This window comes from Anabaena sp. UHCC 0253 (assembly GCF_009712085.1).
Lineage (GTDB): Bacteria > Cyanobacteriota > Cyanobacteriia > Cyanobacteriales > Nostocaceae > Dolichospermum.
Map to the genome: position 1 here is coordinate 495,252 of NZ_VILD01000004.1, position 57,671 is coordinate 552,922.

The window sequence follows — 57,671 nt, forward strand, 5'->3', positions numbered from 1 at the left end:
CTGCTCCCCTGCATCAATAAATCTTTGAATTCTCCTTTCACAAATCCTGTAAAATGTGTACGATTTTCAATACCTTGAGAAACTATTAGAGATTTTAGTTCATTTTCATAATCTGGATCACCACTCCCGGCTAAAATAAATGTAAACCTGTAATTAGCCAATTTCCCTAATGCAGGAATTAGGTAATCTAAACCTTTTTTAGGATGTAGGCGAGATAAAAATAAAATTATTGGTTCATCTATTGGTAAATTAAAGTATTTTCGCAGACGTTCGCGTGCATTAGTAATTATTGGTGAAATCGCAATACCATGAGGGAGAATAAAGCCTGATGAAGTTAAATTTAACTGTGCAGCTTCTTTTCGTTCTGCAAGAGAGGTAAAATGTATTCCTTGACTGTGATTAAGATTAGCTGTTTCTATAAGTTTAAGATATATTTGTTTTTTAATCGCACTTTGCTGTAATGACCATTCACATAATTGCCCTAAAGGACGAATAATATAGGGTATTTTTTTTAACCGAGCGATCACCATAGCAACCGTAGAAGTATAAGAAAATACAGCATGAATATGCAATAAATCATAATTGTGAATATTCTGCCATAACCAAATAGTGAATTCCCTAGAAAATGCAAACTCTCTTACAGAGTTAATAGAGGGAGAAAACCGGGAGAAAAACCACACAGGAACTTCTTGATAATCTGTACATTTCCCCAAAGGTACATTTAATAGTTCCGTTCCATTATCATTAGTGGTCGTGATTTCCGCCTCAACACCGATATTGTTTAAGGCTTTAACCATTTCTACAACTGCATGACTAGGACCACCTCGAACAGGAGCAACCGAAGGAATCACATGGAGAACTTTCATGATCGAATCTGTTCCCACCAATATTTCAATATTGCCAAACTCCAGCTACGATACCAAGAGTTGAGAGGTATATTTGCGGGTATATTTAGGTTTTGGAAATAATCACCAAATTTACTTTCCATCCAACTTTCAAAAGGAAAATAAAAGCCCTTTTTAGGTTTATTTATCACCCAATCAGGTACTTCTGTAACTGCTTGAGTTAAAAGCTTGTTGCCTGGTGCTAAACGAATCCTACTAGGAATTGGTGCAACAGCTTCTAGTAAAGCTTTATCTACCAGAGGAACACGCAATTTTAAACCCCAATTCATTCTCATGATATTACTATCTCGCAGTAATTGATTACGCATATACTGGGTTAATTCTAAATCTATACTCAGAATAGCCGCAATACCACACATAATTAATTATTCTATGTTGGTGAAAAAATGCTGATGCAAATAGCTTGCTAGACTATTTTGGAACTGCTCAAACCCAAAAGTATCAATGACCTTTTGACGTAGAAATTCTGGTTGGTACATCAAAGGGTTGGGATATGTACCTTGTAAAATTTGAATTAGAGTGTGAGCAATTTCTTCCATATCATCAGGATTTACCAATGCCCCCAGTTTACCATGACAAAGTGCGTCAATAGCACCATCTTGATTACCTCCTAAAACAGGTTTACCACAAGCTAATGCTTCTAAATAGACAATACCAAATCCTTCTTTTTTACTCGGCATAGCAAAAACATCACAAAGATTGTAGTAATCACACAGTTGTTCATCGGGAATAAACCCAGCTAAGGTGACATGATCTTGTAATCCGAGTTGGGTAATTAATTGCTCAATTCTAGTCTGGTCATTTCCTTTACCAACAAGAATGTAATGAACGTCGGGAATTTGCTGACGAATTTGAGGAAGTGCTTGAAGAATTTGGTCATAACCCTTATAGCGTTCAACTTCCGCTAGTCGAGCTACGGTTAATATGACTGCTTGTTCCTGCTTCAGTCCGTATTTTTCTAGTAAATAAGTAGGTTTGGGGGCTGGTTGAAAGCGACTAGGTTGAAACTGGCATGGTAAGATAACAATTTTATTTGGGTCGAGGTTTTGTTCTTTGATGAGGCGATCGCGTGTGTAACTGCTAACTGCTAAAATCAGGTCTGCATGATGTAAAGCTGTTTCCAACGGTGGGTTTTTGATATCCCAAGCTTCGATACCATGGGCAGTTGTCCAATAAGGGATAGTTGTCAGCCGTTTTAGCCAGTAGGCTGCAACAGTGAAATTCAGGTGGCCGGTAATGATTAATTTTGGGCGTTTCCAGATTCCCCAAACAATTAGCTGGACTGCAAATACAAGTGTTCTCAGTGGTAATGGTATAGATCCAGAAAAGTGAAACTGAGTAGGGGTTATGGTCGAGAAGTTAGGTGAGGAATTTCTATCATGTTTGACAAAGATATCATAGTCAATATCAGGGTAGATATTTTGAATGGCTTGGAGGAAAAAACGGCAGTATGTTTGAATACCACCTGTAAATTCAAATAAGTTGGGAAACCAGACGTGAAAGTTAACTTTATTCATAGATTTTATGTATATTTAAAAGCGATTGTACCTTATTGGCTAATCGTTGTCGGTACAAACCCCAATTTAACTCCTCCGCTTTGCGTCTAGCTGCTCGTCCCATTTCTGCTAATTCTTGGGGATGAAAATAACACCATTCCAGTTTATCCTTAAGAGCTTCTACATCTCGAATAGGAATAATAAAGCCTTCTACACCATCAGTGATGATATCACTTGCTCCGGTATTCATAGTAACAATAACAGGGATTCCGCAGGCCATTGCCTCAACAACTACCAATCCAAAACCATCAATCAAAGAAGGTAATACTAAAACATTAGCTTGGCTATAATACTGATTTAACAAGAAATGGGAGACCGATGGAATATGCTGATATAATCCAGAATAACGCTCTTCTAACCATCCTTGAGGAAAGCGATTTTCGCCAACAAAGACGAGTTGAGCTTTTTTTAACTGATTTTTAGATTTTAGTTCTTTCCAAGCTTGGAGAAGATAATGAATTCCCTTTAAAGGAGAAAATCTACCTATAAATATTACGCGAAAGCAATCATCAGATTTAAGTTGAGGCTGAAATGTTTCAATGGGTGATCCATAGGGAATAACACTAATTTTATTAGTGCCAATTCCAATATTAGTTAACGATCTTTGAGTTACTGATGAAGCGACAAAAATATGATCAGCAAGTTCTATTTCTCTTTGTTTACGATTTAACTTCCAATCTGGTTCATTAATAGTCTGGATACTTTCTTTAAGACTAGGAAAGTTTTTAGCTTCTTCTTGCATAATTTTCCTAGTTGTTTGATAAAAAGGAATAGGTAAATCATATAGACACAAAATGTTTTGTTTTTTAGCTTTTTCAAAGGTAATTGCGGCAATATCTTCATAACTATATATAGCAGTAATATTTTTGAGATGATTTTGAGCTACTTGACGATCTAATAATAAAAAACCCCAATTTCCTATTTGTTCAGAGGTTATTCCTGAAAATTTATTTAATTTTGTTCGTGATAAAAAAACACGTAATAGTTCATAGCTAGGATATTGAGTAATTTTGTTATTAATTTTCCAGGTTCTTTTACTAAGTTCATCTCGAATCAAACTATTAAGCCGAGATGGTAATAAATCTAGATAACGCCAAATTTTAGAGTGAGAATTATAAGCTAAAGTTGTGATTACTTCATTAAGTACACTGGATTCAGACAATGCTAATGCCGCTTGACGTACATTACCAGCGTTACCATGATGAACTAAAGATAAACGAACATCAGACATAATTTTAGGATTTTGTTTTTTGATATTCTTGGTAATATAAATATTCTGATTTTTCACGCCGTTCTAACTCTGGGAGAAGTAAGATAAAGCCTGCAAAAAACCAATAATAAATACCCATATTTGGATTAAAAACTACAGGACTAGTTATCTGAAGAGTGTGGAACAAAAAAGCAGCTATACCTACTTGAGATAAAAATGGATCACGAAGTTTTATTGAAGTTAACCCAAGACAAATAATCAAATTTATCCGAATCCAGTAAAATAAAACAAAACCAATTACGCCTATTTCTATAATTACTCTTGGAGGTTCTATTTCACCTATAGGTGGCAGAGTGTCACCTTGAGGCAAATTTAGGGATGTTCTCAACAATTGTGTTGCTTGATGAGTCGCACCAGTTCCATAGCTATCTATTTGTTTGAGTTTTATTATTTCGGGTATTGTTGACAGTGGTTCAATAAAAGGTTGCAAAATACGATCTACCCCTTCTTTTGAATTTTGTATAGAACGCTGAGAAAGTAAATCAATGCTCTTACTGAAATATGTAGGAACAATAACAGTCACAGCAATTGCTGGTAATATAAACTTCTTAAGGTTAAGAAATGCTTGCTTGGAATGTGTTGATAATAATATAAGTATATAACTAATTAAGAATAAGCCTTGATATAAAACTACTGCTCTCGAACCTGTCATAAAAGAAGTTCCTAATACCAGTAGTAATTCAAAAATAGTTAAATAATACCAAATAAGAGGCTGTCGCAATAATAGTAAAGGTATAAGTAAAGTTAAACTGGTACATAAATATGTTCCAAAACCAGTAATATAGGGAAATGTTCCCGTGACTCTAGCAATAGCTTCTCCTCCAACTCCAAAGGTAGCAATTTGATCTGCACCAGTAGCATAAAAATTCAAGGGACTTGAAGGAGGACTAAAAAACTGCGCGACCGCTAGTAAACAAACAGGAATAATGAGTAATGAATAATTTCTGATGAATTTATATAAATCCATTTTTGTAGAGAATAAATCTGTTAATATCCAAAATAGAGGAATATATAATAGATATCCTCTTAATCCAAAGAGTCCTATAATAGATGATCCTAAACTTGGGTTGAAAGCTTGGACAAAAGACCAAATTGCTAAGAAGTATATCAAAATATTAATACCGTGTTTTTTGATTTTCTTTCCCTCTATCAAGAAATATTTAATATAAGCCCCTATTAAAACAATATCTTTTATAAAGTAGATATACTGGCTTGCTTGTGGCCAAATCCATTTTCTTACTACTCCTTCTAATACTAGAAAAACTAGGACAAAAAAAACGGATTTTTTCCAATCCAATGCAGAAAGGTAAAGCAGAAAAAATATGGCAACAATGCCTATAGCTATGATCATAATTAAAGCAAAAATTTGATAATTTTCATAAAGAGGTAAATTCTAGCCTTGGTCATGGTTTATTTTAAATAAAGTTGCTACTTACCTAACCATGCCTGATAACAAGCAACTAATTTCACAGGGTTATAATTAAGTTCTTTTATTCGGCGCTTATCAAGTAATTTAGCCGGATTACCTACAGCAATGCCATATTCAGGTATATTTTTACTAACTACTGCTCCTGCACCGACTACAGCACCTTTTCCGATATGAACACCAGGTAAAATAATAGCATCTGTAGCAATCCAAGCATAATCATCAATTATTATAGGTTTAGAAAAAGAAGACCAAGATGGATCATCTATATTGTGACTGGCTGTGAGCAGCTTTACTCCATCATTAATTACCACAAAAGAACCAATTCTAATATCTGAATGTATAGCAATATGGGCCTGACCAACAAAAGTATACTCACCGATAGTTAGTAGATTTAAAAAGCCGTCTATCCTAACTTTGTTAGAAACAATACTAATATGAGTGATATTAGTTCCTAAAATTTTCAAGAATAGATTAGTTTTCAATACTGTAATTAACTTAGGGAAGGTTAAAATGCGTTTTGCCCAACTTTTGAGCCAGAAATAAGAAAAAATAGGTTGTATTTCTCGATTTTGCCAAAGATATGTAAAACTCATATTTCTCCATAACCTTATTTATTTAGATTAAGTAATAACTGCGATACAAATACAGTTATATGAGATGATAAATTATGAGATTGATACCAATAATACGACTTATCTGCTATGGTTTGTAGATCCAATTCGTTTGTCCAATTATTCTCTTTAGCATTCGGAATCCAATAGTGTTTTCCTGCTTCTATTCCATCAATTACTGAAACACTGCCTTTAGCATTAATTGGTAATAGTCTATAAGCACAGTAAGCAGCAAAAATAGTAGATTTTGCTAAATAATCAGGGTTATAGTCGGAGAAACCAGCAATAGAATCTGCTAAAATATCACTGACTTTATGTGCAGCTTGTTTTCCTATCTCCAAAATGGGTACTTTACCAATCGAGGAAGGAGTAATTCCTGTTGGAGTTCCTATATCGCAAATTTCCTTAATATTTAATCTCTGACAAACGTAATCTAGGACTTCCTGGGATTGGTTATAAACTCTAGCACGGTTAGCAACTCCTCCAAAAATTACTAACCTATGTTGACGTTCTGATAAATCAGGAGGTAATTTTTCAGGTTCTCCAACGGTAGAAAAAACGGGAAGGAATAAAACTTGATTATGTTTTCCTTGACTGATTTGAGTAATTATATCAGCATAGAGTTTTTTACTGGTAACACAGCGATCGCTCAATTGTGCCAACCGTGCGGCTAAACTCTTCTGTAGAGGAAATAACCAGAAAGAACTTGTCCAAGGTGGATATCCCGATGCGTAAAGTTCATGAAACATAGTAACAAGATTACTTTTGGGATATAAACTTTTCCAACGTTGTAATCCCTCGACTAACCAGACTGGACAACCCCTTTGAGCATAGCCATAACCTACATAATGTAACAGGATGCTAGAAGAGCTATCATTGCATGATAATAAAGTTAGTAGTGTATTAGCAGAGTTATCGGTAATTTGATTAACAGTAAATCCTTCAATTTCTGCTGTACCTTTCCATGTCGAATTACCCACAATAAAATGGGTGTGAATACTAAAATCTTTACGAAGCTGACGGGCTAAATTTAAAGCATAATCTCCTACGCCGTCAATTGCGGGAGGAAGTCGAGGAACAATTTGAATTATATTCATAATAATCAATAGTGCAATTTCTGGTGTTCTTTAACCCATTCCTCATAAGTTTCTGAAAGTTTCTTAATACTTGATTTCCAGGTAAGTGATCGCACTTTTTGCCATCCTTGTTGAGCAATTTTTATCCTCAAATCATCATCTTCTAATAACTTTTTAATGCTCAACTCCATTGCTTCTGTATCATTAAAATTACATATCATGCCTTCTTGTTCATGATGTAATTCTGCCCCAAACCCAGTTGGAGTAGTTACTACGGCACAGCTACAAGCCATTGCTTCAGCTAAAGCAAAACCAAATCCTTCATATTGAGAAGGGAAGAAAAATACCGCACATTTGCTTAAACCATTAGCTATTTCTTCATCAGAAAGATATGGATATACATGAATACGATCATGTAAGTTAACTGGAAAACTACTTAAAACTGTATCTTTTAACCCACCTGTACCATATATATCAAAGTGCAAGTCTGTATTTTCTATTAAAAGTTTAGACATTACAGTGATAATATTTTTAACTCCTTTACGACTTATCCATGTACCTGTAAAGGCAACTCGTTTCTGTTTATTAGGAATGAATGGTAAAGATAAATACTCTTGATCTAAACCATGCGGAACTACAGTAGTGCGATGAACAGGGTAAAGTCCTAATTCCAGAACGTGCCGTCTATCTGCTTCACAAATAGCCACGAAAGCATCTGAACACGAAAAGGCTTTTCTGGAAAAACGATCATGAGTTTGTTTAGCAAACAAATTATAGAGGTAGTTAGAATAAGGATTATCTGATCTTTCACGAATGGTAGCTAAAAGTTCTAAACCATTTGTATGAGCCACTAGTAGTGGTCTTTTTGCTAATTTAGATAAATGCGAAGTAGTTAACCAAAACTCATCTCCATAAAATTCGACGAGATCAAGTTGCTCAGGTTGTAGCGTTTTCTGAGCAAAGTTCCATGCTCCCCAAGCTTGACGAAATTTTGTAGCTCGACGAAATTTTACCCAAGGTTCGTATTCTTTTGGCTCAACTACATCAACTGAATGTCCTACACTTTGCAATCCTTGGGAGTATTTTATTACTGCTTTACCTGATCCCAATTTTAAGTCTAGTGGGCAATTAGTGAAGGAAAGAATATTCATGGTAAGTTATTAAAATCCGATCTTAATAATTTACCATTAGATTTACTTGTTTCAGGATGTTAAATATATTTGAAAATTTGTAATAAATCATTCATTAAAAATAGCTGATAATTTTTTTATGTTTCATAGTTCTCAACCAATCAAGTATAAAATTTGGCAGAGTTCTATTGAGAAGGGTGTATGATTTAATCATGGTAAGGGGCTGATAACTAAATATACCAAAGTTTTTCAGAAAAAACCACCACATACTTAAAATATCAAATAGTGTTTTATTTCCCATTTTCTCTTTTTCAGAAATTTGTGAAATTTTATACTTTAAAGTATATATTTTGCGAATTTCTACATCAAAATCATCTAAATTATTTAAAATTCCTTCTATACTTGTTAGACTTCTAAGTGACTTTTTTTGGTACTCATTAACATTAGAAGTGTTACCAGAATAGTTTTGACGATGAATTCTCCAAACTGAGAGAGGATTATCTATAAAGTATGAATAACCTTGATTTAACGTACACATAACTAGGTACTCATCTATATACATATCAACTTCTTTGGGAATAGAAAATTTATTAAGAGTGTCTCTTCTTACGGCAAAAGTTGAACCACCGCCAAAAAGCATCCGGTTTCTATAAAAATAGCTTAATAATTCTTTTCCAGAAATCTTATGAGCGATTATATGTTTAGGAATAGCTTCTGGAAATTTTTGATCATTATCAACTTCCCAACAAAGGGCAGGATGTGCCACATGAACTATTTCTGGATCACTTTCAAATATTCCAACTACTTCTTTAATTTTATTGGGTAAAAAAAGATCGTCAGCATCTAAATTGAAAACGTATTTACCTTGACAATTATCTATACCAACTTTTGTTGCCCAGGCTTTACCTGAGTTTTCTTGTAATATATACTTAACTCGACTTCCGTATTTAGTAACTATTTCTGAAGTGTTATCTTGAGAACCATCATCAATAACAATAATTTCGATTTGGTCTTGAGGGAAGTCAGATTTTAGAACACTATCTATTGCTTGTTGGATGTAGTGAGCATAATTGTAGGTTGGGATAATTACGCTAATGATAGGATATCTCTCAGACATAGAATTTAATATTTTTTAGCTACTAATATCAAGAATTTTTTTTGCGTGCTGAGGAATTTTCTGAAATACTGGCTGGTTGATGGATGTATAAATCATTTTATTAATTTTTAAAACAAGAATCAAGAAATCCTTTAGCGCGAGCTACAGTTGAATTATTTTTGATCCAATCGTAGGTTAGAGTTTGTAGTTGCAAGTATTCTTGAGGACTTAAAGAATTTATCTTATTTATTAGGTCTTCATAGCTTTTATAGATTATACAATTAGATTCATCTAGTCCATGAGGAGCGCAATTGTGTGGTTTTTGGTCAATATCTCGGAAACATAAAACACAGCCATTAGCTGCTAATTCATAATGTCGTAAACAATCCCAACCTGCTCGTTTAGTAGTGATGCCAAAACGCGATTTTTGTAAATCTTGATAATAATCATTTTCACATTCAAAGAAATAAGTATTAGAACCAAGTTCGGAAAATCTAGCTTCATTTATGTTCTTAGCAATTTCTAAATCAACTATATGGATAGGGAAATCTTTTATTTTTTGTGTATTCTCAACTGGAGTAATTTTTTCAAATGGAATAGAAAAACTGATAGGCATAGCATTTTCTGCTAGAGGTATCCAAGAATGCAACCAACTAGGCAGATATTTATCAATTCCATATCTATATCCACTACTCATCAACTCTCGCTTAAAATATTTGACTTTTGATATCGGAGTTAAAAATGATAAGGGGTAGTTTCGTATTTTATCTTTTATAGAAGCATAGGGAAAAAAAGCTGGTTGATCAGCACCATCCAGAACAACAATATTATTTAACTTGTACTGAGATAACAAAGTCCAGAATTGTTGCCATTGTTCCCATATATTAGCAATAACAATTAAGTCATAAGCATCAATATCTTTTTGCCAAAAGAAACGTTCTTGTGCTAATTCAGGGATATCTTCTAGTAGTCCATAGAGAGTAAAACCATTGCCTCTAAGTTTAGAACGCATTTTGTCAGTAAGTGGTGTGTACATACTGTCATAGCGAGGCACATCTACACAGTTTTTACCCAATAATATTCTAAGTCCATGAAATAGACTTTCTGCTAAATAATCAGGTTGATTATGATGAAGATATAAAACCTTCATTTTTATGCTACTCCTTTTATCAGTTCTCTATATTTATCCATTTTATTTTGAGCGATCGCTACGAAGTTGCTATATCTGAAATATTCGCCATAAAGTTCATAATTAAATTTCAGCAACCCGTTTTTACCTAATAAAAATACTTCATACTGAAATGAATTTAGTAACTCAAAACAAGACAGTAAAGTGCTTCCTGAACTTGGCCAATATTCACCATATTCAAACTGAATTATCCCTACTTTTTGCTGTCTCAAAACTTCTTTAGAACCTCTTAAAACCTGTAAATCGTAGCCTTCACAATCTATTTTTAAAAAATCAATATAGTCCCAATTACGATTTTTAATCTCTTGATCTATTGTGGATACTTTTACAGTTTTGGCAATACCAGAGTTTTCTTTGCATTTTCCTAAAGAAGAACTCTGCATTGGATATATATCATAAAATATAGCTTCTCCAATGCTGTTAGAACAAGCAGCTTGTATTAAAGTTAAGTTTAAATTATTGCTGAATTTTTTTTCAATTTCTTGAAAAGCAGATTCACCAGGTTCAAAAACTAAACCTAAACAACTTTTTGGAGCATAATTTAAAAAACATTCAGTATAGCCACCAATATAAGCACCTATATCCATGAATCGAGAACAATTAGGAGCAATCATTTTTATTAACCATAACTCACCATTTTCATGGTGATCAGAAGTTTCTGCTAAATGATAAGCAATTATGGAATTGCATTGATTTCTTAATTTTATTGCTAAATCAGTTGCAAGTTTGGATTTAGCTAAATTGTGTTGAATGGAATGTAGAATTTGCTTGAAGTTCATAGTTTGTTTAGTGCGTTATAAATTGACAATTTCATAAAAAATTTGCTGATCAGAAAAAGTCATCTTATCCTTTTGAATAAATTATTCAGCTTTATGTTTTATGGATAACAATAAAAGCTTGTTCTGCGAATTGTCCTTCTGTACCACAAGGATATTCAACCTCAAAGCCCTTTTTTGTTGCCCAATCATCAACTTCTTTCTTAGATGCTAAGTACACTGCATCAATATCAGCACTCATCATATCAGGATAAGATAAACAAATCGGAGATGTATTTACCAGAAAATTTCCTAAATTCATCTCAGTTTTTCTTAATGCTTTTGGTAAGCGTATTTTGCTATCATATAAGCTAAATAAGGCATCTATAATTCTACCCTGGCGTAATTTTGTACTAGCCGTCATCATAGGAGACAACCCTAACTGTTGAGATGAAAACCGACCTGATTCTATAAAATCAGGGAAAACTAATACAAGTCGGCCATTTGGTTTTATGACTCGTATCATTTCTGTTAATCCACGTTCTGGATAAACTAAGTGTTCTAAAACGTACAGAGAGAAACAAACCTCAAAGGATGAATCAGGAAAAGGAATATTATAAGCTGTACCACATTGCCAATTAACTTCAGGATGTTTGTGTCTGTTTTGCTGAATAACATAATCAGCAACTTCTACCCCACAGTAGCTTCCTTGATAGCCATATTGTCGAAGTTGCCTATATAAGCGTCCACTTGCACAACCTATTTCTAAAATTGTTTCTGGTTTTAAATCACAAATATACTGAGGCATTAAATGTCGCACTGAACTTAAATCAGTTGCAATTTTCTCTTGGGTATCTATCGCATCTATCATAGATTGATACATTTCACGTCCATCCTGCTGACTGTAAAACCAAGCCATTTGTTTATCTAAGGAAGATAGTATTTCTGGATCTCCTTTTACGCTAGATATCCATCTAAATTGGCGATTACACTTTTCAAGTTTCATTGATGCTTTATCCTCTAATGCTGAGAAAAATTATAGATTATATACTTTCACTCAGTATATATCTTTGGCAGATGTTTTTTTATATCAACCATATAATGAAGTGTTTTCAGTACAAGAATTGTATTTTTTCAAAAGTTAATTATCTCTATGTATGCAATTATATTTATTTACTTACTTACTTAGGAAGCGCAAATAAATGAACATTATCATACTTAGCAAGTAATTCTGGTGTGACATCTGTTAAAACATAGGGTAAAATTTCTTCAAAACTCACTAATTGTAGAAAAATTTTATATTCAGACAATGGCAAAAGCCCCAAAAGTTCTTTAACAGAACTTAATCTATCAGAAAAACAAGAACAATGAATTTCAATTTCTAATTTAGGTTTTGTTTTGAGTATCTCAGTTGCACCTTTCAACACTTCTATTTCATATCCTTCTACGTCAATCTTTAGAAAAGTTGGCTTTTTTCCTACAAAAACTTCATCTAATTTCACCACAGGTACATTAATCGTTTTACTACCGTCAGTCTTACCTACAGAACCATTAGGATAATTGTTAAACTCTACTGTCCCATGATAAGAACCAACAGCTTGATTTCTAATTTCAAAATTATTGACTTGATTTAGATCAATATTTTTACGAGCTATATCAGCATTAGCAGGTAAAGCCTCAAAACCCAATACTTGACCCTGCTCTCCTACGCACTTGGCAAAGAATAAACCTGTGAATCCGATGTTTGCACCACAATCAACAACAATATCACCTTTTTTCAGAGAGTTTTCTTTTAACCAAACCAACTCTGGCCAATTATCAAGATGGTCTGGACGATCATACCAACCTTTGGCAAAAAGATCGCTAATGATTAATTGAATCTTTTCTCCAGCTATAGTTTTTTCAATTTGATACGGTTTAAAAGTATTCTTTTTGTAAAGATAAGCAATTTTATTTGTGAACTTTTTAGTAAAAGATCCAAAAGATTCAGACAGAATGGTATCAACTGATTTTTGTAAAATCTTAAGCATTTGATAAATCTCCATTATAATAATGATTATTAAACCCTTTGTAATTAAGGTAAAAATTGACTAATAAAGTTGGTAAAGTAGATACTAAACCAAACATTATTACACCTTTGATATTTGATACATCTATGATAACCAATAATAGAATTTGTATCAAAATTGTGCTTGGTATAATTAACCAAGAATCTTTAATCCATCCTCTCGACGTATTTAAACTCCATGCTACAGAACTAATTGCAGATACCATAGAGGTTAATATTACTAAATATAATTCTCTTTGGAGATGATTATATTTATTACCAAGTATCCAGAGTAATTCTTTAGGAAAGATAACTGAAACAACAAGTAATAAAATTGATAGGAATAAATATATAAGCATAACTTTAAAATAACGTAATTTTAATAATTTCAAAGATTCACATTTAGCAAAACTAGGTACAACAATGTTACTAACAACAGAAGTAATTACCGTAAAAATTATAGATAATCTTCCTAAAGCACCAATCTCAGCAATACTATTAGTTGTACCAAAAATACTAATCAGCCAAATTGTTATCTGACCTTGAATACAAAAAAATGAATAATACGCAATCATACTGCGTATACTACCTACAATTTGCTGATTATATTCTTGATTAATCGGGATATTTTTTTCTAAGCTATCCTTATTCCATTGATAGAGATAAAATGTTTTTAAGCTTGATGCAACTGTTGAGCAAAAAGCATATGTCAAAGCATTAATTAAAGTTAAATGATTAATTACTATAAATAATAAACGTGAGCCAGAAAACATCAAATCCAATATTTGAATCTGTTTAATTTGAGATTTTAAAAGAGGTACAACGCCTAAGATACCTTGAATAAGGTAAAAATAAAGTTCTATGAGAATAACTATAATAATTAATAGAGCATAAATTAACGATGCTCCACTACTAGTTAATAGCCAAAAAAGAATAGGAGTAACTATAAGTACAGATATCATGCCAAGATATTTTTTCAGTCGCATACCTGCATTTATCAATTGGGTAAACTTATAAGAATCTTGAAAGACTTTACCTCCAATAGATAACAATGCTGAACTAATTCCACTAGCTGCTAAAACATTCATGCTTGACTGCATTGAATTAGCAATCGTAAAGTAAGCATACTCCTCTTTACTAAGAGTACGAATAATTAAAATCCCACTAGCGAATCCTAATGCTTGCACAATTAATTGAACAGAAACAAATTTACTAAGTAACTTAACCCAGTAAATAGCTTTTTCCGAGCGAGTTGACATTAAATTTCAGCCTCCAAAGAAATAGCTACTGCATATTATTTTCACTATACTGACCTAGTTAACCTCGCTTTTACCATCATTTTCACGACATCCTGCATTTTATATTTAGCTTCCCAACCTAGCTGTTTCTTAGCTTTACTGGGATTACCTTTACCCATTGCCAAATCTGTAGGTCTGAACAGGCTACTATCAACAACTACATGATCACGCGACTCTAAATTTACAGATGCAAATGCGGCTGATACAAAATCTTCTAAGGAAGTGCTTTCTCCTGTGGCAATTACATAATCATCGGGCTGTTCCTGTTGCAGGATTAAATACATTGCTTCCACATATTCTTGCGCCCACCCCCAATCCCGCTGAATTGACATATTACCTAAATATAATTTTTCATGACTACCTTGAGCAATACGACAGGCAGTAGCAATAATTTTTTGAGTCACAAATCTTTGGGGACGCAGGGGAGATTCATGATTAAATAGAATTCCTGAACAAGCAAATAAACCGTAAGCTTCTCGATAATTAGCTACTTCCCAAAAAGCAGCGGCTTTAGCTACAGCATAAGGACTTCTAGGACGGAATGGAGTGGTTTCTACTGCTGCTACATTGCCAGTATCACCAAAGCATTCACTAGATCCGGCATTATAAACTTTAATCTGAGCGCCGAGAAAGCGAATCGCTTCTAATAGGTTGAGTGTCCCTGTAGCGATACTTTCTAATGTTTCTACAGGTTGTTCAAAAGACAAACCCACTGAAGTTTGTCCTGCTAAATTATAGATTTCGTCTGGTTGGATTTTTGTGAGGATCTGTAAGACGCTGCGGAAGTCAGTTAAGGACATTGACTCTAGCTTTACTTGGTCTTTGATACCTAAATAAACCAAATTTCGGAAAGAGGACATTTGAGCATCTCTGGAAGTTCCACAGACTGTATAGCCTTGATTGAGCAGTAACTGTGCCAGATAAGCTCCATCTTGTCCTGATATGCCACAAATAAGAGCTTTTTTCATGTCAATTCATTACCCAGAAATCCTTAACACTGTTACCTCCCAGCATCCGAGATTGTCTATAGGTAAACTCTCCTACAGAGGGATTACGATGGGGATGAATCACACCTGTTGCTTGTTGCCAGATTTCTGCGGGGGCAAGAGATAATTTATATATGGATTCATGTTTATGTACATGATACCATTTTGTTTCTTGGCACTCTTCACACCAAAAAGCTTCTAACCATTCACCATGTAAAGAGACTGTGGTTTTAGCTGCTACTAAAAGCATCGCTTCTCTTCGAGCTATACCTCGCTCTTGTAGTTGTCCAGCTTGTTCAGCAAATAGTCCATATTTTTGGCTAACACTATCCATATAGCAATTATGGATGGGGCAGTGGATAGCTCTGCGCTTAGAACGTTTCCGATTTCGATCACACCTTCTCTGCACTTTGGCCTCCTGATCAGTAACTAAACAACAGATCGAAAGAAGGTTGCATTGGAGGGACTGAGATCAAAAAGACCATCAAAGCCCAACTCCTTGTTCAACTCCTAAATTTATGAAATTTTTTAAATTTAATAGTCTTAAATACCTGGGTATGTTATCACACTCTTTTTGGATTAGCGGAGAGTGAGACTTTAAATCATAGACTGTTCTAGCACCTGGAGATACTGTTTGGCTATGATTTCTGGGGTAAAATTAGACTGCAAGTATTCACGTGATGAGTTACCCATTTTTTCTGCAAGTTGGCGATCGCTCTTTAACTTACGAATAAATGCAGCTAAAGCATCACTATCTCCATTGTCAATGGTAGTACCAAATTTGCCATCTGTTATTAATTGGCGCAGGTAGGACTCTTTGGGGCAAATAGCTGCTATTGGTCTGCCAGCAGCTAAAGCTGGGTAAAGTTTACTAGGAGCAACTAAACTTTCTAGACCGACTTCTACGCTAACTAATGACAAATCACAAGCAGTCAGGGAATAAGGTAACACACTCTTGTCTTGATAGGGAAGAAAGAGAAAGTTTTTGAGTCCTAAACGAGTCACATCTTGAATAAAGCTTTCCCGTTTGGGACCACCACCAATACAAACAAACTGAATCGGTTCATTTTGTAGTTGTTTAGCAGTAGCGAGAATGGTGTCCATATCATGACACCTACCCATATTGCCGGAATAAAGAACCGTAAATTTGTTAACTAAATTATATTCTTTGGCAAACCAGTTGTGTTCTTTTGCTATTGGTACGATTAAATCAGGATCTCCCCAACTATGAATCACAGAAATCTTATCCGCTACTTCTGGGCAGATTGATATAACTCGCTCTTTCATGGCCGGACTTAAAACTATAATTCCCTTGGATCTTTGCCAAATCTGACGGTTGATTTGCCGCCAAAATTTTGCTAACCAGTGGTTTTTGGCAACTACTCCCAGAGCGATCGCAATATCTGGATACAGATCATAAATTAAACATACGTAAGGGAATCTTAACAACAAATGTGCGAAATATCCTGCTATTGATAAAAAAGGTGGAGCTGAGGTTAATAAAAATACACTATCTTTCCGGGCATTTTTGATCATGTGCAGAAAAGCCCGCAATGTAAACAAAATCCCATTGATTGCCTTACCACGAATCCTGCCAGACCAAACTTGAGTAGATCGGGATCTTTGGACGCGAATATCACCCACTTGCTCTAATGCTGGTGCTTTAGCGGTAGTAAATGCGTATCCTGGTTGTCCTGTGAACACCTTAATGCTAACTCCTTGTTTCTCTAGCTCTGTGACTAGTTCTTCAATTAGCTGTCCTGTAGCAGCATAGTCTGGAGGAAAAAACTCTGTAATTATCGACACATTAACCAGGTTATGATACCATATATCCTTAACTTCCGAGGACTCGAGTGGTGCTACTGAATGTAAAGGTGGTGCTGTGGAGTTCTTTCCTTTGTACATTATTGGAGGTTTGCTACTAGTTACGTCCGGATCACATTTCCTTGAATATTGATTTTTGTGGATTGTCGAATAAGAATTATATTTTTTCTGCCATTCACTTATTGCCATGAGCCATACAGTTCCATTGATAATATTTACTACAGATATACAGGTAAATCATGACTCCTTGATTACAAAAATTGTTTCTGTACAATAGCTTTTGTTACATCTTCGGTATCTTGTTATCAGTCACCCCTTCTTTAAATGACAACAGAGGAAATACTAGTTCCGGAAAAAAATAAGATACATTCCCAAAAATACTTTTCTATAACTTACGTATTGACCATAGGCATTGACAGAAGGAATGAATAAAGGATATGTTTGATATTTGAATCTACTAAGTAAGGTTATAGTTTTCCACACTGATCATGAGATTTATATCTATGCCCAGGATAGTTATCCACAGCTAAAAATGGCTTGATTTCGTTATTCTATTACAATCCCTAGTTAATTTGTACACTATTCAACCCCTATTTGTATTCCTTTCATAGTTTTAAAGTTAGGATCGAGGATTAGTTATTTCCACCTTCAAATAGGCTGAAATATGAACGATAGCTGGGAATAATAGCAATGAAACAACGTATATGCCTTACTCATAAGAAAAATGAGTGGATCACAAAAATGGTTTCAACTCCTTTTTGAAGGAATACAACTTAATTTTCATCTAACTCCTGACAAATGTCCATAAACTTGTTATACATATAGCAGAAATAAAGCGCTTATGAAAAAACACCCCCCTGGATTGTTACATTTCCCATCTAAACAATACAGGTTGCTAAAAAATAAGGTTTCACAAAGATTATAGATGTAATTGTTGCAATTTAACTTTATTTGATAATTACTCAATTTTAGAGGCATCCATCATGGAGAATCATTCTGCGATCACCTCAAGTTTCCGCAAAAAGGGACACTCTGAACATCAGTCTTCAAATATGCCAGTTTTTTCAGCATTTGAAGAAACATCTGATAGTGGTGACTTGCGGCAAATACTGGAAACACTGAAACGCAGATCGCTAGTAATAGCAGGAATATCTATTGTTGTCAACGGTGGAGTTACTTACTCTACGCTCACACAAGAACCAATATATCAAGGTAATTTTCAACTACTCGTTGAATCTGTTAATGAAGATAGCAGCTTAGGGAAAGTAAGCTTACTAGACTCTAATATCGCTAAACCCAGTTTAGACTATGAGAGTCAAATTCAGGTTCTTAAAAGTCCAGAATTGCTGCAAGGTGTTATTAAGCAACTACAAGAATCATATCCGGAAATTACTTATGGTTCTCTCCTACAGGATTTAACTATCCGTCGTTTCGGTGCAACAAAAGTAATCGAAGTCAGCTATAAAAGTCATGACACACAAAAAATTAAAGTTGTATTAGATGCAATTTCTCAATTCTATTTAAACTACAGCCTAGATAAACGCCAAACTAAGCTACGTCAAGGGGTTCAGTTTGCTGACAAACAGCTACCTAATATTCAAAATCGGGTAGCACAGTTGCAAAAAGAAATGCAAATCTTCCGGCAAAGATATAATTTTATTAGTCCAGAAAGCCAATCTGAAACCATTTCTGGGCAAATTCAATCTCTGACACAACAACGACTAGCTGTCAATCAACAACTAGCCGCTGCTAGAGCTAATTATATGAGTCTACAGAGACAGGAAGGACAATTAGCAATCCTCAATAATGCTCCTCTGTATCAACAATTAATCGCCCAGCAGCGTCAATTAGATACCCAAATATCTGGAGAATTAGCTCGATTTCAACCAGAAAACCCAGTTATCCAAACTTTAGAAGAAAAAAGAAATAACCTCTTACCTATCATTCAAAGCGAGGCTAGACGGGCTTTAACTATTAAAGCGGCTGAAGCTACAACTTTACTTCAAAGAATAGAGGTAGATAGTCAACAACTAATCCAAGCAGAACAACAACTCCAAAGAAAATTAGAACAATTACCAGTCCTATCTAGGCAATATACGGATATCCAGCGGAATTTACAACTAGCAAATGAAAGTTTAAATCGGTTTTTAACTAATCGGGAACAACTACAAATAGAAGTAGCACAAACAGAACTACCTTGGGAATTAATTCAAGCACCTATGCAACCAGAATCTCCCATATCACCAAATATACAACGGAGTTTATTATTAGGATTTGTGGCTAGTTCTCTACTGGGTGTTGGTGCTGCGCTGATTCTAGAAAAAATTGATAATACTTACCAAACAGTAGAGAGCATTCAAGAAAAGATCAAATTGCCCTTATTAGGGACTCTTCCTTTTGATAAAAGTATATCTCATCATCCATCCCGGCATCTTGCAAATAGTGTGAGCGAGCAAGAAGTAGTATCTGAAGATACGGCTCAAGGGATAGGTAGATTTTCTAATATGTTCAGTAATTCATCTTCACAACCTAGATACTATGGTTACGGTGCATTTTGGGAATCTTTACAAGTTTTGTATGGAAATATTCAACTTCTCAATTCAGATAAACCAATTCGCTCTTTAATTATTTCTTCAGCGATGTCTGGAGATGGTAAAAGTACAGTAGCATTTAACCTGGCTCAAATAGCAACATCAATGGGGAAACGAGTTCTCTTGGTAGATGCTGATTTGCGTTGCTCCCAGGTTCATACACTATCAGGATTAAATAATTTGTGGGGATTAAGTAATTTAATCTCTTCCAATATGGATATGGAGCAGGTAATTCAAGAAATGCCAACCATGAAGAATTTATCGGTGATTACGGCAGGACCAATCCCACCTGATCCGGCTAGGTTATTATCATCAGATAAAATGAAGCAATTGATGGACTATTTCCATCACAATTTTGATTTAGTAATTTATGATGCGCCCCCAATGTTGGGATTAGTAGATGTGAGACTCTTAGCTCCTTATACTGATGGTTTAATGCTAGTTGTAAGGATTGGGAAAACAGATAAATCAGCACTGACACAAGTTCAGGATAATTTCAAGGTTGCTCCTATCAATTTACTAGGTGTGGTTATCAACGGGGATAAAAAGAAGTTGCAAGGTTATAATTACTATTACAGTGATTACAATAAACGTGGTTAAGAACCTATTTCTAATCAGGAAGATTAGGTAAGTTTTAGAAATCGCCCATCCTCTTTGATTAGTTATCGGGGACTAAGTTTGGTTGGCTTTACTAGCTGACGACGCAAATTATCCAACGCTGCATTTGCACTGACATAACGAATTAAAGAACGACCCCGAATCGATCCAAATTTATGTTCAAAACTGGTTACTTCATCTCCTGGACCTGCTAAACCGATATACACTAAACCCACAGGTTTAGTATCTGTTCCCCCTGTGGGTCCAGCAATTCCTGTAATACTTAATCCCCAGGTAGTTGAGAGGTGATTTTTCACACCTCTAGCCATTTGTTCGGCTACAGTGGCACTCACTGCACCAAATTTCTCTAAATCCTCTGGGTTAACTCCTAATAATTTAACTTTGACAGAATTATCGTAGGAAATCACTCCTCCCCAAAAATAATCTGAACTACCAGAAATTTCCGTTAACATTTGTCCTAGTTCTCCCCCAGTGCAAGATTCTGCGACTGATAGGGTTTCTCTCGACTCTCGCAACAGTTTACCGACTACGGAAGCTAGATTTTCATCATCAGCACCGTAATAATCTAAACCGGCAATTTCTATCAGTTGTTTCTGAATGGGTGCAATTAAAGCCTCTGCTGTTGTTGCGTCAGTAGCTTTAGCTGAAACTCGCAATCTGACTTCTCCCTTCCCTGCATAGGGGGCTACTGTGGGATTAGTTAAGTCAAAATAAGGGGCTACTTTTTCTGCTAAAGCTGATTCTCCAATTCCCCAAAATCTTAAACTGCGGCTATAAATAATTTCTTTTCCCCAACCTTGACTTTTGAGAAATGGTACGGCTGTTTGGGTCCACATTCGATACATTTCGCTAGGAACGCCCGGAAAGGTAAAAATAGTTAATCCAGTGCGAGGTTGCCAAATTATCCCCGGTGCTGTTCCGGTGGGGTTGGGTAAAATGTCTGCTCCTTGGGGAATTAAGGCTTGTTTGCGATTATTGGCAGACATTACTCGTCCCCGTTGGGCAAATTTCTGGGCTATATCTTCAACAATATCGGCTCGTTCTACCAAAGGAACACCAAAAAAATCAGCAATGGTTTCACAGGTGAGATCATCGGGTGTGGGTCCTAAACCACCTGTAAAAATAAGAATTTTTACCCTAGAAGCAGCAATTTCTATAACTTCTTTGAGCCTCTCTGGATTATCTCCGACTACGGTTTGATAATAGTGGGGAATGCCTAACTGCGCTAACTGTTGGGCTAGATATTGGGCGTTGCTGTTGAGGATATCTCCCAGCAGCATTTCTGTACCAACACAAATAATTTCTGCACTCATGGGGATAGGAAAGAGGGAATAGGGGATATGTTTTGGATTTTAGAATAGTGATCCAAAATCCAAAATCTAAAATTCTCTACGCTAGGGCTGGTTGGGGAATTTCTAGGTGAGGATATAATGGGAAGCGATCGCACAATGCGGCTACTCTCATTAAACAGTCTTTAGTTACTGTATCTGAATCTGGTGAGAGTAAGCGATCGCTAATAATATTACCAATTTCTGTAAATTCTGCCACGCCTAAACCTCTTGTCGTCATGGCGGGAGAACCTAATCTTAAACCACTGGTAACAAAGGGTGATTCAGGATCAAATGGAACTGTATTCTTATTAGCCGTAATATTAACGGTGCTGACTAGCTGATCTCCTTTTTTCCCAGTCATGCCAATGGAGCGCAAATCTACTAACATCAAGTGATTATCTGTTCCATTAGATACTAGCTTGAGTCCTCTATTTTGCAGTTGGGTTGCTAAAGCGCGAGCATTTTCAATTACTTGCCCAGAATAGGTAGTAAACTCAGGTTTGAGAGCTTCACCAAAAGCCACGGCTTTACCAGCAATGACGTGTTCTAGTGGTCCACCTTGAGTCCCTGGGAAAACTGATTTATCGAGCTTTTTACCCAATTCGGCATCACGAGTTAAAATCAAACCACCTCTTGGACCACGTAAGGTTTTATGGGTGGTGGTGGTGACGACATCACAATAAGGTAAGGGGTTGGGATGATGACCGGTAGCGACTAAACCAGCAATGTGAGCAATATCTGCAAGTAAGTAAGCGCCAACTTCATCCGCAATGCTGCGGAATTTTTCAAAGTCAATAATTCGAGGATAGGCTGAATAACCACAAATTAAGAGTTTAGGCCGTTCTTTAAGGGCTAAATCCCGAATTTGATCATAGTCTAGTTGTTCGGTTTCTTTGCTTACGCCGTAATGACGGACTTGAAACCATTTACCAGAAACGTTGACTGGTGAACCATGAGTTAGGTGTCCTCCGTGGGACAAGTCCATACCCATAATTGTGTCCCCTGGTTTCAGCAGAGTCAGGAAGACGGCAAAATTAGCTTGTGCGCCGGAATGGGGTTGGACATTGGCATGAGCCGCGCCAAATAACTGTTTAGCCCGGTCAATGGCTATTTGTTCAATTTTGTCAACAAATTCGCAACCGCCATAGTAGCGTTTACCTGGTAATCCTTCGGCGTATTTATTGGTTAATACTGAACCTTGAGCAGCTAATACAGCAGCAGAGGTAAAGTTTTCACTAGCAATTAGTTCCAAGTGGTCACGTTGACGCTGTAGTTCTTGGTTAATTAGTTCGTTAATGGCGGGATCTGAGTTTTTTAGGAGGTCTGAGTTAGTTTTGTTCACGTTTATAATCCTTATGGAAGTTGACGAAAATGGAGATTGAGATTAAACCTAGTACCAAAGTTACAAATCAGGCAATTTGTTTATTATAGGAATTTAAGCTGAAAAGCTTTGAGAACCGGGAATGTCATCATATCGGAATTTCTCATTTTCATAAAGGTGGTAGTTTGAATTTATGTATTATTTTGTACTGAAATTCACCAAAGTCTAAGATATAGAAGATACAATAAAAGCAGATTAAATGGGTAGAATTTTTGCCCAGATCATGAATGTAGGTTGCTATATTTACGACAAGGAGGGATTTAGATGTTAGTCATTGTCATGGACAATCAGATCCTTAGCCCTGAAAAAGTTTGTCAGTCTTGTTTACTTGCAAACGGCAGCGGCCAACCCCGCTGGGGTGGAGGTAAATTGCGCTGTGGTCAAACAATTAGTAAATTTACTGAACAACAGCCTGATCAATATGAGTGTGTAATGGGTTTCCGTGTCGCCAATATAGAATAATGGTTGTTGAGCGAAGTCGAAATATTGTATTTGCCAGCAAGGTCAAGCATCTGCGTTATCCTATGCTCAATAGCTGTTGAAATTTAGCCATAGGAGAACACAAAATGTCTTGGCGCGGGTCTACAACTTTTCCTGATCGAATTCTTGCTTGTTTACCTTATTTACTGCCTTTGATTGAAGGTTTAATGTTCGGGAGCATTTTATTTAACCAGTTTCCCGTATTAAAACTGTTGTTTTTACCCCTGTTTCCTTTGCAACAAATCTACAGAAGCATACCATATGCGGGATTAATAATTTTCTTTGCTTTATGGTTGTTGGTAGTTAGAAACGAAAAAATTAGTCACTTTATTCGTTTCAACACTATGCAGGCAATTATTTTGGATATAGTCATATTCCTGTGCGTGATCTTAGTACAAATTTTAGCTCAGATGTCACAAGTTATTCCTGGTGTTAATTTTGCGTTAGAAACCTTTGCTAATACCATCTTTTTAGGAATAGTAGCAGCAGTTGTTTATTCGGTTGCTCAGTCATTAATGGGGAAGTATGCAGAAATTCCAGCAATTTCCGATGCAGTGCATATGCAGGTACGTTAGGAGCTAACGAGCAATTACATTGTTTTCTAGGCGACCGATACCTTCGATTTCTATGCGGATGCGATCGCCTATGTGTAAAGCCCCTACCCCCATAGGTGTACCAGTTAACACTATATCCCCAGGTAATAGAGTCATCACTTGACTGATGTAAGACACTAAAAAATCTGGGGAAAATACCATCTGATCAATACAGGTAGATTGGACTGGATGAGGATTGTCATTCAAAAATGTCTGTAATCTCGCTCCTGGGTTTAATTCTCGGACAATCCAAGGACCAAGGGGACAAAAAGTATCAAAACCTTTGGCTCTTGTCCATTGGGGGTCTTTTTTCTGTAAATCTCTGGCGGTGACATCATTAGCAATGGTGTAACCCCAAATTTTACTTTGGGCTGCGGCTGGGGTACAGTCACAAGTGCGATCGCCAATCACTAAGGCTAATTCTCCTTCATAGTCTACTTTTTGAGATTGGTGAGGATACTTAATTTCTCTACCTGAAGCAATTACAGATGTCGGCGGTTTGAAAAAAATTAATGGTTCAGCCGGTAGTGGTGTTCCCATTTCGGCTGCATGATCAGCATAATTTTTCCCTACCGCGACAATTTTTGAAGGCGCACAGGGAGCTAGAATTGTGTAACGGTTAGGTTCTAGGGTTAAATCTGTCGGTTGACCATCTAACCAAGGTGGAGCGTCTAGCACTTCCACATTTTGGGAAAGCTGGAGCAACCCATAGTAAATCTTCCCTTCTTGACTTTGAACTCGCACATATCGCTGCGCCATAACTTGAATCAATATCCTTAAATATGCTTTCTTTGAGCAGAATTTGGTTAATGATTTTCATCGAAAACTGGTAAGATTATAAGATAAATGCTGAAAACCTTATGACTTTAATCTAGAAATCAAGTCTAGCCGTCAGACAAATACTGCTGAAAATTGTGTTAATGTGGGATTGCTAAAAAAATGTCAAAATTCCTTGTTGCTTGAACTGTTGATCAATAAAAGTATCGCTGACAGCAATATTTGTATGAATTAACACTTCTTCAGCCATTTTGTCCATAAGGTGAATTAAAGAATATGACCACAGTTTACGAAACCATGTATATTCTCCGTCCTGATTTGGGAGATGAACAGGTAGAACAAGCGATCGCTAAATACGAAAACTTAATCCGCGAAAACGGTGCTGAGAATATTGAAATCCAAAATCGTGGCAAGCGTCGTCTAGCTTATGAAATTAAAAAGCATCGTGATGGTATTTATGTTCAACTCAACTACACAGGACCAGGAACTGTAATTGCTATCATGGAACGTGCAATGCGACTAAGCGAAGAAGTTATTCGCTATATGACAATCAAGCAAGAAATTCCTAAAGAAAAACCAGAAGAAGAAGCTGTAGCGGTTTAATCGCCACATTTACCTCGCGCCCCTTGGAAATCTCTTGAGTGATCTTTAAAGTCCCCATCTTCATCACAGTAAGGTGGGGAAGATTTTAATAAATTTGCTCAGTATGTGATATAATCGGCGCAAGTCAAAAATCAAGTATAACTAAACAACGTAAAAACTTAATTTGATTGGTTAAGTACGTCGTCTCACCTAACGGTGTTGCAGTTTAATAAAGCTAGATTTCAATCGGACTTACTACTAAACAAAAACTAATATGATACGGTAGGGCATACCGGAATTCACGCTTGGGGAGAAGATACCTCTACCTTGGTTGGAGCAATCCTGTCAAAGCAAGTAACCTTAATAAACCAAGAATCTTAGGGTCCAAAAACTCTGAGAGTGTCAATATCGCAGTTATATATAAGAGCTTTAAGTGACTGTGAGCCAATCTGATATACCAAACATCCAAGAACTGTCTACCGAAATATCTCAGTTGCAACAAGAGTTGCAATTGCGAGATCAATTAGTGCAGCAGTTATCACAAGAACTATTTCGGCTAGTCAAGGGTAATACTAACTTTACCCCACCCAAATCTGAGCCAGAGATAGATTTGAGTCAATTGCAAGCTTTAAGAGATCAACTCCAAGCTGTTGAACAGCAGGTGACGTTCTACCAAGAGCAAATTACGAATCGTGATACTGAAATTTACCAACTACGACAGTCAGTACAGGAGCTAACTGATCGGAGTAGAATGTTAGAACAAGTAGTACAGGAATTACCCCAAATTTACCGTCGTAAGTTTGAGGAACGCATGACACCAGTGCGAGATAAGGTAGCAATGTTACAACGAGAAAATCGCCAATTGCAAGCCGAGTTGCAAAGCGTGAGTTATCGTCTAGCACTCAAAAACCGCTACACCAATCATGGTGGTATTGATTTACCTACTTTTCCTCGTTCAGAAGTTACACCAAATAATCTGTCTACTCCACAAAATGCCTAAAATTTGTGAGTGTATTTGATTTCAATCAAAACTTCTATTCCGCAGAGCCTGTCTTTTTTCAGGTACTGCGGATTTTAGCTTAACAGCAAGAAGCCCCACGTCTCACTCTTAGGAGCGTGGGACGAATGAACATTTTCTGATTCTTCTAATTTATGATAGAATTCAATCGAATAGGTGTAGTCCAATTAAATGCTGAAAAGCAGCCTATTTAAATAGAAACCAATTGTTTTAAAAGAACTAAAGAACCGTGGGACACACGGTCTTAAAGCTCAGTCAATGTCTTCAAAGAAGAGTCGCTGAGAAGCCCACACTCACCCGAAGGGGAGTGTGTGGAGTATGTCACGTATTTGTCAATAACCCCACCCTGCTTCGTTGAGGATGGGGGATCTCCCGAAAAAAAGATGAAAAATTTGACAAATTAGCTTGCTAATAATAGCTGCTGATTTTCAACAGAAGTAGAAATATCTTCGTAATTTGGGAAAATTTCAAATACTGAATCTAGTTGAGTAAGTTCCAAAATCAATTTAACAGGAGCTTTAACGTTACAAAGTACCAATCGGCAACCACTTTGACGTGCTGATGTGAGTCCTTTTACCAGGGGGACTAATCCAGAACTATCCATGAAATCTACTTCTCCTAAATCTATAACCCAGAGTTGGTGATGCTGAGGTTTTATTTCAGCCATCTGTTCGCTCAAGGCCGTACCACCCTCTAAGTCTATGCTGCCTTCGGGTTTAAACAAAATCACTTGGCGTTCTTGTGTAAGAGTCATAAATTTAACTAAGTATTGAAAGATTCGAGAAAAAACCGATACTAATACTGTCCACACTTCAACAATCTATTTACAGTTTAACCTGATCTAAAAGGTTTGACCGTAATTTAGTTGAAACAATTGTCTACAGTAGCTATACCGTATAATTTTTGATTAATATTTTCAGTATATACACAATCTTTCAGTAAATTCGGTATCAAATTTATCTTTTATAAATTTCTGATCGGTTTACAAGTGATTGATAAATTATTCATAAGCTAATTTTTTGACGATTTTACAATCAAAATTCAAAACCGCAATAAATTCTTTGACACTCCCAGCCAAGACAAGCGAAGATATGTAAAAGGTAAAATTTTGTAAACTCGGTGGTGCTGGATGTCTTTTGAGCTAATTTCACTAGAAAACATCCAAGAAATTGCTCATAATTATGGTTATTTGGCAATTTTTTTAGGAATCTTGCTAGAGAATTTGGGCATTCCTCTACCTGGTGAAACCGTGACTATTGTTGGTGGTTTCCTCGCTGGTAGTAATGAACTAAATTATTGGTTGGTTCTCGGTGACGCTGTTGGTGGTGCTGTAATTGGTGGTAATTGCGGCTATTGGATTGGTCGAGTAGGTGGTTGGCCTTTCTTGCTTCAAGCTGGGAAGATTTTCCGCATCTCGGAAGTACGACTGTTGAGTATTAAAGAACAATTTACTGAAAACGCTGCTAAAGCTGTCTTTTTTGGTCGCTTTTTTGCCTTGTTGCGAATTTTTGCTGCACCACTTGCTGGGATAGCGGAAATGCCGTTTGGCAAATTCTTGATTTATAACTTAGCTGGGGCGACAGTATGGGCCAGTGTGATGGTGACTTTAGCTTTTTTTGCAGGGAGAATTATTTCTTTAGAACAATTGGTGACTTGGGTAAGTCAATTTGCGATTTTTGCTTTACTTATCTTAGTTGCTGTGATTGCGATCCCAATTTGGTGGGAGTCTCGTGCAGTTAAGGAGCAAACAGAAGAGTAGGTAATGGGTAATGGGTAATGGGTAATGGGTAATGGGTAATAAATTATTTCCAATCACCAATCACCAATTACCAATCACCTAATTATTTATTCTGTTGCGCCCAAATACGAGTAGGTAGTCCCCAAACATAGATGAAGCCTTCTGCGGCTTTGTGATCAAATTGATCATCTGCGCCGTAGGTGGCTAAGTCTGGAGTGTAGAGGGAATTATCACTCCAACGGCCAACTATGGTAGCGTTACCTTTGAATAGTTTTAACCGCACTACACCAGATACTCTCTCTTGTGTTTGTTGAATAAAGGCATCTAACGCAGCTTTAAGTGGACTGTACCAAAGTCCGTTGTATACGAGTTTGGTGTAAGTTTCTTCAATGCCTCGTTTGTACTGACTGACATCGGCTGTTAAAGTCAGGCTTTCTAAATCACGGTGGGCGTTGATCAGAACTACCATTGCTGGTGATTCGTATATTTCCCGTGATTTGATACCTACTAAGCGGTTTTCAATCATGTCAATCCGCCCAATACCATGATTTCCGACGATTTGATTGAGTTGTTCAATTAATTCGACAGGGTTTTTGGTTGTACCATTGATGGTGGTAGGAAGCCCTTTTTGGAAACCAATTTCTAAGTATTCTGGCTCATTAGGAGTGTCAGCGATCGCCTTTGTCATTTCATAGATTTCTTCTGGCGGCTCATTAGCTGGATCTTCCAATGTACCAGCTTCAATACTGCGACCAAGTAAGTTTTTATCTATACTGAAAGGAGAGGATTTTTTTACTGGTGTGGGAATCCCAAATTGCTCACCATAGGCGATAGTTTGCTCCCGACTCATTCCCCATTCTCTAGCTGGTGCAAGGATTTTGAGGTTGGGATTGAGGGCTGTACAGGAAACATCGAAGCGTACTTGATCGTTACCTTTACCTGTGCAACCGTGAGCGATCGCATCCGCACCATATTTTGCAGCCGCTTCTACTAAAATCTTCGCAATTAGAGGGCGAGCTAGTGCTGTTCCTAGAGGATAGCGATTTTCATAGAGCGCATTGGCTTGAATTGCCGGAAAAGCATACTCTCTAACAAAGATATCCTTAACATCCGCTACTAAGGATTCACTTGCACCCGATTTTAGGGCTTTTTCTCGAACTGGTTCTAATTCATCTCCCTGGCCTAAATCTGCTGCTAGGGTAATTACCTCTTCTACTCCCCACTCTTTCTTTAAGTAGGGAATGCAAACGGAAGTATCTACTCCACCAGAATATGCCAGAACAACCTTTTTTGCGCGACCCATTAGTTTCTCCACTTAGGAAAACAAAGAATGAGTCATTATTATATCTGACTACATCGTGTATATTTTACTGATGCAACAGCGATCCAAATTAAAAATTCTTTTATTCAAAATTTAAAATCAAGAAACCCTGACTTTGTGGTATTTATCATATTCTAAATATGGATAATAGTATTTTCAGTAAAACTATGTTTTTTAGTATTGTAATTCCCACTTACAATCGCTTACCAATTTTGCAAAAGTGCCTCCGCGCTTTAGAGTTACAGGAATTGAAAGATGTAACGCCCATACAAGGTTATGAAGTTGTCTTAGTGGATGATGGTTCTACCGATGGTACACTAGACTGGTTAGCAGAGCATAAACATGAGTTCCCTCATTTACGGTGTTTTGAACAGGATCATGCAGGTCCTGCTGCTGCACGGAATTTAGGAGTGAACAAAGCACTGGGAGACACGATAATTTTTATTGATAGTGATTTAGTAGTGCTGAACAGCTTTCTACAAGCTCATGCAGATGCTTTGGTTCAGGGAAAAAAGAAGTTGGAGAGTAATACATCCGATACACCAAAAGAACGTTTTTTTACTTATGGTGCAGTCATTAACACTTGCAATTTTGAAAATCCGACTGCTGAACCTTATAAAATCACAGATTTTTCCGCTGCTTTCTTTGCTACGGGTAATGTCGCTATTTCCAAACATTGGTTAGAAGCAGCCGGTTTATTTGATACTGGTTTTCAACTTTATGGTTGGGAAGATTTAGAATTAGGGGTAAGATTAAAAAAATTAGGTTTGAGTTTAATTAAATGTCCTGAAGCTGTTGGTTATCATTGGCATCCAGCCTTTAGTTTACAACAAATTCCTAAGTTAATTGATCAAGAAATCCAACGGGGACGAATGGGAGTTTTATTTTATCAAAAACATCCTACTTGGGAAGTGAAAATGATGATTCAAATGACTTGGTTTCATCGTTTATTATGGGGGATTCTTTCTTTAAATGGGGCATTGAATGAAAAAACCATGTCTCCTTTTTTGCAATGGTTAATTAATTTAGGGAAACCGCAGTTGGCTTTGGAAATTGCGCGAATTTTCTTAAATTGGTATAATGTAAAAAGTGTTTATGCTGCTTATAAGGAAATGCAGGATAAATAGGGCTTGCTGATAGTGTGGTGTAAGCCATGTAATTGACAATGCTTAATAACCCAAGTTGCTAGTCATCTAGTTAAGGCTGATGATTGGTGATTGGTAATTAGTGATAAAATATTAGTCTTGATCCTGTACTTCGACTATGGCTACGCCAAGCAGGCGATCGCTCAGTAACCTCCTGATTCTGACAATTTATCTAACTCGAACTTTACGTTAATAGAAATCTTCTTGTTAATGGTTGTAAGTCATTTCCTAATAATAGGAGATTGATATTTTCAGGAGATGTGTATTATCTTATTTATTAGCCAGTTGTCAGTTGTCAGTTGTAAATTCTTACTCTGACTTCTGACTCCTGACTTATAAACTATTAGCTAAAATCACGTAACATTTTTTTGAGTTCGAGATTGTGCATCTCTTCTTGTCCAATCATGCCACGAGCGAATTCTTCTAGGTAAATACTGGCGTTAGTGACAGTTTCTAGAAGACTTTTGTACATATCCAAAGCGTTCTTTTCATGGGATAAACTTTCTTGCAAGATGTCCTTGACATTATGTTTAAAAGTTTCTTCCATTGGGGCAATTCTCAAAGTAGGATGTCCCTCTAAACCAGTGAGAATTTCTCCTACTTGTTGAGCATGAAGTAAAGATTCTGTGGCTTGCGCTTTGAAGAATGCCACAATGGGGATACGATTGGGACCTGTCACCATTAAGGAATAATGGGTGTAGCGAACTACCCCTGCTAGTTCAAATTCCATAATGGCGTTGAGGATGTCAATGGTCTTTTTGTGATCGAGTTCTTGCATTAGTTGTTAAGTTCAGCAAAATTACAAATAGAGAGTATTTAGCTACCAATTATGAGTGAGAAGTTATACTTTTTTCAGGTTTTGAAAAACAAAACTATTCTCACTCTTAGTTTTTAACTATTTTCTCTCTTATTCACCATTTTAAACTTCTTATTCTGTACTTCCAATGGTGTGAAAATACTAACTTTGTGCTTTAGTGTTAGTTTTTCCTAGCACTTTTTGAGTATTTTCCTCTATGGTTTTCACCAACTTGGTAACATCTTCAGGAGTTTTCACTGCTTGCGCGGGTGGGATAGCAGTAGTCCAAACTTTCACCAAATCTACAAAAGCTGTATCTATGGCTTTGTGTGCTTCAGGATTTTCCTGCGCCATTTGGCTAGAAATACCTTTATATAGCAATACTATTGCCAAAACCCTGAAAACCTATTGATATCGTCACGATTTTATTGGGTTTCATACCTATTTAGGAAAATTGGCAATAGTATTGTAACATATAAGACAATCACTATGACGATTAGAAATCGCACCTACATAGACAAAACCCGCCTGCGCGGATTATTTTATATAAATATCAAACAAATTGCATTTACGAATGATATGGATAATTATCAACTGATAACCATAGGAATTTCTCTATACAAAGAAAATAAATATAGTGAAGCTATTGATTGTTTTAACCAAATTATTGCTCAAGACCAAAATTCTTCTACAGCTTATCACTATCGAGGTTTAATTTGCAGGAAACAAAGAGATGATCAAGGTGCAATTACTGATTTACAAAAAGCTGATACACTTGTAGCTGATCAAGAATATACAAATATCTGTCAAAAAATTCAGAATTTAATTGGAAAAGATTATTCGCATTCTTCTAATAATAAAAATAATGATGAATTTTCGGATATTGAATATGAAGGTACTTGGCACTTAGAACAAGAAATATATGATTTAATATCATCCGAATTAAATAAATTTGAAAATTTCCTTTCTAGCCGATTAGAAACTATTGAGTTATTGCGAAAAAAGCGGGGTGAAAATTCTCAGTTCAATCAGGAAAAATTAGAAAGTAAACACTTACCTATATATAATTCTCATGAAGAAATTGCTCAAGCTATGGGAATTAGTGTTAAAGGATTGCGATTTCTGGCTTTTTCCCGCAAAGATAATCACTACATTCGGTTTCAAATACCCAAAAAACCGAGTGGATATCGGCAAATTTCCGCACCAAAAAAATTATTAAAAAAAGCTCAAAATTGGATTCTTGATAATATTCTCGAAAAGCTAGAATTACATAATGCTGCTCACGGTTTCCGTCTGAAATACTCTATAGTTACAAATGCACAGATTCATGTAGGTAAGGAAGTAATTATTAATATTGATCTCAAAGATTTTTTTCCTTCAATTTCTTATAAACGAATTAAGGGACTTTTTAAATCCTTTGGATATTCAGAAACAGCCTCAACAATTTTCGCTTTAATTTGCACAGAACCGAAAATTAAAGAAGTTGAAATAAACGGACAAATTAATAGTCTACTATCATGGACAGATCGTTATTTACCCCAAGGCGCACCAAGTAGCCCAGCAATTACAAATATTCTTTGTCGTAGGTTAGATAGAAGATTAAATTTTATGGCTAAACAATATGGTTTTGATTATAGTCGCTATGCTGATGATTTAACTTTTTCTGCTTCTGGTGAAAGTCTTGTGAATATCAATAATATTCTAAAACTTACCAATTTGATTGTTAAAAAAGAAGACTTTGAAATTAATGAAAATAAAACTAGGGTAGTTCGCAATTATCGCAGACAGGAAGTAACGGGTTTAATCGTTAATGAAAAACTTAATATTTCTAGAGATAAACTTAAAACTTTTCGTGCGGTTCTTTATAAAATTGAAAAAGATGGTTTGCAAAATTATACTTGGGGACAGTCTCAGGATATTATTGCCGCAATTGAAGGTTTTGCTAATTTTGTGGCTATGGTAAATCCAGAAAAAGGTGGTAAATTTATAGAACAAATACACCGAATTAAAGAAAAATATGTCCGTAAACGGGAAAAAGTTGTATTAGTTTATCAAGAGTTTTTGACTCAATCTAATATTCTAAAACAGATTAATGATAAACTTCGAGCAGTGAGATTTAATAAAATTAAGAAACGGCAATATCTGCAAGAAACTTATAATAAAAAATATCTTCAAGAATTAGCAGCCGAAGAACTATTAGACTTTTTACATTTCTTGATAAATTGGCAACCAGAACAATTCTCTTTTGATGACACAGATGATCCTCCTTTCTAAAAAACTTGCTTTTTATACATTCAATGTTTTATACTTTAATTATCACGCGCCATTGTCAAAAGGTACAACAGCCTTGCATTTTTGGGTGGTGGAGCGCCGCCCTCTGTTTTCAAGCTAATTCTTAGTCGCCTGGCTATCGCCTTCGGTGAGTCAGTATGTACTTTACCACGATCAAAACTTCCTGTGTACGGAAGTGAAATCTAATGTGGTTTTTTATGGGGGCTACGCCCTATGATGAGAGTACGGGATACTATGTTGCCTTCGGGCTAACGAAGGGGCAACCTAAAAACAGTGTCGCGTGATATTTTTTTAAATATTTATGTTAACAATTGAAATTTAATTAACTAACAGCAAAATCCGTATATTGTCGGACAGAAGGCAATTGAAAACCTAAAACAATATCTTCTTTTGGTACACCTAATTCAACCAATTCATTGGCAATTCCTACCTCTGTACCATCTTGCTGAATCCAGATTTTATCATCAATAATATCGAGATGTAAAACAGGTCCATAAATACGATTTTGATCACGCCAACCCACATAAATTAATTGATAATGGTTATTTTCAATATCAAAAATTGTCTGTGCTTGAATGCGTTTATCCCAGACCATACTAGCGTGTTGTTTCAGTAAATTCTGAATATATTGCTGATATTCTGCTAATTTTGCCATTTTGATATTACCTCCTGTTCAATATTATAAACTACTAAACAAAGTTGATTTGTTTTAATAACTGATTGAATAAAAGGCAGTATAAAAAATTCATAGTTACTTATATATTAACATTTGACAGTTGTAATAAAAACTAAAAATCCATATTGTATGTCTACCTAATTCAGGCTTAAATTACCAAAGCTTCAGATTCCTAATTTCTTCAAGCAGTTAGAATTATGAGATTATGTCATAAAGATTTATAAATGTTAACGATTGAAAAAATAAATATATAATTTGATGTATTTTTTATTATAAATAAAACCTAAAAAAAAGCCAAAAACATCTGCCAATAAGGCATTGTAAAAAGAGGTAAATTTTAGTTTGCTATTAATTTTGTTAGTCGTTATATTGCTTAAATTAGTCTGCAAAAAAACACATTAAAAAATACAGGGTCTCATGCACATACCAGATGGATTTGTTTCAGTACCAGTAGCAGCAGTTACCAGTTTAGCTAGTGCAGCCGCTTTATTTGTTTCTTTTGAGCGATCGCAAACAGCTTTTGGCATTCGTCGCGCCCCCATCCTTGGGTTAACCACCGCCTTTATATTTGCAGCCCAAATGATTAATTTTCCCGTAGCGGGAGGTACTAGTGGACACTTGTGCGGTAGTGCTTTAGCGGCGATTATTTTGGGTAGTCCTTGGGCGGGAATGCTATGTATAGCAACAGTTTTAATTATTCAAGCAGTGCTATTTGCTGATGGTGGAATTACTGCCTTGGGTGCAAATATTTTAAATCTGGGAGTAATTGGTGTTTGGGTAGCTTGGGGATTAACCCAAACCTTACAAAGACTACTTGGTGGTTCTAAAGGACGTTTACCCCTAGCAGCCGGAATTGCTGCTGGTGTGAGTGTAGTTGTCGCGGCGATCGCTTGTGCCATTGAACTAGCCCTTTCAGGAACAGCACCAGCTAACCTGGTTTTACCCACCATGGCAGGTGTACATATTTTAATTGGTGTTGGTGAAGGATTGATTACTGGGGGTGTATTGACTTATTTAGCCACAGCCCGTCCAGATTTGTTACCAGGTGAAGAAGAAAAATTTAAAGGCTGGTTAGTACCTGTTGTGAGTATTATTCTTGTAGCGGGTGTGTTGTCCCTATTTGCTTCCGCTTGGCCTGATGGGTTGGAAAGAGTCGCAGAAAACATGGGTTTTATTAACTTAGCTGAAGAAGTCAGAATAGAAGTACCCACGCCCTTTGCTGATTACAGTATTCAAGGTTTGGAACAAATAGGTACGAGTATTGCGGGTTTGATAGGTGCTACAGCTTGCTTTGGTGTAGCCTTTGGAATTGCCAAAGTGATGAAACCGAAAAATGCTTAAAATTTCCTTGCCATTACGCTTGCAATTATCGCTCATTATTGTGATTGGGGCGGCTTTTTTAAAGCATTATAGTTGGTCTAATTTGCTTGTGTATGGAGCGATCGCACTTTTGTGGGTGGGCATTTTAAAAGTCCCCATTCGCAAATTAGGGGGTTTGCTGGGTGCAGAATTCATTTTTCTCTCCTTGGTAGCTTTACCTTTGGGATGGGAAAAGGCTAGTTTTTTACTCGTGCGATCGCTAATCTGTTTAATTACCATGAACAGTTTTTTATTAACCTTACCCCCCCACAGTTTAGGCATTGCTCTGAAAAACTTACCACTACCTGCACCATTAAAGGAAAACCTGATTTTGGCAGGACAATATTTAGAAATTTTGCTCTCAGAAGTCACCCGGATGCAGCGCAGCGCCCAATTACGCGGTTTAAATGGGACTACAGGATGGCTACGCTACGCCAGTGCCTCGATGATTGGGGCTTTGTATCTCCGCACCTTAGATAGAGCCGAAAGGGTTTACGCTGCCATGATCACTCGTGGATATAACGGACAATTACCCATAGATTCCACCCTGAAACCGAAAGAACGCTTTATCTTGTTAATAGCTGGGGTAACAGCTACTTGTTTAACCCTAAGTTCCTACCTTACTGTTATTTGAGTGGTGAATCTTGACATCCTTAATTTCTAAACCCCAAATTGCTATCTCTCAACCGCATACTAATGTAGTTGAGGTACAAAATCTGGTGTATGCCTATTCACACCAGCAACCCGTATTACAAGAAATTTCTTTCACCTTGAGAACAGGCGATCGCGTGGCTTTAATGGGTGCTACTGGTTCAGGAAAAAGCACTTTACTAGAAAACCTGATCGGCTTAAAACAACCCCAAAGCGGTAAAGTCTGGATTAATGGTATACCCATCTCACCAAATACCCTGCCGCAAATTAGACAACAAATTGGTTTTAGCTTTCAAGACGCTAACGATCAATTATTTATGCCCACAATCCTTGAAGATATTACCTTTGGTCCCCTTAACTATGGTGTTTCATCCATAGCTGCCAAAGAAAAAGCCCATCAACTATTAGCTGACTTTGGACTAGAAGCCTACGCCCACCGTTCCGCTCATGAACTTTCTGGAGGACAAAGACGTTTAGCCGCCCTCGCCGCCGTTTTAGCCCTAGATCCGGCAATTCTCATCTTAGACGAACCAACCAACGGACTTGATCCAGCCTGGCGACGACATTTAGCCCAAGTATTATTAAAATTACCCATACAGGTGATGTTAATAGCCTCTCATGATCTCCATTGGCTAGGAAGAGTTACCCAACGAGCTTTAGTTCTATCTACTGGTAAAATCCAAATAGACGGCGATATTCAAACACTCTTGCAAGATGGAACAACTTTAGATAGGTTAGGGTTGCCGGTAGATTGGTAAACTGAATAAAGACAAAAATTCCTAATTGCATGACAAGAAAGGAATTTTGGTTAATATGAATGGGATTTTATTGCGCTTGGGATGTTAATGTTGTTTTCCCGTTTTACAGTTATTGCTCCTGTTAGCTTGAGCATTGCTTTATTCATTAGTAGTTGCAGCGAGAGTAAAATCTCCCAATGTCAGCGATTAATTACTGTTGTCAATGAGGGTACATCACTGATTGATACAAAAAAAGGTCAGCAGGTATCAACGAGCTTGCAATTATCTAAAGACCTGAAAAATGTGACCAAATCTATTCAGGAATTAAATTTAAAAGACCCCGAACTCAAAGAATTTGAACTCAGTTTTATCAAAATTTTTGATAAGCTTAGTGAAGCGATCGCCAAAGCTTCCAATGCTCTTGGGGACACTAAAACAGCCGAAGCATCATCAGATGGTAGGATAAAAATTGAAAAAGCTAGAAAAGAAATTGATTCTGCACTAACTACCGCAGCTAAAACTGCTGGCAAGGAATCAGATGCTTTAGGGGTTAAGTTAAATAGCTATTGCAGCCAGCCTCAATAGCCAAATATATTGTAGAGACGTTCCCTAGCACGTCTCTACATTGTTTTCAACCCATGTTTATTATCGAGAAGCAACTTGTGGATCTGCCCAAATTCCGGATCTTTCACCAAAAGTTACAGGTTGATCTCCCTCGGCTGAAATATCTACAGTCCTACCATCATTAGCCACTTGTACTAAAGGCCAATTTTCTTCACCTAGTTCACCAGCACGGAATAATACACTATTGGGCTGCTTTTTACTCCAGCCTAACAATATTGATATTTTTTCGTGATCATCTGGCGATTCTACAGGATGAACTACATTGATATTATCTTGTTGACGATTCCAAATTACAGCCTCGTCTGTAGCATCTGCTGTATTGAAAATCGCTACAAATTTACGTGCTAGGAAGCGATCGCCTTTTTCAGACCAGCTAACAGGCACGAATACCCCAATTTTACCATTATTATCAACTTCTTCCGCTAAACTTGCCTGTTTATTTAATAGGGGATCAATTACCATACCCGTTGATGTCATCACCCGTAGCTTTTTAGTTTGTCTATCTTCCATAAACAACACACTATTAACGCGGCTATTGTGCATTTCTGGTTTAACTTCCATTTGCACTCGGCTATACATCGCATATCTACCATCAGGAGAAATTACGGGGATACTGCGATAGTAGCGGACACCAGAAACACCTTGGCCACCAACCGTTTCCTGTGTTGCCATAATCCATTGCCAAGGGATGGGATGGGGACTACCTATAGGATCTACTTGTGTTATTTCTGACTCGTTTTGCTGTTCAGTTACAGTTATTTCTTTGTTTCTATTCTGTGATGATTCATTTCTACCAGGTGTAACTTTGACTGTTGCCAATACTGTAGATAAAGAACTCTCATTAATTGCCGTCTTTAATTCATCTTGTTCTTTCGCGGTTTTTAATCTTTGGATCAAATCCACTTGATGATCCGATTTTTGTTGTTGATATTGTGCAGTATCAACTGATGATGCAGCTTTAATAAAAACATGATTCTCTACAATTGGAGGATTCTCTACTTCTGCCCCTAAAACCACCTGATTAGCTGGTAAAGATTGTATTCCCTCACCAATAGAGATTTTTCCAGTTTGAGAGTTAACTTCAGCAAATTGTAAATTCAGTTTGCCACTAGTAGCACTTTCTGCCAGATTTGTATTGAATGTTCCATTTCCCGCACTAACATTTGCTACTTCGGATTGTTTGGCTAAAGTAGCATGAATAGACTTTCCCGCGAAGGGTGAAATGACGATAATAATGGCAATGTACTTGAGAAATGGTTGAACACGAAACCATCCTGACACCAAAAGGGGTTTAAGCATGATGAGACTCTCTAGGGGGGCAGTTGCTAAGTGCGGGCAGTATTTATACGGGAATGGAAAAAGCTATGACTATATGTATACCAATAAACCAAAAGCTTTTACGAGATAATTTATTCAAATTTTGCAATTGCTTTACAAAAGTTTTAGTGTCACCGTTCACACCTTCATAATCTTTACTTAATGTAGATAAGTCCGTTATTTAACTTAACAGTTAGTTACATCTGTTAATAAATACCATCATTCATGCTGTACTAAAGTATACTTGTACCCAAAACTAATTTTGAATATAGATATGTCTATGACAAGCATAATTGAGTTTTTACTGGACTAAAATTAGTAGCCAATACTTCGAGAATCTATTGAAAGTAACCGTAGCTTAACTTAACTAAAAACAGGTTTCTCCGTTTTGAGTTAACTGTCACAGCACAGACTTGATCCAAATAAAATTTATCTGCTTTTGGCAAGTTGAGACTAACTGATGCACAATCAATAATAAACATTAATCCGCCCAAAATCACAAAATGCAAACCACATTCATAAAACCGCGATTAAGCAAACGCAGTCTATTTGGACTTGGGTATTTATCAAATAGTTTTGATTTAGTAACGGGGCTAATAACTAACTGAAAAACACAGCTAGACACCAAAAACCAGCAAGTAGGAGATGCAACGAGCGATCGCTTAACATATTGCCCAAAAACTCAGGCAATTTTTGCGAAACCAATAGTAAACACTATACCATAAAACCGTTCAAATTCATGTCCTGTCACTAAAAACGCTAAACATAATTCTATTAATAATTAAGTTTAGGAAGTTGTCAGTGATGGAGAACACACTTACCATTGATTAATGACTCAACACTCGTAATTAATGATTAACAACTAATGAAAATAGTATTTTTTGGTACTCCTGACTTTGCCGTTCCTACATTACAAAAACTCTTGGACAATAAGGATTTCCAGGTAATGGCAGTTGTCACCCAACCAGACAAACGTCGGGAGCGTGGCAATAAATTAACACCTTCACCAGTTAAAGCTTTAGCTACAGACTATCATATCCCAGTATGGCAACCTGAGAGGGTAAAAAAAGATGTTGAAACCTTAACACAACTCAAGCAGATAGAAGCAGATGTATTTGTCGTTGTTGCTTATGGGCAAATTTTGTCTAAGAAGATGTTAGATATGCCAAAGCTGGGATGTGTTAATGTTCATGGTTCTATTTTACCTCAGTATCGCGGGGCTGCTCCAATTCAGTGGTGTATATGTAACGGAGAAAAAGAAACGGGGATCACAACTATGCTCATGGATAAAGGCATGGATACGGGTGATATGCTGCTTAAAACCACTACACCAATTGCATTACTAGATAATGCTCAGGTTCTAGCGGAAAAGTTATCTATTATTGGTGCAGATTTACTCATCGAAACTTTATACAAACTAGAAAATCAGGAAATCCCACCTATTCCCCAAGATCATACCACAGCCACTTACGCATCTTTGATTCAAAAGCCAGACTATAACTTGAATTGGGAACAAAGTGCTATCCAATTACATAATCAAATTCGCGGATTTTATCCTAACTGTACGGCAACCTTTCGCAACCAACCATTAAAAATAACTGCTACTGTTCCCCTATATCCTGAGTATATTCACGAGTTACCAGAACAACTACAAGACAAAATAAACAAAATACCTGATCTATCAAGCATATCAGGTCAAGTCGCAGCAGTGGTTAATATTATCAAAGGATTAGGAGCAATTGTACAAACAGGGACAGGTTTATTATTGCTGCGAGAAGTGCAACTAACAGGTAAACGTCCCCAGTCAGGATGGGATTTTGTTAATGGTACTCGCTTACAAGTTGGTGAGGTAATTGGTAATGGGTAATGGGTGATTGGTGATTGGTCAGTTGTCCGTTGTCAGTTGTCCGTTGTCAGTTGTCAGTTGTCAGTTGTCCGTTGTCCGTTGTCCGTGGGAAAAACCTTATCCCTGCCCCTCTGCCCCTCTGCCCCTCTGCCCCTCTGCCCCTCTACTCCCCTATCCCTGACTTTCATAGAAACGGCAAGATTTACACGGTCCTTCTGGGTTAACGGCACAGCGAATAATTTCTGAAAGAGCATTAAAGTTACAGGTAGCATCACCTATAATCCAACGTCCCTCAACTAAACTTTTTTCTTCCGGTCTTGTCGCTTTTTGGACGTAGATAGCGATATTGTGTAAACGATAATGTCCTGCTTTCAACTGATACCTATGACAACGTTCTAAAACTGCATAGGTTTGTCCTTCAAAATCAATATAGTTACCCGGTTGAGGTGTCCAATCAAGCTGTAATTTACCAAGAGACTGATGCGAACTTGTCAAAATTACCTCAGTTGGTAAACAATCTGACTCCATAATAAGTTTATGTTATGTAATTTGCATACTTAAAAATAGTATCGCAATATTGTGGTGATATTTTTGCTGCGGTATCTTTAAATAAGATTAAGCAGATATTTTATTTTTAATAAAATTTAATATTTGATCACAACCTGAATAAGACCAATCACTATATAGATTAAAGGTAATAGGTATTATAGATGACCTTGGTGAAAATGACTTTTAATTTACACATCTTTACAATTTGCCACCTTTAGAAATTCCTTCCTTGAGTAAACACCTGATAGCTATGTTGCCGATTATGGCTCAATAAGAGCGATCTTAGTAAATAAATTGTTCAAAGTGTCTATTACATTGTTTAAAGTTATGTAGCCTTTTACTTACAGGCTATCAACCCCTGGGGTAAACTATGCGTTGATTATGATTCTTTCACTCCAGAAGAACACCCGAAAGGAGCAGTTTTTTCAATGTCTCATACCGTAAAAATCTACGACACCTGCATTGGCTGTACACAATGCGTCCGCGCTTGCCCTACTGATGTACTGGAAATGGTCCCTTGGGATGGCTGTAAAGCTGCTCAAGTTGCTGCTTCTCCTCGCACTGAAGACTGTGTAGGTTGTAAGCGGTGTGAAACTGCTTGCCCAACAGACTTTTTGAGCATTCGCGTTTATCTAGGCGCTGAAACAACTCGCAGCATGGGCTTGGCCTACTAAGAATTCCTAAATTCTTGGTGCTTTTAGTGCTGAGGAGTGAGAACAGAAGAAACTTTTAGATTCTTCCCTCGTTCCTCAGCATTTTTGTTGTCAGTTGTCAGTTGTCAGTTGTTAGTTGTCAGTTGTCAGTTGTCAGTTGTTAATAATCAATTACCAATCACCAATCACCAATCACCAATCACCAACCCTTCGGCTACGCTCAGGGCAAGTCACCAATCACCAATCACTAATTTGCTTTTATTTGCTAAAGTGGCTGATCTATTCCAGCAACTATACTTAAAATTTAATCATCCTTCCTTTGATTGGAGTGGTTTAAGCAATGTGCGGAATCGTTGGATATATAGGCACTCAGGCAGCGACAGATATTTTACTAGCTGGACTAGAAAAATTAGAATATAGAGGTTACGACTCGGCGGGAATTGCCACTATTTTGGAAGGTGACGTTCATTGTGTACGGGCTAAGGGTAAATTACTCAACCTGCGTTCTAAACTTGAACAAATCGAAAATCCTGCCCAAATTGGGATTGGTCACACGCGCTGGGCAACTCATGGTAAACCAGAAGAACATAATGCCCATCCTCATTTAGATACGGCGTTGCGAGTTGCAGTGGTGCAGAATGGTATTATTGAGAATTACCGCGAGTTAAGGGAACATCTCAAGGCGCTAGGACATGAATTTCGCTCAGAAACAGATACAGAAGTAATTCCCCATTTGATTGCTGAGTGCTTAAAACATACTCCTGAAAATTCCCTTTCCCCTTCCGTATTTTTAGACGCGGTGAGGGAAGCGGTAAGTAAGTTAGAAGGGGCTTATGCCGTAGCTGCTATTTCCGCAGATTATCCCGATGAATTGATTGTAGTTCGTCAACAAGCGCCTTTAGTTATTGGCTTCGGACAAGGTGAGTTTTTCTGTGCTTCTGATACTCCAGCGATCGTTCCCTATACACGGGCTGTATTGTCCCTAGAGAATGGTGAAATTGCTCGTTTGACTCCTTTAGGGGTGGAAGTCTATAACTTCGCTGGAAATCGCTTGAAAAAGTATCCCCGCACCCTGAACTGGAATCCCATTATGGTGGAAAAACAGGGTTTCAAACATTTTATGCTCAAAGAAATCTATGAGCAACCGGGAGTAGTGCGGGATTGTTTGGAGGCTTATTTTGCAACAGAAGAGAATGCCCAAATAACTGATAAATCACCTGTAAAATTGGGTTTACCAACAGATTTTTACACAGATTTAGAACAAGTTCAAATTGTCGCTTGTGGTACAAGTTGGCACGCTGCATTGGTGGGTAAATACTTATTAGAACAATTGGCGGGAATTCCTACTCAGGTACAGTATGCTTCAGAATTTCGTTATGCACCATCACCGCTAACTGCTAATACTCTGACTATTGGGGTCACTCAATCTGGAGAAACTGCTGATACTTTAGCGGCTTTGTCTATGGAAAAGGAACGCCGTCAAGGTAAAGAAGCTAAGTATCAAGCGCGACTTTTGGGAATTACTAACCGCCCCGAAAGCAGTTTAGGTAATATGGTGGCAAATATTATCAATACTCATGGGGGAATTGAAATTGGTGTTGCAGCCACGAAAACTTTTGTAGCGCAATTGATGGCGTTTTATGCTTTGGCGTTAGATTTAGCCTATCGTCGTCAGATGATTACTTCTCAAAGATTTGAGGAAATTCTCACAGGTTTACGGGAACTACCAGGAGAAATTGAAGCAATTTTAGAAACTCAAGAACGTTATATTGAACATTTGGTACATGACTTTACAGAAACAAAAGATTTTATCTTTATTGGTAGAGGAATTAATTTTCCCATTGCGTTAGAAGGGGCTTTGAAATTAAAAGAAATTAGTTATATTCATGCGGAAGGTTATCCAGCGGGGGAAATGAAACATGGACCAATTGCGTTGTTAGATGCAAAAGTTCCGGTGGTAGCGATCGCTGTTCCTGGTACTGTATATGAAAAGGTGATTTCTAATGCTCAGGAAGCAAAAGCCAGAGATTCCCGGTTAATTGGTGTGACTTCTGTTAAAGATGGTGAAGCGGCGGAAATCTTTAATGATTTGATTCCTGTTTCGCAAGTTGAGGAAATTCTTTCACCTATTCTCACAGTTATACCGTTGCAATTGTTAGCTTATCATATTGCCGCCCGGCGCGGTTTAGATGTAGATCAGCCCAGGAATTTAGCCAAGTCAGTGACAGTTGAATAATGAATGTTTTGCTGATTTATCTATTGTGGAGAAATAATAAAGTTGGAAAATAGATAAAAAAGTTGTACAATTTCTCCTGTGGGTGCATATACTAATCATCCAGAGGAGATTTTTTTTGTATGCAGTATCTTAAAATAGGTAAATTTATTCTACTCTACTCTACTTCTAGCAAATTATATAATTAACTAACTATGAGCGCACCATCTAATATTATTCAACTGGTTGAAAGTTTCCATCAACAAATAGAAGTATATCTTGCTGGTGGGTTAAATGAAACACAAACTAGAATTCAATTTATTGATCCATTTTTTGAAGCATTAGGATGGGATGTTAGAAACCAAGAACAAGCTATTAGTCTTTATCAAGAAGTCATTCACGAAGACAGTTTAAAAATCAGTGATGCGAACAAAGCCAAAGCACCTGATTATAGTTTTCGGATTGGAGGAACTAGAAAGTTTTTTGTTGAAGCTAAAAAACCTGCTATTAACGTTGGAAAAAACATCAGTGCGGCTTTTCAACTGCGACGTTATGGATGGTCTGGTAAATTAATTTTGAGTATTTTAACAGATTTTGAGGAATTTTCAGTTTATGATTGTCGGATCATGCCTAATAAAAATGATCCGGCAGTTACCGCTAGAATTAAGTATTTTCATTATACCGAATATATAGAAAAATGGGATGAAATATATAATATTTTTTCTAAAGAAGCAGTATTAAATGGTGCATTAGAAAAATTTGCAGAAACTAAAATCAAATCAGAAATTACTGTTGATCAAGCATTTTTACAAGAAATTGAACTTTGGCGAGAAAATTTAGCAGCAAATCTTGTATGGCGCAACCCACAAATTCAAGCGAGAGAGTTAAATTTTGCCGTACAGATGACGATTAACAGAATTATCTTTTTACGCATTTGTGAAGATAGAGGAATTGAGCCTTATCAACAGTTATATACTTTATTAAAGTTTGAAAATATTTATCAAGAATTAGGGCGTTTATTTATTAATGCAGATTATCGTTATAATTCTGGATTATTCAATTTTCAAAATGAAAAAGGTAGAGAACAACCGGATGATTTTACAATCAATCTACAAATTGATGATAGCATCTTAAAAGAAATTCTCAGAAAACTCTATCCGCCAGAAAGTCCTTATGAATTTTCTGTAATTCCTGTGGAAATTTTGGGACAAGTTTATGAGCAATTTTTAGGTAAAGTCATTAAAATATCTGCTAGTCGTCAAGCGGTTATTGAAGATAAACCGGAAGTTAGAAAAGCCGGAGGGGTTTATTATACTCCTAGTTATATTGTTGATTATATAGTTAAACAGACTATTGGTAAAATTTTGGCAGGTAAAAAACCAGAAAAAATTCAAGAAATTACAATTCTTGATCCTGCTTGTGGTTCAGGTTCATTTTTAATTGTTGCTTATCAATTTTTACTAGATTGGTATTTACAACAATATTTGCAAAACAAAAAAAATACAAAGATAAATTCTATCAGATATCTAGCAGTAATTGGCGGTTAACATCTTCGGAAAGAAAACGCATTCTATTAACTCATATCTATGGTGTGGATATTGATCAACAAGCAGTAGAAACAAGTAAACTATCTTTATTATTGAAAGTTTTAGAAGGTGAATCTGGGGAAACAATTACTAGACAATTAGAACTTCTCAAAGAACGGGCTTTACCTGATTTAGATCATAATATTCTCTGTGGTAACTCTTTAATAGATGGAGAATTTTATCAAAATATGCAAATGAATTTATTAGACGAAGATACAGCTTATAGAGTTAATGTTTTTGACTGGGAAGCTAATTTTTCGCAAATCATGAAACGTGGGGGATTTGATATCATTATTGGTAATCCTCCTTATATTCGTATTCAAGCATTAAAAGAATGGGCTACTTTGGAAGTAGAATTTTATAAGAAATCTTATATTTCTGCAAATAAAGGAAATTATGATATTTATGTTGTTTTTGTAGAAAAGGGATTAAAGGTTTTAAAAAAAGATGGGCGTTTAGGTTTTATTTTACCGCATAAATTTTTTAATGCTCAATATGGTGAATCTTTGAGGAAAATCATATCTGAAGGTAAAAATTTAGAAAAAATTGTTTATTTTGGAGATCAGCAAGTTTTTCCAAAAGTATCAACCTATACTTGTTTATTATTTTTATCTAAAAATAAAGGAGCAGAAAAAACTTTTATTCAAGTTAATGATTTATCGAAATGGATGCTGAATTGTGATACAGAAGAAGAATGGATAATTAATGCAACTGTATCTGGAGAAAATTGGAATTTTAGTAAAACTGAGCATTCAGAATTTTTGCAGAAATTTCGACAATATCCGTTTACAACTTTAAGCCAAATAACAGCTAATATTTCTCAAGGAATTAGAACCAGTGCAAATGATATCTACGTTTTAGATTTAATTTCTCAAGAAGATAATATTTTTCAAGTCTATTCTAAAGCATTGAATGAGGTAGTACAAATAGAATCTACTTTAATTTCTCGTTTTTTACAAGGAAGGGAAATTAAACCATATCAATTGTTATATTCAAATAAAGTATTAATTATTCCCTATGAATCAACTAATGGAAATATTAATCTGATCAAAGAAGATAAATTGCAGATTCAATTTCCTTTAACCTTTGAATATTTAACTAGAAATAAACAATTTTTAGAAAATCGAGAAAAAGGTAAAATGATTGGTTCAAAATGGTATGCTTACATTTATCCCAAAAATTTAGAATTAATGCAGCAACCTAAAATATTAGTACCAGATATTGCAAATCAATCTTCTTTTGGTTGGGATGAACAAGGAGATTATGCTTTTACAAGTGGTTATGGAATCATCCTTAAAGATCCTGTTCAAGAATCAATTAAATATGTTCTAGGGTTACTGAATAGTAAATTATTAGATTTTTATTTAAAAAAGATTAGTACAATTATGCGCGGAGGGTTTTTCCGCTATTTCACTCAGTTTATTGAACAATTACCAATTAGATTAATTGATTTTTCTAATTCAAAGGAAAAAATCTTCATTATCGAGTAGTTCAACTAGTAGAACAAATGCTAAATCTTCATCAAAGATTGAAGGAAGCACAAACACCTCCAGCGAAAAAAATGATTCAACAACAAATTACAGCTACAGATAGACAAATCAATCAATTAGTCTATGAACTCTATGAATTAACTGATGAAGAGATTGATATTGTGGAGAATAGCTAACATGATGTTTGAAAAATCCTGAGTTATGCTTCAAAATCTTTGAAAACAACCTCTAAAAAATGACCAATTAAATATAAAGAACCGCATAATACAACTTGATTATCTGTGGTAACAAAAGCAGCGTCTAGGGCAGAAAATACATCTGAATAGGTGTGACAAAGTTGTAAATTTGGAGAAATTGATTTTGCTAACTTTGCTAATTCTTCTAAATCTGCTGAATTGCTATCGGGTACTGGCACTAAATATAATTGATCTCCTGGTTTGAGAACTTCCTGAAAAATCTCAGTATGATCTTTAGTAGCCAGCATTCCCATTACCCAAGTTATATTTTGAGTTTTGAGTGTATCTACATAATCACGCAAAACTGTTGCTGAGGCTGGGTTGTGTGCGCCGTCAATGAGTAGTTTATGGTTTTTCCAAGTTATCCATTGCATTCTGCCTGGCCACTTGGTTTTACCCATTCCTTGAATAATAGCTTCCTCGGAAATTTGCCAATTTTGTTTTTGCAAGATTTCCAAAGCTGCTAATGCTAAAGCTGAATTATGTAGTTGGATTTGTCCCTGTAATGCTAAGGGATATTTTATTGTTTCTAGACTTTCGATTTTTTGATATTCTGCCCAATTTTGATTAATTTGATGAGATGGTTGTGGAGTAAAAATTGGGCATTCTAATTCTAGGATACGCGATCGCACAACTTCTTGAGCATCTGCTGGTAATGAACCTACTACCACAGGACATCCCGGTTTGAGAATTCCGGCTTTTTCTCTGGCAATATGGGCTACAGTTGGTCCTAGTTGTTGCCAATGTTCTCGACTGATAGAAGTGATGACTGTTACTAAAGGATGATCACAGACGTTAGTTGCATCTAAACGCCCTCCTAATCCTACTTCAATCACGGCAATATCAACTTGTTGCTGGGCAAAATATAACCAAGCCGCAGCGGTAATGACTTCAAATTGAGTGGGTGATTCTGCTTCTGGGTTAATAGCTGCTTGAATTTGCAGTATTAATTCACACAGTTTATGACTATCAATGGGTTGTTCATTAACACAGATTCGTTCTGTCCAATCAACCAAATGGGGAGAGGTGTAGCGTCCTGTTTTATAACCAGCCTCAGTAAGTACCGCAGACAGGTAAGCACAAACAGAACCTTTCCCATTAGTACCAGCAACATGAATAATCGGCACTTGGTGATGGGGATTTCCCAACTTTGCCAATAAGTTGACAATGCGGGATAATCCCAAATTTACACCAAAATGCTGAAAAGGTTGGAGTAGGGAATTGACGTTCATGGGTGATTGGTGATTGGTGATTGGTGATTGGTGATTGGTAATTGGTAATTGGTAATTGGTAATTTTTCCCTTCTTCCCTTCTTCCCTTCTTTCCTTCTTCCCTGTCACCTGTCACCTGTCACCTGTCACCTAAAATTACGCTTCTCTGCTCAAAAAGTTTTGCACTTGTCTGATAGCAGCAGCGCCGATATTGAAAGCAGCCCAACCAGCAGCGATCGCTACAGGTGCTAGAACAATTACTACACGGTTATCAATGTCCATATCTAGAAACCCTCTCTAAATTAAAAAATCTTAAGTTTTGTCGTTTCAATCCAAAATTACTTCAATTAGTAATTGTCACTCAATTTTTATTGTGATCTCAAGTAGGGAATTTTTTCAAGCTTCTATGTAAAGATTAATTAAATGTCAGTTGTCAGTGGTCAGTTGTTAGTAGTTCGTTGTCAATTGTCCATTGTCAATTGTCAATTATTCATTGCATGAAGCAGGGCTAATTGATAGTATTTTTCGGCGTGTTCGATGAGTTCGGCGATTTCGGTGTTTGTGAGTTGACGGACTACTTTACCGGGAACACCCATGACTAGAGAACCGGGGGGTACATTTTTGGTGACTACTGCACCTGCACCGATAATGCTTCCTGTACCGATTCTTACGCCGTTTAAGATGATTGCACCAATACCGATTAAACTACCACGTTCAACGTGAGCAGAATGGACTACAGCACGATGTCCGATAGTGACATGATCTTCTAAGATTGTGGGAAGACCAGGATCACCATGTAGAATTGCTCCATCTTGAATATTTGTGCATTCGCCAACTTCAATCCGTTCTACATCACCTCTAACCACAGATCCATACCAAACGCTGGATCTGGCTGCTATATTGACAGAACCAATGATTACGGCATTGGCTGCCACAAAAGCAGCTTGAGAAAATATGGCTTTGCCACGCCAGCTATCGGAAAATTTCGAGTCAGAAGAGATAGACACGATAGAATATGGATATGGTACCCAGGAACACTGGAGAAACTCCAACCTTTAGGGCTGGTTGCAAAACCAGAATATCACAACGTTGGCCTGCTTTGGTAACAGCAGTTGTGAGACTTATTCCATGGCACTTTCTCCATTTTTGTGGATCACGGAGCAAGTTATCTAAAGTAGTGGAGTAGAAGTGTAAAGTTAAACCTACTGGTGCTGGTGAAAACAAAACTATGTTTGTACACACTTCATGATAAATCCAGGCTTGCAGTACCCGATATTTGGCCCTGAAATACAGTGTCCTCACTGTCGCCAAACTATTTCCGCATTAACGCTGACGGATACTTATCTCTGTCCCCGTCATGGCGCATTTGAAGCTGAACCCAAAACTGGTGAGTTAGTTCATTTACAGTCTGGTCGTCATTGGCGCAGATGGGATGGTGAATGGTATCGTCAACATACTCACCCTGATGGGATTCGGTTTGAAATTCATGAGGCTTTGGATAAGCTTTATACCCAAGGCTATCGCGCTACTAAGGTAATCATTGCCCAACGTTATCAAGACTTGATGAGTGGTTATTTGGAACGTAGTACACCTTGGCGTTCTGGACAAGGGGAAGCTACGGGGGCGCGATTATATGGTTTACCAGTAGAGTTTAGTCCTGATCCGATTGCAGAACCTTGTTGGGATGTGATTAACTTTGATTTGGATAAGGAACTTGGTGTACCAGTGCGTTACCCATATTTCCGGTTGTTTGAGTAATAGTCGGTAGTCAGTGGTCGGTGGTCAGTGGTAAGAAAGAACTAACAACTGACAACTGTACGGGCGAAGCATTCGGGCGACTAATTATCAATTTTTGTCCAAGGTTATTTTCCGAATGCTTCGCCCCTACGACAATCAACAACTGACAAGATTATGCACCATGCTTCGATTCGGACGGCAAATATCCATCTAGCGATCGCTTTTTATGAGCAGCTAGGGTTCACGGTGGGCGATCGCTTCACTACCGGTTATACTCTAGCTTGCTGGATGGAAGGGTTAGGTGGGAGAATTGAACTCATCCAAATTCCCCAACCCCAACCTGCCCCAGATGCTTTTGATGATGAACATTATGTAGGCTACTATCATCTTTCTTTTGATGTGACTCAGATCACACCAGATTTGCCTACCTGGTTAGAAAGTTTAAGAACACGGTTGGCTGTAGTAGAAAGTTTACCTCCTCTAAAGATTCTTTTAGAACCCACACAGCAGCAAATTGGCGATAACATCTTAGAAGTCACGTTTATCGCTGATTTTGACGGTTTACCTCTGGAATTTATACGGTTTTTAAAGAAATCGGCTTGAACTTACTATTAATGCCTTTTGACTGATATAATATCTTTCCTTTTCAGGTACATTTTTAGTTTCAGTGAGGTGCAGAAACATTTGCCCTATTTTTCTAGTCAAACAGTATATGTAACTTAAATTACATATATCTATTCGCCAAAGATATGTCTTTTTTCTCGATTGCACAACGACATCGCGTTTCTTTAATCATCTTGAGTGTCTGGATAATAGCGGCTTTTGTGTTAAATCATGATGCTGCTTTTAGCCTAGAAGGGGCAGGTTATCCAACCAGTCCCGACAACTCCAACTCGGAAAAATCTCAGAAAACACTAGTTGCTAAGGAAACACCAAATCTCGCCATTACAGCAAATGTGCGGAAAACCGTCTTAGCTAATGGCTTAACTGTTCTTACCAAAGAAGTACATAATGCCCCTGTGGTGACTGTACAAGTATGGTACAAATTTGGTTCAGGTCAAGAAGCACCTGGAGTCAATGGGATTGCTCATCAATTAGAACACATGATGTTTAAAGGAACTAGCGATCGCCCCATTCAATTTGGGCGGTTATTTAGTGCTTTAGGCAGCGATTCTAATGCTTTTACCAGTTATGACCAAACGGCATATTACAACACTGCGGAACGGGATAAACTCACCGCTCTGTTGACATTAGAAGCTGATAGAATGAAAAACTCGCTGATTGATCCTCAAGAATTAATAAGTGAGAAGCGGGTAGTTATTTCGGAATTACAAGGTTACGAAAATAGTCCAGAATATCGGCTAAATCGGGCTGTGATGATGTCCACTTTTCCCAATCACCCCTATAGATTACCAATTGGTGGCACTAAGGCTGATGTAGAAAAATTCACAGTTGAGGAAGTACGGGAATATTACCAAAAATTCTACAGTCCGGAGAATGCTGTCTTGGTAATTGCGGGAGATTTTGACACCGCACCAACTTTAAAAAATGTGGAAAATGTGTTTGGTAAAATCCCCAAACGCCAATATTCACCCCATAATCTGATTACTCCATCACCTTCTCCTAAACCTGTACCTGTCGTCAAATTACAAGAACCAGGGGGAAATCCTCTACTACAAATAATTTACCCACTTCCCCAGATTAATCAACCAGATATTCCCGCTTTGGAAATCATGGATTATATCTTAACTGCGGGTAAAAATTCCTACTTGCATCAGGAGTTGGTAGAATCGGGTTTAGCTAGTAAGGTTTATGGAAATGTTGCGAGTTTACGGGCAGGTGGCTGGTATGAAATATTAGTTACTGGTGTAGGAAATCAGGATTTAAGTAAACTTGATGCAGCGGTAATAAAGGCGTTAACAAAACTTGCTAAAGTCGGTGTGACAACAGAGCAAGTAGAACGAGCAAAAACCCAATTAACAGCCGCAGTTATTTTAAATAACCGTGATATTACCAGTCAAGCCATGCAGTTGGGTAATGATCAAATCACAACGGATAATTACCAATATACAGAACGTCACTTAGTAGATATTCGTAAAGTCCAAACGGCTGATGTGATCAATGTGATCAATAAATATCTACAAACAGAAGCGCGGACAGTCGGATTTTTTGAACCCACAAAACAAACAGAAACAACCCGTGTTTCGACTTCGCTCAACAACCAGAGTTTATCTTATTCAACACCAATAGAAGATAATTCTGTTGTTGATATTGCTGTAGTCTCCGCAGAGGTAAAGAAATATTTACCACCTCTAGATAGATTACCCAAAACTAGAGAAAAAGAAATTCCCCAACAGTTACAATTGGCTAACGGGTTACGAATACTATTGTTACCTGATAGAACTACACCAACAGTCACTTTAAGCGGACATATCAAAGCCGGAACAGAATTTGAGTCAGATGATCAAGGAGGAATAGCGTCTTTGGTGGCGAAAAATCTCATGAATGGGACAAAAACCAAAAATATGCGGACAATTGCTCAAGAATTAGATGCAAAAGGCGCAAATTTGGGATTTGAAACCTATCGTGAAGGTGTAAGGATTCAAGGAAGTAGTTTAGCAGTAGATTTACCAGTTTTGCTGGGAACATTAACAGACGTAATCAGAAATAGTACATTCCCCGTTAAAGAGTTGGAACTCTCCCGTCAACAGGCTTTAACTTCCTTAGATTCAGAGTTAGATGATCCTGATAAAGTCGCAAGTCGCGTTTTTGTTCAGGCCATTTATCCCAAAAAACATCCATTACATACCTTTCCGACTGCGAAAAGTATTCAACAAATTAAACATCAAGATGTGATTGCTTTTAAAAGCCAACATTATCGTCCTGATACCACAGTTTTAGCACTTGTAGGGGATTTTGATGTGAATCAAGTGCGATCGCTCATGCAAGCACAATTGGGGGATTGGCAAGTTAAAGGCAAACCACCAACGGTAAAATATCCCAATGTCAGGATGCCAAAAAACGTAGTCAATGTTAATCCTGTTGTTTCTGGTAAACCCCAAGCAATTACTTATATGGGTTATACCGGGATTAACCGTCAAGATAGACGATTTTACGCTGCCATGATTTTGAATCAAATTTTAGGAGGAGACACCTTATCGAGTAGACTAGGGGCAGAAGTGCGCGATCGCCAAGGACTAACCTACGGAATTTATAGCAATTTCATCACTGGTAAGAATGTAGGGACATTTTTGATTGAAATGCAAACCAGTCCAGAAGACGCAAGAAAAGCAATTTACAGTACCCGCAACCTCCTTAAACAAGTTCATCAACAAGGTGTGACAACACAGGAAGTGGAAACAGCTAAACGTAATTTAATCAGTAATTACAATATTTCTTTAGCCAATCCCGAACAACTCAGTCAAAGAATAGTCATGAATGAAGTTTATGGTTTAAATCAGGTAGAATTGCGATCGTTTATCAGCAAAATAGAGCAAGTCAACCTCAATCAAGTGAATCAAGCCGCCCGTGAATTACTTCACCCTGATAAACTAGTTGTAGTTACAGCAGGTCCACCAATTCTTGCCCAAAAAAGGTGAAATAAAAACCATTAATTCATCCGCTCTTATCTGGGTTCATCTGCGTTCATCTGCGGTTAATCATTCTTAAAATCTGATCCTGTGCAGCTTCATCTTAATTTGGTATTAATCAGGAATAATAGGAATAGGTGTAATTTACAATTATCTATTCAAGCATGAGTAACTTTTTGATTTGCATATTCTCCCTGCTAATGAGTCTGGTAATCATGGGTGCATCTCCAGCAACAGCCGAGAATCTATCTAACAATCTACTAAAACAACCACCTATAGAAATTACGGTCAGCTTGGGTAATGCTGCCAATGAATTGAAATTTGAGCCAAATCAGTTAGAATTTATCTCAGGTAAACGCTACAATCTCAAATTAAATAATCCTAGCCCACAAAAACATTATTTTACAGCAAAAGACTTTGCGGATGCTATTTGGACACAAAAAGTCGAAGCCGGCAACGTAGAAATTAAAGGTGCTATTCACGAATTAGAACTTAAACCAGGTGCAAAAGCAGAATGGGTATTTGTCCCCCTCAAACCTGGTAAATATGCTTTACGATGTACTATACCTGGACACGCAGAAGCTGGTATGAGAGGAGAGATTCTGATTAAGTGAGCAAATCGGAATCAGGATATACAAGATAACTTTTTAACCTGTCACCTGCTATTTGTGTTTCTCTAAAAACGCAAAATACGTTAACTTAAAATATAGATATTTTTCGCAATAAATCTCAACAACGTTACACATAATCGGTCAAGCGCCGCTAATTCCTAAATTTCATGATGAACATTTTCACCAACTTGCTTTCTCAACCAGCCCAGCCAAAACCCGAAAAACGACAACGCCGGGGGATTGAAATTAAATCAGCCCGTGAAATCGAAATTATGCGGCAATCAGCAAAGATTGTGGCAACTGTCCTTAAAGAAATTTCGGAAATAGTTCAGCCAGGAATGACGACGGCTGATTTAGATACTTTTGCCGAAAAACGTATCCGCGAAATGGATGCAACACCTAGTTTTAAAGGATATCACGGCTTTCCAGCCTCCATTTGTTCCAGCATTAACAATGAAGTTGTGCATGGAATTCCTAGCCCTAAAAAAGTAATTCGCACGGGAGATGTTTTAAAAGTAGATACAGGTGCTTTTTATCAAGGTTTTCATGGTGATTCCTGTATTACTATCGCTGTGGGTAGTGTGACAAGTGAGGCCGCGAGACTGATTAAAATAGCTGAAGAATCTTTATATAAAGGCATTGAACAGGTAAAAGCTGGTGTCCACCTCAAGGAAATAGCAGGTGCAATTGAAGACCATGTAAAAGCCAATGGGTTTACAGTGGTGGAACAATTTACTGGTCATGGTGTAGGTAGAAATTTACACGAAGAACCGGCAGTTTTTAACTATCGGACTCGTGATATCCCCAATGTAAAATTACGTTCAGGAATGACTTTAGCAATTGAACCAATTTTAAATGCTGGTTCTAAAAATACCAGAATTTTAGCTGATAGATGGACTGCGGTAACAGTTGATAATGCTTTATCTGCTCAGTTTGAGCATACTGTATTAGTGACAGATAGTGGTTATGAAATTCTCACTGATAGAACTCATCTTTAACATAATTAATGCACCCTACAAAATCAGTGATCGCTTACAGCAGTGCGCTATTTTGTAGGATATGTTGTAAAATAAATACCCATAAGGAAAGTGCGTTACATTTCATTAACCCACCCTACAAGAATAGCAGCACTTTAAGCAAAAGCTCAAATTGTAACATTGCAAAGTATATAAAGAACAGCAACCTTGTATGTCAATCATTAATATTACGGAATATTAAAATACAGGACTTACGCAACTGGCACAGGCGATCGCTATATTATAGTATTTTTGTACTGAAACAAGTGACACAACTGGCACAAATAGTGGGCGGGCTTCGCGGGAGCAAAGCGACACATTGAATCAAACCAAACACATAGAAATACTTGGGCGTTTGAGTTGCTCAATTAAATAATTAGAAAGCAATTTCTGCTTGATTTGATAAATAGTTTGACCAGTTCTATAGGCTAAATTCTTTAACCTAACCCAAACCAACATAGCACAAGCAATATGATTTAGTTGCAGTCTAGCTTTACGACATTGACAAGATTCAATGCCTGTTAATTGTTTAATTTCCCGATGAAACTCCTCTATTTTCCAACGAATTTTACACACCTGTTGTACAACATCCGTAGAACTTTGAGATAAATCGTTAGTTACGACGTAATCCGTTCTGTTGGTAGAAACAGTAACCCGGAATAGTTTCACTTTTTTATTAGCGGGAAAACCTTTAATTTTTATTATTTTACCACATTCTAATTCTTCTTCACTCCATTGTAATAATTCAATACGTTTATATTTTTCTTTGCCAAAAGTATCATCAACTAAACGATTATTCTTTAAAGGACAATAATAAATTTTATCTAGACTATCAATATAAAGCATCAGATTGTGTACCGCATACCATGTATCCATCAAAACGGTATCAAATGGTAAAAGCTTATGATACACAAGGTTTTGCAGCATGTCTTTAACATGGTCTATCTTGGTTTTACCGTCTGCATCAGGATTAAAAATACGGTAATCTACTACCCAAAATCTTTGAAGGTTAGGATTCACATATACACAGCTGACAACACCAATTCCTTTGAGTACACCATGTTCATTACCACTGTATTGTCTCCTGACTATTTCAATTTCTTTAGAATACCTTTTATCTAAGATACTATCATCAAATATAACGTAACCGTTATCATCAGTCATAATTACATCTTTAACATTATCCCAAAGTAAACGAGGTGTTAACTTTGCATTTTTCAAATAGTAGTTAATTTGATCATGACTAATATTTTCTAAATGCTCTGCCAAGTTAGTAATAGTATAGTTAATTTGGCTACTTAGCAGATATTGGCAATAATCTAACTTAGTAAATTTCATATTAACTCAGAATTGATAATTCATGGTCTTGATTATTTTACCATGTCAGGAATAATCGGATTTTTATTATTTATGATCTTTGTGATTAAAAATATATTTTAATAATTGCAAAATTGGCTTTTTACTGGAGTTTAGTCGAAGGCGCGACGCTTCCGTCGCACCGAGACTGATTGTGCCAGTTATGTTACTTATTATAATACAATAATACTATTATATAGCGATCGCCTGTGCCAGTTGCGTAAGTCCTGGTTTACTCAAAGAATTAATAGAGTTAAAAATTATGCCAGATCCTCGTGCTAAAGAAATGGCAGATGTAGCTTTAGCAGTGATTAAATTAATTCTACTCCTGAAGATATAGTGAAAATTACAGGAGAAAATAATTATTAAGAATTGGATT

Annotated in this window: 53 protein-coding genes and 1 pseudogene; 23 read left to right on the top strand and 31 right to left on the bottom strand. The window is 36.7% G+C overall.

What is annotated here, in order from left to right; translation table 11 throughout:
- The 17 genes from FJR38_RS13910 to FJR38_RS13990 form a co-directional block, all read right to left on the bottom strand.
- Positions 1–866: glycosyltransferase (locus FJR38_RS13910; RefSeq protein WP_168537635.1), on the bottom strand; the 866-nt coding region annotated here is incomplete at its 3' end.
- Positions 863–1,264: an asparagine synthase-related protein gene (locus tag FJR38_RS13915; RefSeq protein WP_168537637.1), complete on the bottom strand. Its 402-nt coding sequence runs from the start codon at positions 1,262–1,264 to the stop codon at positions 863–865. The genes FJR38_RS13910 and FJR38_RS13915, both read right to left, overlap by 4 nt.
- A 6-nt stretch (positions 1,265–1,270) precedes the next feature.
- The gene (locus FJR38_RS13920) at positions 1,271–2,422 is read right to left on the bottom strand and encodes a glycosyltransferase (protein WP_168537639.1); all 1,152 of its coding nucleotides are present in this window, start codon (positions 2,420–2,422) and stop codon (positions 1,271–1,273) included.
- A complete protein-coding gene (locus FJR38_RS13925; protein ID WP_168537641.1) occupies positions 2,415–3,692 on the bottom strand; it encodes a glycosyltransferase family 4 protein in 1,278 nt (425 codons plus the stop codon). Before FJR38_RS13925 ends, FJR38_RS13920 begins: the two co-directional genes overlap by 8 nt.
- 4 nt (positions 3,693–3,696) lie before the next feature.
- Entirely contained in the window at positions 3,697–5,082 is a 1,386-nt protein-coding gene (locus FJR38_RS13930; protein ID WP_168537643.1) for a hypothetical protein, read from the bottom strand.
- 77 nt (positions 5,083–5,159) lie between these two features.
- Positions 5,160–5,753 (bottom strand): acyltransferase, encoded by a 594-nt coding sequence (locus tag FJR38_RS13935; protein ID WP_168537645.1) that lies wholly within the window; start codon positions 5,751–5,753, stop codon positions 5,160–5,162.
- Between the two features lie 14 nt (positions 5,754–5,767).
- The gene (locus FJR38_RS13940) at positions 5,768–6,868 is read right to left on the bottom strand and encodes a glycosyltransferase family 1 protein (RefSeq protein WP_168537647.1); all 1,101 of its coding nucleotides are present in this window, start codon (positions 6,866–6,868) and stop codon (positions 5,768–5,770) included.
- A 5-nt stretch (positions 6,869–6,873) separates the two neighbouring features.
- Complete coding sequence (locus FJR38_RS13945; RefSeq protein ID WP_168537649.1) at positions 6,874–7,998, bottom strand: glycosyltransferase family 4 protein; 1,125 nt, start codon at positions 7,996–7,998, stop codon at positions 6,874–6,876.
- Positions 7,999–8,092: 94 nt separating this feature from the next.
- On the bottom strand, positions 8,093–9,094 hold the full coding sequence (locus tag FJR38_RS13950) for a glycosyltransferase family 2 protein (RefSeq protein WP_168537651.1): 1,002 nt from the start codon (positions 9,092–9,094) through the stop codon (positions 8,093–8,095).
- 100 nt (positions 9,095–9,194) lie between these two features.
- Positions 9,195–10,223 (bottom strand): glycosyltransferase family 1 protein, encoded by a 1,029-nt coding sequence (locus FJR38_RS13955; RefSeq protein WP_168537653.1) that lies wholly within the window; start codon positions 10,221–10,223, stop codon positions 9,195–9,197.
- 2 nt (positions 10,224–10,225) lie between these two features.
- Positions 10,226–11,041, bottom strand: coding sequence for an FkbM family methyltransferase (locus FJR38_RS13960; RefSeq protein WP_168537655.1), 816 nt, complete (start codon positions 11,039–11,041; stop codon positions 10,226–10,228).
- A gap of 91 nt (positions 11,042–11,132) precedes the next feature.
- On the bottom strand, positions 11,133–12,023 hold the full coding sequence (locus FJR38_RS13965; protein WP_168537657.1) for a class I SAM-dependent methyltransferase: 891 nt from the start codon (positions 12,021–12,023) through the stop codon (positions 11,133–11,135).
- Between the two features lie 175 nt (positions 12,024–12,198).
- Positions 12,199–13,047, bottom strand: coding sequence for an FkbM family methyltransferase (locus tag FJR38_RS13970; RefSeq protein ID WP_168537659.1), 849 nt, complete (start codon positions 13,045–13,047; stop codon positions 12,199–12,201).
- The gene (locus FJR38_RS13975) at positions 13,040–14,323 is read right to left on the bottom strand and encodes a polysaccharide biosynthesis protein (RefSeq protein ID WP_168537661.1); all 1,284 of its coding nucleotides are present in this window, start codon (positions 14,321–14,323) and stop codon (positions 13,040–13,042) included. The genes FJR38_RS13970 and FJR38_RS13975 overlap by 8 nt, the downstream gene beginning before the upstream one ends.
- Positions 14,324–14,367: 44 nt before the next feature.
- On the bottom strand, positions 14,368–15,330 hold the full coding sequence (locus FJR38_RS13980; RefSeq protein ID WP_168537663.1) for a GDP-mannose 4,6-dehydratase: 963 nt from the start codon (positions 15,328–15,330) through the stop codon (positions 14,368–14,370).
- 1 nt (position 15,331) lies between these two features.
- Positions 15,332–15,757, bottom strand: a complete 426-nt coding sequence (locus FJR38_RS13985; protein ID WP_168537665.1) for a hypothetical protein — start codon at positions 15,755–15,757, stop codon at positions 15,332–15,334.
- A 188-nt stretch (positions 15,758–15,945) separates the two neighbouring features.
- Positions 15,946–17,253 (bottom strand): glycosyltransferase family 4 protein, encoded by a 1,308-nt coding sequence (locus tag FJR38_RS13990; protein WP_168537667.1) that lies wholly within the window; start codon positions 17,251–17,253, stop codon positions 15,946–15,948.
- 902 nt (positions 17,254–18,155) lie between these two features.
- On the opposite strand from FJR38_RS13990, the gene FJR38_RS13995 reads away from it, so the two are divergent.
- Positions 18,156–20,363, top strand: a complete 2,208-nt coding sequence (locus FJR38_RS13995) for a polysaccharide biosynthesis tyrosine autokinase (protein WP_168537669.1) — start codon at positions 18,156–18,158, stop codon at positions 20,361–20,363.
- A 62-nt stretch (positions 20,364–20,425) separates the two neighbouring features.
- Here FJR38_RS13995 and FJR38_RS14000 read toward each other — a convergent pair whose 3' ends face one another.
- Both FJR38_RS14000 and glyA read right to left on the bottom strand, forming a co-directional pair.
- Positions 20,426–21,694 carry a competence/damage-inducible protein A gene (locus FJR38_RS14000; protein ID WP_168537671.1) on the bottom strand — a complete coding sequence of 423 codons (1,269 nt, stop codon included), beginning with the start codon at positions 21,692–21,694 and terminating at the stop codon, positions 20,426–20,428.
- 76 nt (positions 21,695–21,770) lie between these two features.
- Positions 21,771–23,054 (bottom strand): serine hydroxymethyltransferase, encoded by a 1,284-nt coding sequence (gene glyA, locus FJR38_RS14005; protein WP_168493978.1) that lies wholly within the window; start codon positions 23,052–23,054, stop codon positions 21,771–21,773.
- Positions 23,055–23,357: 303 nt separating this feature from the next.
- On the opposite strand from glyA, the gene FJR38_RS14010 reads away from it, so the two are divergent.
- A complete protein-coding gene (locus FJR38_RS14010; protein ID WP_168493980.1) occupies positions 23,358–23,555 on the top strand; it encodes a hypothetical protein in 198 nt (65 codons plus the stop codon).
- A gap of 104 nt (positions 23,556–23,659) precedes the next feature.
- On the top strand, positions 23,660–24,148 hold the full coding sequence (locus FJR38_RS14015; RefSeq protein WP_168493982.1) for a Tic20 family protein: 489 nt from the start codon (positions 23,660–23,662) through the stop codon (positions 24,146–24,148).
- Positions 24,149–24,151: 3 nt separating this feature from the next.
- Here the strand turns inward: FJR38_RS14015 and FJR38_RS14020 are convergent, their stop codons facing one another.
- Positions 24,152–24,925, bottom strand: coding sequence for a fumarylacetoacetate hydrolase family protein (locus FJR38_RS14020; protein ID WP_168493983.1), 774 nt, complete (start codon positions 24,923–24,925; stop codon positions 24,152–24,154).
- Between the two features lie 294 nt (positions 24,926–25,219).
- Between FJR38_RS14020 and rpsF the strand changes: the two genes are divergently transcribed.
- Both rpsF and FJR38_RS14030 read left to right on the top strand, forming a co-directional pair.
- A complete protein-coding gene (rpsF, locus tag FJR38_RS14025; protein WP_168493985.1) occupies positions 25,220–25,546 on the top strand; it encodes a 30S ribosomal protein S6 in 327 nt (108 codons plus the stop codon).
- A 418-nt stretch (positions 25,547–25,964) separates the two neighbouring features.
- On the top strand, positions 25,965–26,525 hold the full coding sequence (locus FJR38_RS14030; protein WP_168493987.1) for an Npun_F5560 family protein: 561 nt from the start codon (positions 25,965–25,967) through the stop codon (positions 26,523–26,525).
- Positions 26,526–26,943: 418 nt separating this feature from the next.
- Here FJR38_RS14030 and FJR38_RS14035 read toward each other — a convergent pair whose 3' ends face one another.
- Positions 26,944–27,297 (bottom strand): STAS domain-containing protein, encoded by a 354-nt coding sequence (locus FJR38_RS14035; protein WP_168537673.1) that lies wholly within the window; start codon positions 27,295–27,297, stop codon positions 26,944–26,946.
- A 375-nt stretch (positions 27,298–27,672) separates the two neighbouring features.
- Here FJR38_RS14035 and FJR38_RS14040 point away from each other — a divergent pair, with 375 nt between their 5' ends.
- Positions 27,673–28,302 (top strand): DedA family protein, encoded by a 630-nt coding sequence (locus tag FJR38_RS14040; RefSeq protein WP_168493990.1) that lies wholly within the window; start codon positions 27,673–27,675, stop codon positions 28,300–28,302.
- Between the two features lie 82 nt (positions 28,303–28,384).
- On the opposite strand, the gene FJR38_RS14045 is transcribed toward FJR38_RS14040, so the two are convergent.
- Positions 28,385–29,584, bottom strand: coding sequence for an argininosuccinate synthase (locus FJR38_RS14045; RefSeq protein ID WP_168493992.1), 1,200 nt, complete (start codon positions 29,582–29,584; stop codon positions 28,385–28,387).
- 185 nt (positions 29,585–29,769) lie between these two features.
- On the opposite strand from FJR38_RS14045, the gene FJR38_RS14050 reads away from it, so the two are divergent.
- Entirely contained in the window at positions 29,770–30,729 is a 960-nt protein-coding gene (locus FJR38_RS14050; protein WP_371418207.1) for a glycosyltransferase family 2 protein, read from the top strand.
- Between the two features lie 361 nt (positions 30,730–31,090).
- On the opposite strand, the gene FJR38_RS14055 is transcribed toward FJR38_RS14050, so the two are convergent.
- Complete coding sequence (locus FJR38_RS14055; RefSeq protein ID WP_168493996.1) at positions 31,091–31,525, bottom strand: bacterioferritin; 435 nt, start codon at positions 31,523–31,525, stop codon at positions 31,091–31,093.
- Positions 31,526–31,705: 180 nt separating this feature from the next.
- A pseudogene (locus FJR38_RS14060) lies at positions 31,706–31,921 on the bottom strand (helix-hairpin-helix domain-containing protein); the annotation flags it as partial.
- Between the two features lie 111 nt (positions 31,922–32,032).
- Here FJR38_RS14060 and FJR38_RS14065 point away from each other — a divergent pair.
- Positions 32,033–33,817, top strand: a complete 1,785-nt coding sequence (locus FJR38_RS14065) for a reverse transcriptase family protein (RefSeq protein ID WP_254449461.1) — start codon at positions 32,033–32,035, stop codon at positions 33,815–33,817.
- A gap of 340 nt (positions 33,818–34,157) precedes the next feature.
- Here FJR38_RS14065 and FJR38_RS14070 read toward each other — a convergent pair whose 3' ends face one another.
- Entirely contained in the window at positions 34,158–34,490 is a 333-nt protein-coding gene (locus FJR38_RS14070; protein ID WP_168537677.1) for a XisI protein, read from the bottom strand.
- Positions 34,491–34,928: 438 nt separating this feature from the next.
- Between FJR38_RS14070 and FJR38_RS14075 the strand changes: the two genes are divergently transcribed.
- The 4 genes from FJR38_RS14075 to FJR38_RS14090 all read left to right on the top strand — a co-directional run bounded on the left by FJR38_RS14075 (position 34,929) and on the right by FJR38_RS14090 (position 37,843).
- Positions 34,929–35,852 carry an energy-coupling factor ABC transporter permease gene (locus FJR38_RS14075; RefSeq protein WP_168537679.1) on the top strand — a complete coding sequence of 308 codons (924 nt, stop codon included), beginning with the start codon at positions 34,929–34,931 and terminating at the stop codon, positions 35,850–35,852.
- On the top strand, positions 35,845–36,504 hold the full coding sequence (locus tag FJR38_RS14080) for an energy-coupling factor transporter transmembrane protein EcfT (protein WP_168494003.1): 660 nt from the start codon (positions 35,845–35,847) through the stop codon (positions 36,502–36,504). Before FJR38_RS14075 ends, FJR38_RS14080 begins: the two co-directional genes overlap by 8 nt.
- Positions 36,505–36,514: 10 nt before the next feature.
- Complete coding sequence (locus FJR38_RS14085) at positions 36,515–37,279, top strand: energy-coupling factor ABC transporter ATP-binding protein (RefSeq protein ID WP_168537681.1); 765 nt, start codon at positions 36,515–36,517, stop codon at positions 37,277–37,279.
- An 81-nt stretch (positions 37,280–37,360) separates the two neighbouring features.
- Positions 37,361–37,843 carry a hypothetical protein gene (locus FJR38_RS14090; RefSeq protein ID WP_168537683.1) on the top strand — a complete coding sequence of 161 codons (483 nt, stop codon included), beginning with the start codon at positions 37,361–37,363 and terminating at the stop codon, positions 37,841–37,843.
- 60 nt (positions 37,844–37,903) lie between these two features.
- Here FJR38_RS14090 and FJR38_RS14095 read toward each other — a convergent pair whose 3' ends face one another.
- Positions 37,904–39,181, bottom strand: coding sequence for a hypothetical protein (locus tag FJR38_RS14095; protein ID WP_168494008.1), 1,278 nt, complete (start codon positions 39,179–39,181; stop codon positions 37,904–37,906).
- Positions 39,182–40,064: 883 nt separating this feature from the next.
- Between FJR38_RS14095 and fmt the strand changes: the two genes are divergently transcribed.
- A complete protein-coding gene (fmt, locus tag FJR38_RS14100; RefSeq protein ID WP_168537685.1) occupies positions 40,065–41,066 on the top strand; it encodes a methionyl-tRNA formyltransferase in 1,002 nt (333 codons plus the stop codon).
- Between the two features lie 150 nt (positions 41,067–41,216).
- Here fmt and FJR38_RS14105 read toward each other — a convergent pair whose 3' ends face one another.
- Positions 41,217–41,573 carry a DUF6464 family protein gene (locus tag FJR38_RS14105; protein ID WP_168537687.1) on the bottom strand — a complete coding sequence of 119 codons (357 nt, stop codon included), beginning with the start codon at positions 41,571–41,573 and terminating at the stop codon, positions 41,217–41,219.
- Positions 41,574–42,022: 449 nt separating this feature from the next.
- Between FJR38_RS14105 and psaC the strand changes: the two genes are divergently transcribed.
- The 5 genes from psaC (at position 42,023) to FJR38_RS28545 (ending at position 47,711) form a co-directional block, all read left to right on the top strand.
- Positions 42,023–42,268 (top strand): photosystem I iron-sulfur center protein PsaC, encoded by a 246-nt coding sequence (gene psaC / locus FJR38_RS14110; protein WP_015080270.1) that lies wholly within the window; start codon positions 42,023–42,025, stop codon positions 42,266–42,268.
- A 319-nt stretch (positions 42,269–42,587) separates the two neighbouring features.
- Complete coding sequence (gene glmS, locus FJR38_RS14115) at positions 42,588–44,483, top strand: glutamine--fructose-6-phosphate transaminase (isomerizing) (RefSeq protein WP_168537689.1); 1,896 nt, start codon at positions 42,588–42,590, stop codon at positions 44,481–44,483.
- Positions 44,484–44,674: 191 nt separating this feature from the next.
- Entirely contained in the window at positions 44,675–46,006 is a 1,332-nt protein-coding gene (locus FJR38_RS28535; protein ID WP_254449462.1) for an N-6 DNA methylase, read from the top strand.
- Positions 45,925–47,535, top strand: coding sequence for an Eco57I restriction-modification methylase domain-containing protein (locus FJR38_RS28540; RefSeq protein WP_254449463.1), 1,611 nt, complete (start codon positions 45,925–45,927; stop codon positions 47,533–47,535). Before FJR38_RS28535 ends, FJR38_RS28540 begins: the two co-directional genes overlap by 82 nt.
- Positions 47,536–47,552: 17 nt before the next feature.
- A complete protein-coding gene (locus tag FJR38_RS28545; protein WP_254449464.1) occupies positions 47,553–47,711 on the top strand; it encodes a hypothetical protein in 159 nt (52 codons plus the stop codon).
- A 23-nt stretch (positions 47,712–47,734) separates the two neighbouring features.
- Here the strand turns inward: FJR38_RS28545 and FJR38_RS14125 are convergent, their stop codons facing one another.
- The 3 genes from FJR38_RS14125 to FJR38_RS14135 form a co-directional block, all read right to left on the bottom strand.
- A complete protein-coding gene (locus FJR38_RS14125; RefSeq protein ID WP_168537764.1) occupies positions 47,735–49,003 on the bottom strand; it encodes a folylpolyglutamate synthase/dihydrofolate synthase family protein in 1,269 nt (422 codons plus the stop codon).
- A 135-nt stretch (positions 49,004–49,138) separates the two neighbouring features.
- Positions 49,139–49,264, bottom strand: coding sequence for a photosystem II protein Y (locus tag FJR38_RS14130; protein WP_168494018.1), 126 nt, complete (start codon positions 49,262–49,264; stop codon positions 49,139–49,141).
- Between the two features lie 200 nt (positions 49,265–49,464).
- Positions 49,465–49,989, bottom strand: coding sequence for a gamma carbonic anhydrase family protein (locus FJR38_RS14135; protein WP_371418209.1), 525 nt, complete (start codon positions 49,987–49,989; stop codon positions 49,465–49,467).
- A gap of 238 nt (positions 49,990–50,227) precedes the next feature.
- Here FJR38_RS14135 and FJR38_RS14140 point away from each other — a divergent pair, with 238 nt between their 5' ends.
- The 5 genes from FJR38_RS14140 to map all read left to right on the top strand — a co-directional run bounded on the left by FJR38_RS14140 (position 50,228) and on the right by map (position 55,918).
- Positions 50,228–50,740 (top strand): TIGR02652 family protein, encoded by a 513-nt coding sequence (locus tag FJR38_RS14140; protein ID WP_168494020.1) that lies wholly within the window; start codon positions 50,228–50,230, stop codon positions 50,738–50,740.
- 153 nt (positions 50,741–50,893) lie between these two features.
- Complete coding sequence (locus FJR38_RS14145; protein ID WP_168537691.1) at positions 50,894–51,322, top strand: VOC family protein; 429 nt, start codon at positions 50,894–50,896, stop codon at positions 51,320–51,322.
- A 146-nt stretch (positions 51,323–51,468) separates the two neighbouring features.
- Entirely contained in the window at positions 51,469–54,318 is a 2,850-nt protein-coding gene (locus FJR38_RS14150; RefSeq protein ID WP_168537693.1) for a pitrilysin family protein, read from the top strand.
- A 191-nt stretch (positions 54,319–54,509) separates the two neighbouring features.
- Positions 54,510–54,923, top strand: a complete 414-nt coding sequence (locus FJR38_RS14155; protein ID WP_371418210.1) for a cupredoxin domain-containing protein — start codon at positions 54,510–54,512, stop codon at positions 54,921–54,923.
- A 167-nt stretch (positions 54,924–55,090) separates the two neighbouring features.
- A complete protein-coding gene (gene map, locus FJR38_RS14160; RefSeq protein WP_168537766.1) occupies positions 55,091–55,918 on the top strand; it encodes a type I methionyl aminopeptidase in 828 nt (275 codons plus the stop codon).
- A gap of 342 nt (positions 55,919–56,260) precedes the next feature.
- On the opposite strand, the gene FJR38_RS14165 is transcribed toward map, so the two are convergent.
- Entirely contained in the window at positions 56,261–57,274 is a 1,014-nt protein-coding gene (locus tag FJR38_RS14165; RefSeq protein WP_168537697.1) for a transposase, read from the bottom strand.
- Positions 57,275–57,671 lie beyond the last annotated feature (397 nt).

Coding starts and splice junctions, on each gene's coding strand:
- FJR38_RS13915 (WP_168537637.1), bottom strand. CDS start 1,264: ATGTGTGGTATTGCGGCTATTCTGAGTATAGATTTAGAATTAACCCAG.
- FJR38_RS13920 (WP_168537639.1), bottom strand. CDS start 2,422: ATGAATAAAGTTAACTTTCACGTCTGGTTTCCCAACTTATTTGAATTT.
- FJR38_RS13925 (WP_168537641.1), bottom strand. CDS start 3,692: ATGTCTGATGTTCGTTTATCTTTAGTTCATCATGGTAACGCTGGTAAT.
- FJR38_RS13930 (WP_168537643.1), bottom strand. CDS start 5,082: ATGATCATAGCTATAGGCATTGTTGCCATATTTTTTCTGCTTTACCTT.
- FJR38_RS13935 (WP_168537645.1), bottom strand. CDS start 5,753: ATGAGTTTTACATATCTTTGGCAAAATCGAGAAATACAACCTATTTTT.
- FJR38_RS13940 (WP_168537647.1), bottom strand. CDS start 6,868: ATGAATATAATTCAAATTGTTCCTCGACTTCCTCCCGCAATTGACGGC.
- FJR38_RS13945 (WP_168537649.1), bottom strand. CDS start 7,998: ATGAATATTCTTTCCTTCACTAATTGCCCACTAGACTTAAAATTGGGA.
- FJR38_RS13950 (WP_168537651.1), bottom strand. CDS start 9,094: ATGTCTGAGAGATATCCTATCATTAGCGTAATTATCCCAACCTACAAT.
- FJR38_RS13955 (WP_168537653.1), bottom strand. CDS start 10,223: ATGAAGGTTTTATATCTTCATCATAATCAACCTGATTATTTAGCAGAA.
- FJR38_RS13960 (WP_168537655.1), bottom strand. CDS start 11,041: ATGAACTTCAAGCAAATTCTACATTCCATTCAACACAATTTAGCTAAA.
- FJR38_RS13965 (WP_168537657.1), bottom strand. CDS start 12,023: ATGAAACTTGAAAAGTGTAATCGCCAATTTAGATGGATATCTAGCGTA.
- FJR38_RS13970 (WP_168537659.1), bottom strand. CDS start 13,047: ATGCTTAAGATTTTACAAAAATCAGTTGATACCATTCTGTCTGAATCT.
- FJR38_RS13975 (WP_168537661.1), bottom strand. CDS start 14,323: ATGTCAACTCGCTCGGAAAAAGCTATTTACTGGGTTAAGTTACTTAGT.
- FJR38_RS13980 (WP_168537663.1), bottom strand. CDS start 15,330: ATGAAAAAAGCTCTTATTTGTGGCATATCAGGACAAGATGGAGCTTAT.
- FJR38_RS13990 (WP_168537667.1), bottom strand. CDS start 17,253: ATGTACAAAGGAAAGAACTCCACAGCACCACCTTTACATTCAGTAGCA.
- FJR38_RS13995 (WP_168537669.1), top strand. CDS start 18,156: ATGGAGAATCATTCTGCGATCACCTCAAGTTTCCGCAAAAAGGGACAC.
- FJR38_RS14000 (WP_168537671.1), bottom strand. CDS start 21,694: ATGAGTGCAGAAATTATTTGTGTTGGTACAGAAATGCTGCTGGGAGAT.
- FJR38_RS14010 (WP_168493980.1), top strand. CDS start 23,358: ATGTTAGTCATTGTCATGGACAATCAGATCCTTAGCCCTGAAAAAGTT.
- FJR38_RS14015 (WP_168493982.1), top strand. CDS start 23,660: ATGTCTTGGCGCGGGTCTACAACTTTTCCTGATCGAATTCTTGCTTGT.
- FJR38_RS14020 (WP_168493983.1), bottom strand. CDS start 24,925: ATGGCGCAGCGATATGTGCGAGTTCAAAGTCAAGAAGGGAAGATTTAC.
- rpsF (WP_168493985.1), top strand. CDS start 25,220: ATGACCACAGTTTACGAAACCATGTATATTCTCCGTCCTGATTTGGGA.
- FJR38_RS14035 (WP_168537673.1), bottom strand. CDS start 27,297: ATGACTCTTACACAAGAACGCCAAGTGATTTTGTTTAAACCCGAAGGC.
- FJR38_RS14040 (WP_168493990.1), top strand. CDS start 27,673: ATGTCTTTTGAGCTAATTTCACTAGAAAACATCCAAGAAATTGCTCAT.
- FJR38_RS14045 (WP_168493992.1), bottom strand. CDS start 29,584: ATGGGTCGCGCAAAAAAGGTTGTTCTGGCATATTCTGGTGGAGTAGAT.
- FJR38_RS14050 (WP_371418207.1), top strand. CDS start 29,770: ATGTTTTTTAGTATTGTAATTCCCACTTACAATCGCTTACCAATTTTG.
- FJR38_RS14055 (WP_168493996.1), bottom strand. CDS start 31,525: ATGCAAGAACTCGATCACAAAAAGACCATTGACATCCTCAACGCCATT.
- FJR38_RS14065 (WP_254449461.1), top strand. CDS start 32,033: ATGACGATTAGAAATCGCACCTACATAGACAAAACCCGCCTGCGCGGA.
- FJR38_RS14070 (WP_168537677.1), bottom strand. CDS start 34,490: ATGGCAAAATTAGCAGAATATCAGCAATATATTCAGAATTTACTGAAA.
- FJR38_RS14075 (WP_168537679.1), top strand. CDS start 34,929: ATGCACATACCAGATGGATTTGTTTCAGTACCAGTAGCAGCAGTTACC.
- FJR38_RS14080 (WP_168494003.1), top strand. CDS start 35,845: ATGCTTAAAATTTCCTTGCCATTACGCTTGCAATTATCGCTCATTATT.
- FJR38_RS14090 (WP_168537683.1), top strand. CDS start 37,361: ATGTTAATGTTGTTTTCCCGTTTTACAGTTATTGCTCCTGTTAGCTTG.
- FJR38_RS14095 (WP_168494008.1), bottom strand. CDS start 39,181: ATGCTTAAACCCCTTTTGGTGTCAGGATGGTTTCGTGTTCAACCATTT.
- fmt (WP_168537685.1), top strand. CDS start 40,065: ATGAAAATAGTATTTTTTGGTACTCCTGACTTTGCCGTTCCTACATTA.
- FJR38_RS14105 (WP_168537687.1), bottom strand. CDS start 41,573: ATGGAGTCAGATTGTTTACCAACTGAGGTAATTTTGACAAGTTCGCAT.
- psaC (WP_015080270.1), top strand. CDS start 42,023: ATGTCTCATACCGTAAAAATCTACGACACCTGCATTGGCTGTACACAA.
- glmS (WP_168537689.1), top strand. CDS start 42,588: ATGTGCGGAATCGTTGGATATATAGGCACTCAGGCAGCGACAGATATT.
- FJR38_RS28535 (WP_254449462.1), top strand. CDS start 44,675: ATGAGCGCACCATCTAATATTATTCAACTGGTTGAAAGTTTCCATCAA.
- FJR38_RS28545 (WP_254449464.1), top strand. CDS start 47,553: ATGCTAAATCTTCATCAAAGATTGAAGGAAGCACAAACACCTCCAGCG.
- FJR38_RS14125 (WP_168537764.1), bottom strand. CDS start 49,003: ATGAACGTCAATTCCCTACTCCAACCTTTTCAGCATTTTGGTGTAAAT.
- FJR38_RS14130 (WP_168494018.1), bottom strand. CDS start 49,264: ATGGACATTGATAACCGTGTAGTAATTGTTCTAGCACCTGTAGCGATC.
- FJR38_RS14140 (WP_168494020.1), top strand. CDS start 50,228: ATGATAAATCCAGGCTTGCAGTACCCGATATTTGGCCCTGAAATACAG.
- FJR38_RS14145 (WP_168537691.1), top strand. CDS start 50,894: ATGCACCATGCTTCGATTCGGACGGCAAATATCCATCTAGCGATCGCT.
- FJR38_RS14150 (WP_168537693.1), top strand. CDS start 51,469: ATGTCTTTTTTCTCGATTGCACAACGACATCGCGTTTCTTTAATCATC.
- FJR38_RS14155 (WP_371418210.1), top strand. CDS start 54,510: ATGAGTCTGGTAATCATGGGTGCATCTCCAGCAACAGCCGAGAATCTA.
- map (WP_168537766.1), top strand. CDS start 55,091: ATGAACATTTTCACCAACTTGCTTTCTCAACCAGCCCAGCCAAAACCC.
- FJR38_RS14165 (WP_168537697.1), bottom strand. CDS start 57,274: ATGAAATTTACTAAGTTAGATTATTGCCAATATCTGCTAAGTAGCCAA.